This is a genomic window from Streptomyces sp. NPDC006643 (assembly GCF_042870175.1).
In the GTDB taxonomy this organism is placed as follows: Bacteria; Actinomycetota; Actinomycetes; order Streptomycetales; family Streptomycetaceae; genus Streptomyces.
Window position 1 is genome coordinate 25698 of the sequence record NZ_JBIAHA010000020.1, and the last position, 56313, is coordinate 82010.

Below are 56313 nucleotides of genomic sequence, written 5' to 3' on the forward strand. Positions count from 1 at the left end.
CCCCGTACGGGACCTACCACCCGGGTTCGCGACTGGCGGATCGCCTGCGACTGTCGTGCCGTCGCCGAGACGCTGCCCCGGCCCGTTGAAGCCGGCCCCCGTACGGGACCTACCACCCGGGTTCGCGACTGGCGGATCGCCTGCGACTGTCGTGCCGTCGCCGAGACGCTGCCCCGGCCCGTTGAAGCCGGCCTCCGTACGGGACCTACCACCCGGATTGGCCACTGGCGGATCGCCTGCGACTGTCGTGCCGTCGCCGAGACGCTGCCCCGGCCCGTTGAAGCCGGCCCCCGTACGGGACCTACCACCCGGATTGGCCACTGGCGGATCGCCTGCGACTGTCGTGCCATCGTCGAGACGCTGCCCCGGCCCGTTGAAGCCGGCCCCCGTACGGGACCCACCGCCGGGATTCACCACAGGCGTATCCGAACCGGTGTTCCTCGGCGGTGTGCCACCGGGCTGGGAGTCCGGGGTGACCCGGGAGTCCGGAGCGACCGGGGGCCCATCCGGGCGCTTCCCGGGGGGCGGGACCAGGCCGGGGGCGTCCCCGGAGCCTCCGGGGCGTACGGCCACGGGCTGCTCCGGGGCAGGGGTGCTGACCGTGTCGCGTCCAGCCACCGGGCCCGGCTTCGGTGTCGAGCCGGGAGACTCCGTCGTCCGCGGGGCCGGCCGGTCCGGTATCGGAGTGGGCAACGGTGGCGTCGAGGAGCCGTCGGCCCTCGTGGAAGGCGCGGGCATACCGGTCGTCTCACCCGAACGACCCCCGCCGGGCCCGCTGCTGGTCTGCTGGCTGTCCGTGACGGACACGCCGTCCTTCCCCCCGGGCACCGGAGGAGCGATCGAATCGCCGTTCCTGCCCAGCGTGTCGGGAACGGGCAGGGAATGATCCCCGCCGGGCGTCCGGGACGGGGGCGGCGGAGCCGAGCCGTGGTCGCCGCCCGGTACAGGCCGGATCGGGGTGGGAGTGACACCTGGAGGCGCGGACGTCGTCGGGCCATCACCACCAGGAATGGGCCTGGGAACGACGGGAACATCCGCGCCACTGCCGAAGTGCCAGCCCAACATGCCGCCGCCGTGTGCTCCGAAACCCGCCCCCGCGACCGCGCTGATCGCCACCGTCCATGTCGCGTCGAAATCGGCGCCCGCGATCTCCGCACCCGCCGCGCCCAGGCCGATATCAAGGCCTACCTCGACCCCCGCGCCCACGACGGCGCCCCCGGTGGCACCGGCGACCGTGCTACCCACTGTCCCCAGCCGGCCCCCGATCGCCGTCAGAACAGAAGTCAGCCGCGTCAGCAGCGAGGTCACCATCGACAACAGCCGCGCCATGAGCGGCCCGAGACCGATCAGAACGAGGCCGGCGATGATACTCAGGATGTTCGCCCACATCGCCGCGTTGAGCTGCTCCGCGTACTCCTGGGCCGCCTTGTGCAGCTCGTCCGCGAAGCGGTTGATCGTCTGGCCGATCGTCCACGCCTGCTCGGCGGTCAGATCGACCTCGGGGCCCAGCGCCTCGTTCCAGGCCGCGCGTGCCTTGTCCCCCGCCACACCGGTGACACCGATACCGTCCGCATGACCGTTGACAGCGATGCGGGACTCATGGATTCGGTCACCGAGCTGAATCCAGGCATTACCCAGAGCGTACATATCCGCGATCTTGATATCGCCGAGTACGGATTCCGCATCTTCCACGGTGGAAACGCCTTCCTGGGCACGGTTGGTTCAACGGTCGCCGGCGGGACACCGCACTGACGGTCCGGACAGCTGACTGGGCTTAGGACACGGGCTGTGTTCGCGATGTGGGCGGGGCTCCGGCAGCGGGCTCATCGCCCCGCCCCTCCCCGTCACCGGCTCCCGGCGGCAGCGCCGGCTCCTCGGCCGGCACGTCCCGCTCATCCACCGCGACCTGCACCAGAGTCGGCTCGTGGCCGCGGCGCACCAGCATTCCCCGGCCGGGCTGACGACGGTGAGCACGCTGCTCACCGAGCAGCACACCTTCACGGTGGTCACCCGACAGCAACAGGGCGCCGGAGCCGATCTCCTTGAGCTTGCTCAGCAACGAGTCCGACAACAGGGCACGCGCGGCGCCGCCGACCCGACGGGCCAGTACGAGGTGGAAGCCCAGCTCGTCCGCCTGCGGAATGAACTGGGCCAGTGGGGCGAGCGGGCCACGCCCCATGGCACCGGCCGCCAGGTCGTAGTCGTCCGCCACGACGTACAGCTCCGGGCCCGCCCACCAGCCGCGCTCGGCGAGCTGCGTGGGCGTCAGGTCGGCCGGAGGCATCCGGGAGCGCAGCGTCTCGGTGAGTGCCTCGACCTGTCCGGCCACCAGATCGGCGCTGCCGCCGCGAGCACCGATGTACTCGTCCGGCACCACGCCCAGCAGGCTGTGCCGGTAGTCGACGATCATGAACCGCAGCTCGCGGGCGGAGTGGCGGTTGGCCAGACCGCGCATCCAGGCGCGCAGGAAAGCGGTCTTGCCGGATCCCGAGTCGCCGAAGACCACGAAGTGCGGGCTGCCCGAGGTGAGATCGAGTCCGACGGGACCCAGGTCGGACTCGCGGAGCGCGACGGGTACCTCACGTTTGCCGAGGGCGGCGCCGTGGCCGTCCCAGCGCTCGGCGGCTGTCGGCGCCGCGGTGGCCGCCATCTCGCCGACGGTGACCCGGTCGGGCAGTACGCGCAGCTCCGGGGCCGCGGGCCGCCGCCAGCTCGCCGCGAGCCTGGACACCAGCAGGCGTTCGGCCTCGGCGATCCCGTCCATACCGTCGACGCCGTCCAGCCGGGGAAGCGCGATGTGGTGGGTGAGCCCTGGGGAGGCCAGACCCCGTCCGGGAACGCTCTGGCCGAGAGCGCGTGCGGCCGGGCGGCTGATCTCGGATTCGGAGGGGTCGTTGAGCCAGGTTTCGAGACGGCCGGGAATGTTGTCGCGCAGGCCGACGCGGATCTCGGCCCAGCGGTTGGCGGTCATCCACAGATGGACTCCGACGCCGAGGCCACGGGCGGCGATGTCGGTGAGGAGGCCGGCGGCGTTCTCGTCGGAGGTGTGCAGTGCGCCCCAGTTGTCGACGACCAGCACGATGTCCGCGGCGCGAACGCCCTCGGGCAGGTCGCCGTTGGCGCGCCGGGTGCGCAGCTCGGCCGCCGACTGGATCCGCAGGTCGCGGAACATCCGCTCGCGCGCGGTGACGATCCGGCCGACCTCGGCCAGCACCCGGCGGACCCGCTCCTCGTCGCGGCGGCCCGCGATGCCCGCGACATGCGGGGCGTCGCTCAGACCGTGCAGCGAGCCACCTCCCATGTCGATGGCGTAGAACTGTAGTTCGTCAGGGGTGTGGGTCAGCATGGCGCTGAGCATCGCGGTGCGCAGGAAGGTGGATTTGCCGCTCTGTGGTGCTCCCACCAGGGCGATATGGCCCTGACGCCCCGTCAAGTCCGCCGTGAGGGGGCGTTGTTCCTGGCGCGCCGGTACGTCGAGCACGCCGATCGGGAACACCAGCCGACCCGCGTAGGGCCACAGGGAACAGCGCAGACCCAGCTCGGGATCGGCTTCCGGCTCGCCGAGCAGTGAGCTGAGCGCGAAGTGCGCGGGCAGTGGCGGCAGCCATACCTGATGTCCGGGGACGTCCTTGTCCACCAACCGCTCGACCGCGATCTGGAGTTCGGTCGCGCCCGCGTCCGGGGTCCACTCCCCCCGGGTCTCCTCGGTCTCCTCGGGCGCGAGCGGCGCGAGGTCGCCGTGTACGGCGAAGGGGACAGGTTCCGTGGGCGTGGCGGCGGTGTCGGAGTCCCGGTCGCGGTAGGGGGCCGAGACGTGGGCGACGCGGAAGCGTTCGTAGACCGACTCGTCCACCTTCAGATAGGCGGAGCCCGGGATGGCGGGCAGCGCGTAGGCGTCGGGGGTGCCGATGACGGCACGGGACTCGGCGGCGCTGAAGGTCCGCAGGCAGATCCGGTAGGAGAGGTGGGACTCCAGGCCGCGCAGCCTGCCTTCCTCAAGGCGCTGGGTGGCGAGCAGCAGATGCATCCCGAGCGAGCGTCCCACGCGGCCGATCTGGACGAACAGGTCGATGAAGTCCGGGCGTTGGGAGAGAAGCTCGCCGAACTCGTCGACGATGACGACCAGATAGGGCAGGGGTTCGAGGGGGTTGCCGTTGATGTCGGTGCCACCGGCGGCCTGGCGGAGCTGGTACTCGCGTACCGAGTCGACGTTTCCGGCCTCCCGCAGCATGCGCTGACGGCGCTGCTGTTCGCCCTGGAGGGCCTTGCGCATCCGGTCGACCATCGCGAGGTCGTCGGCGAGGTTGGTGATCAGGCCGGAGACGTGCGGGAGTTCGGTGACGCCCGCGAAGGTGGCGCCGCCCTTGAAGTCGACGAGGACGAAAGCCAGGTGTTCCGGCGCGTGCACCATGGCCATGCCGGTGACGAGTGTGCGCAGCAGCTCGCTCTTGCCGGATCCGGTGGCGCCGACGACCAGCCCGTGCGGACCGATGCCGCCCTGCGCGGACTCCTTGAGGTCGAGTTGCAGCGGTTCGCCGGTGCCGGTCACGCCGATGGGGACGCTGAGCAGGTCTTTCTCGTCGGGGCCGCGTCGCTTGGCCGCCGGGTCGAAGGCCGCCATGTCCGCGAAGCCGAGCATCTGCGAGAGGGAGACGTCCTCGGAGAGGACCTGTTCGCGTTCGCCGGACAGCATCAGCGGGGCCAGCGCACGCGCGGTGGCCTCCAGGACGGCGGGCGCCGGCTCGTCGAGGGCGCCTTTCTCGATGGCCGCGTGCAGGCCCGGCATGCGCCCCTCCAGGGCGAGTCCGCCGCGCGCGTCCGTTCGGGCGCGTACGTCGACCCGGCCCGGTTCGGAGCCCTCTTCCTCCACGAGGCACACCACGTGCACCCCGAGGTCGGGGCCCGCCTCGGTGAGCAGGTCGTGCAGGAGCGCGGACCGGGCCCAGGAGGCCTCGGGCTCGTAGTCGTCCAGGAAGACGACCAGGTGTCGGCGCGGGCCGCTGTCACGCTGCGGGACGAGACGGTTGCCGCGTTCGGTGCGGGCCGCGGTGGCCTGGTCGAGGGCGGCCCGCAGATAGTCCTGGAGTCCGGCGACGTCGTCGGCGAGCAGGGGGACGATCTCCTGCTCGTGGCCCGGTGCCTGATGGTCGGGGTCCTGGGCGTGCGGCAGCCACTTCGCCCAGTTCCAGGCGGAGTTGCCGCCGGTGACGACGGCGACCCGTACGTCGTCGGGGGCGTGCAGCACGGAGAGCTGGAGCAGCATGGCCTGGGCCAGTTCGCGGGTACGTGGACGCGGACCCAGCAGACTGACCACCCCGGCCGCCCGCAGGTCGATCCAAGCGGCCTGCCCGTCCACGGTGCTGTGCGCCTCGACGAGTTCGGCGGCGGCGTGCTGGCACTGGGCATCGACCTCGATGGTCGGGTCGCTCTGCTCGGGAATGCGCAGGGCGTCCGCCAGCGGCACCGTGCCGGTGCCGAGCCGCAGTCGCAGGAAGTCCTTGTCACCGGGGCGGCGTTCCCACACGCGCCGCCGCTGGGTGGCTATCGCCCACAGCCGCTCGGGGTGCGGATGCAGCCAGGCGTCGGCGGCCTGCTGGCCGATCCTGCTCAGCAGGGCACGTTTGCGTACTCCCGCCAGGTACTCCAGGTAGCGCTCCCGCTGCCGGAACTGGTTGCGGCGCCTGCTCCCCCGCATCTGCATCCGGACACCGATGGTGATGCCCACGGAGACGATGACGAAGGCGAAGCCCAGAAGGATCATCCACGCCCTGCCGTAAGCCACCATGTACGCGGCCATGCTCACGCTGGACATCAGGGGCAGGAGAAGCATCAGCCAGCCGGCCGCGCCCTGCGGCTGGGGCCGCTGGGGCGGGGAGGCCAGTTTCGTCATGCCCTCCGGCATCGGTGGGGGCATCATCCGGACGGGGCGGTGGAACGGAGTTCGACTCACGGTGGCTGCCTAGCTGACTGTCGAAACGCGGGACACGGGACACGGGAGGGGAAGGAAGAGGTACGCGGCAGGACTCAGTAGGGGAAGGTCATGGTGACCGCCGTCCGGTTGGTGTCGGTCACCTCCTCGGGATCACCGCCACCGCCGCCCGTCCCGGTCAGGTTGGTGATGAACTCCGCGAAGATCTGGGTGATGCCGTCCTCGGCCGCGGTGAAGTTGCCCGAGGCCATGCCGACCCCGTCCGCCAGCGTGGGCAGGACCCCCAGGGTCGGATCCTCCACGGTGCCGAACAGCTCCGTCATGACCCGCGTCCACTCGGCCTGCACCACTTCGGCGTCCGAGGCGGCCTGGCCCTGCCACGCCAGGCGCAGCCCGCTCAGCGTGGTTTGGACGGTCTCGATGCGCTCGACGACGGACAGGGCGAGTTTGACCAGCGCCTGGGACGTGGTGTGCATGCCCATCGGGGACACGTCGATGACGGAGGTGTCGTAGTTGGCGCTGTCGCTGTCAGCCATGACTGACCTTCCTCGGGTGACGATTCGATAAATCCCGGAGGTACAGGGGGATTTCACCGAAAGAGAGATAGTGAGACCGCACTGACAATTGGTTATATAAGTGGTAAACCTGGCGGAAGTTCCTCGGGGACCGCCCCGGCCGCGCACACCGGGCCGGGAAGTCGACGAGCAAGAGACGAGGGAGACAACGTGACCGAGCCGATCGACTCGCAGTACGACGAGACGCCGCTGCCCGAGCCGGAGATGGTGGACGAGGACGGCGACGGAGCCGCCGATCCGTCCGAGGACAACGGCAAGGACCTCAGCCACCTGGTACCGGAGACGGAGGTCGCGTGGGACGTGCCGCCCTCCTTCAACATCGACCCGAAGGACTTGTCGGGGGGAGGCGGGGACGAACCGCCTCCGGAGGAGGCCCCCGAACCCTCGGGAGACCTGCGGGCCGACCTCGGCGCGCTGCGTACCGCGGAGAAGGCGATGCTCGTCGAGGCGCGCACCCTGGTGGACAAGTACGAGGAGACCCGGGCCCTGGTCGCCGCCGTCAAGGGCACCGTCTTCGGGCAGGGCGCCACGGACGCGTACGAGCGGGGAGGGGACAACAGCAACTCGATGTCGTACGACCCGCAGGAGGGCAAGTCCGTCGCCAACCCGTTCGCCGCGACCGGCGAGGCGTTCGCCGCCGAGATGAATCCGGCCATGGAGCGCGCGCTGCTCAAAGTCGGCTCCACCATCGAGAAGCTGGGCGAGTACATCGCGCTGCTCAACCACTCCGGGCAGATATACGCGGAGGCCGACCGGAAATCCCGCTTCCCCGCCCCTCCGGGCAACGCCTGAACCGCCAGGCCTCGCCGCCCCGTTCCGCACGCGCGGGGCGGGGCGGCCGTGTGCCGTGGCGTGGCGGCGGGCCGCACCTCGGCCGGCCCGCCCCGTCACGAGTGCGCCGCGGCGCCGCTCAGGCACCGGGCTGCCCGTCGGTCACATTGCCGTAGTTCGTGTACTCCGCGTTGTAGTAGTTCGAATAGCTGGAGTTCATCCGGACGAGGATGTCCTCCAACAGCGCCTCCAGATCGTGCTGGGACGTCTGGAACCACGCCTTGATGTCGTCGAAGGATCCGTACGACGGGCTGTTCCAGGAGAGGCTGATGTCGGCCATCTTGGAGTCGATCGACCCCATGTCGGTCGTGATCTCCGCCGACTCCCGTTCCACCGTCCCGATCGCTTCCTTCAGCGCCTCGAGGTGCGCGCGCCATTCGTCCATGTTCGGGTCCGCCATGGGGGAGACACCTGCCTTTCACCGGTCCGAAGTCCTCTGGGGGTTCTGCCGCGCCGTCCCGCTCACAGGACCGCTCCCGGGGGGAGGTCGACCGGCAGGAGCGTGGTGAGCAGTTCCTCGTCGGCCGACGCCAGATCGACGGCGCTCAAGCCGAGTTCGCCCACGCGCTGCGCGTGCCTCTCCGTCATCCCCTGGAAGACCTGCCGCGCGGTGCGCCCGTTGCCGAACTGCTCGCCGCGCGGCAGGGCTTCGAAGTAATCGTGCAGCGCGGCTGTGGTCTGCGGCGCGAAGGCGTACTCGTGGCTGTCGGCCTGGTGCTCGACGATGCGCACCAGCTCGGCCGAGGAGTAGTCGTCGAAGTACAGGGTGCGGGTGAAGCGTGAGGCCAGGCCCGCGTTGGACTCCAGCAGCCGGTTCATCTCCGTCGGGTATCCGGCGACGATGACGACCACCTCGTCGCGGTGGTCCTCCATCAGCTTCACCAGCGTCGAGACGGCCTCCGCGCCGAAGTCGGTGAACTGGCCCTGGGGTACGAGGGAGTACGCCTCGTCGATGAAGAGCACCCCGCCCAGCGCGCGCCGGAAGACGGCGGTCGTCCTGGGCGCGGTGTGCCCGACGTACTCCCCGACCAGGTCGCCCCGGTCGGCCTCGACGAGATGACCGCGGCTGAGCAGACCGAGCGCCGCGAGAAGGCCGCCGTAGAGACGGGCGACGGTGGTCTTGCCGGTGCCGGGGTTCCCCGCGAAGACCAGGTGCCTGCTCAGCGGCGGCGGCGCGAGCCCGGCGTCCTGGCGCACCTTGACCATCTGCATCAGCTTCGTGAGCGTGACCACATCACGTTTGACGCCTTCCAGGCCGACCAACTGGTCCAGTTCCGCGCGGAGTTCGGCCAGCTTCGCGGCGGCCGTCTCGGGGGCGTCGGGATCCTGCTCCCCCACGCCCGCACCCGAGACCCCGCCGGCACCCGCGCCCGAGGCGCCGGCGGGGCCGACCGTAGCGCGGACGCCGGGCACCGTGGTCCTCCCCTCGCCCGCCGGCGGGGGCGGCAGGGTCGGCAGCACCGGATCGGCCACGTCCTCGACGCGGCAGTCCTGCGCGTACACCTCGGCGTCCTCGTCCCGCAGCAGATCGGTCTCGGTGCCGTCCACCGCGCAGCGGCGCAGCACGATCCGGGAGCGGGCGCCGGCGTAGACGGCCGGGAAGCGGCTCCCGGTGAGGTAACAGTCCTCGTACTGCCCCTCGCCGCCGTCCCCGACGTACAGCGCGTTCTTCGCGGCGGACTCGATCGTGAGGCCGTGGACCGTGGGACGGGCCCCCGCGTGGACGACGACACCGCTGCCCCGGGACTCACGCACCGTCCCGCCCCTCACGAAGCCGGTGCTCCCCTCCTCCAGGAGCAGGCCGGTGGTACTGCCGGTGATCGTCACGTCCTCCAGCAGAGCGCCCGTGTCCCGGCAGACCCGGACACCGGTGTCGCCGGGAGAAGCGACGACGCATCTCGCCAGCAGCGGCCGGTGGGTGGTGAGCAGGCGTACGGCCTCGTGGTCGCCCTCCACAAGGCAGTCGCGCAGGGCCGCGTCGCCGCCCTCCACGGACACCCCCGTCAGCCCGACGTCGGTCACCTCGCAGCGCTCCGCCACGAGTTCCGCCCGTTCGGTGACACGCGCGCCGTACTCGGGAGTGCCGCCGATCGCGCAGTCCCGTGCGCTCACACGCGCCGAGCCGCCCAGATGCACGGCCGTGTAGGCGGTCTCCCGTACGGTGCACCCGGCCAGGGTGACCAGGGACTCGCCCGTCGCGTACAGCCCGTTGGCGCCCGCGCGGGCGAAGGTGGAGTCGAGCGCGGTGGCCTGCCCGCTCACGCTGACGACCAGCGCGGTGTCCGCGCAGTCCACGGCGCGGACCGAGACCAGTTCCGCGACGGCCTCTCCGGTGATCAGTACCGCGGCCCCGGTGGTGTGGTGCACATGGCAGCCGGTCAGCGCGATCGCGCTCCCGTCCTCCGCCAGGACGCCGGAGCGCGCGGTACGGAAGATCTCACAGTCCCGCAGCCGTACTCCCTGGGCCGATTCGGCGGGGCGGTCCCCGGCATCGGCCGAGAAGTCGGCTGCCACGGGGTTCCGGTCCACACCGGGGAGCCGGTCGTCCCAGGGCCGGGGGCCCTTCGGTCCCGCCGAGCGGCCCGCCGTGCCGCGTACCCAGACGCCCTGACCCCCCGCCTCGTGCACTCGGCACTCGCGCAGCTCCGCGGAGGCGTGCCCGTCGACGAGGACGCCGGCGGCGCCGCTGCCGCGTATCTCACAGCGGGTCAGGGCCGCGTGCGCCCCGGCGGTCACCACGACGCCGCGGCCGGTGACGCCGTCCACCAGTGCCTCGGTCAGTTCGAGTGACGCCTCGTCGTCGACGATCACACCGTCCCCGGTGCAGCCGCCGACCGTCAGGGCTTCCAGCGTGGTACGGCTCGTGCCCGTCAGACGCACCGCCGCGCCCTCGGCCTGCCGCACCGAACAGCCGCTCAGCAACGGGGCCGCCGCCGCGGTCACCTCGATACGGCCGCCGGTGATCTCGCAGTCCCGCAGCACCGGTTCGCCGCCGCGCAGCAGCACCGCGGCCTCGCGAGGCGCCGGGGAGACGAGCGCGAAGCCGCGCAGTTCGGGGCGGCCCTCGTGCACGGTGACGGCCGGGCCTCGCGGAGCGACCAGCCGCACCGTGCCCTTGGCGACCAGGACGACGTCCTTGGACAGCACAAGACTCTCGGTGTACGTCCCGGCCTGCACGGTGATCACGTCGCCGGGCCTGGCGTCCCTGACCGCCGCGCCGATGGAGCGGTGCGCTCCCCAACTGCCCGGTGCCACCCGCTGTGCGACCGACTTCACCTCACGCACCTCTGGCCGGTCCGCCCGCCGGTCACAGATCGCCGCCGAGGTTGGCCAGCCAGCCGAAGAGGCCGAGGACGCCGGCGGTGAGCGGCAGGGAGGCCACGATGAGAGCGGTGACAAGGCCCCCGGGCCAGGTGGGCCGCTCCGGCTCGATCGGGCGCAGAGCCGCCCCGAAGGCGAGGAACAGCCCGGTGGCGACCAGGACGGCACCCGCCGCGAACCCGGCCAGCGGGCCCGCGGCCTGCGAGTCGAAGAGATACTCGGGCACCCGCACGGACAGCGCGAGCAGTCCCAGCACTCCTGCGGCCAGCTGCGGGACGACACTGGACAGCACGCGCAGCGAGCCGGCCTGGAGCAGCAGCCCGACACCGACGCAGCCCACCAGGAAGAGGCCGTACACGTCACGGGACGTGGTCAGGGTGACCAGGGAGGCGGTGAGAACGGTGGCGGTGACGATGCTGAGGAAAGCGAGCAGCCCGTTGCCCCGGCGGACGACGGCGGCGACATCGTCGCTGTCCAGGGCGGGGGCGCTGGTGTCCGGGCCGTCGGGCACGAGCACCGCGATCTGGCTGGCGATCCGGGGCAGCAGTCCGGCCAGCAGGAACATCACCAGGGCCACCACCGCCGCCGAGCTGGTCAGACTCGCGTCGAACACGACCAGCGGCGCCACGAACAACGCGGTCACCAGCGTGAGTGACAGGAGCACCACGGTGGCCGGAGCCGCGAACGCGACCACTCCGGCGAGCGCGCCGATCACCGCGGTGCCCATCACCAGGAGCGGAGTGACCACCGGGCCGTCGACCGGCGCGCCCAGGCCCACGCAGGCCAGCAACGGACAGGCGGCCAGCGCGAGGAGCTGGCGCACCGAACGCGGCAGCGGCCAGTTCTTGCGCTCGGAGTACCAGGCGAGCAGCGCCGATGACAGGGCGGCCAGACCGAAGAACAACACGGCCACGCCGGCGATCCGCCGCGATCCGAGCCACGCGGCCGAGAGCACCATGGCCACCAGCCCGGCGCCGAGGACGGACTGGGCACGCCGGCGAGCGCTCCACAGGCCACTGTCCTCACGGGCGTCCGCGACCTGTTCGTCCAGGTCGGTGACGGTCAACTCGCTCAGTTCCGCGGCCCGCTGGTCGCGCAGATACAGGGTGGCACCGTCCACGATCCCCGCCCCCGACAGCGTGTCGCCGGGGGCCATCGGGGCGTCTCCGGACTGGGCGAGTGTCCAGACCTGGGGCATGCCCTCGGACTCGGGCTGGCCGCACAAGGTGGCGAGTCGCGGAACGTATTCGGCGATCGGAGCCTGGGTCGGGAGCGCCAGGTCGACCTGCCTGCGTTCGCCGACCACGGTGACCCGGCAGCGTTCATCGGGCACGGACGTTTCCTTCGGTATTCGTAACGCGGAGGCGTGGAGTGGTGGGGTGGGAAATGCGATGCCTCACTGCCGCCATGTCGACACGTTCGCCCATTCGGCGTCGCTGTAGTTGTTCCAGTTGACATTCATCGCCTGCGCGATCCGGCCGAGCACGCCGTCCTCTCCGAAGAGGCCGTTGGCTGCCAAGTCCCACCCGTTCTGCATGTCCTGGTAATAGGTGGCGGCCTCGCTCTCCCGCCACGCGTCGGCCAACGGCGCCAACTTGTTCTTCAGCGTGATGAGTTCACCGGTGACTTCTCCGGACCTGGCGTTGATGGTGCTGCCCGCGAGTGCGAGCCCCTCGCCTACGTAGATGGGTGTGCCGTCGATGTTGGCCATGAAAAACGCTCCTCGAACGCGCGCGGTCCCGCATAGAAAGCGGAGATGAACCGGCTGAATACGCGGATGGGATCAGAGTGCGGATGAGAGTGCAGATCAGTTGAAGTTCGTTCCGGACGGCGGGTCCGGAACGTCCGCGCCCAGCGCGTTGAGGTTGTTCAAGTTCTGCTGCTCGGTGTCCTTGTAGTTGACGTAGGTGCCCTGAAGTCCCTTGGAGATACCGTCCAGGGCGTCGTTGATCATCCGTGCGTAGATGTCGTACTCCGCCATCATGGTCTGGAACTGCACCTGGGCTATGCCCTGCCAGCTCGCCTCCAGGCTGGTCACGTAGCTCTTCAGGTCAGCCAGTTGTCCGGCGATCTCCGCCGCCGTGGTGGCCGTGCTGGTGGAAGCTTCGGCCAGATATTCCGGTGTCACCCGGTACGTCACACCACCGACGCTTACGGAAGACTCGTCAGCCATATGGGAATCCGCCCTTCTCGACCGTTCCCTTGTAGTCAAACACCACCACGGCATTGAACGGACCAAGTGAGCAGCACCTGAGCAGCTTCTGAACACAACAGGGAAGCCGTGCTCACCTTGCCGGAGTCGTGTCCGTCGTCGTATGCGCCGGACGACCATTCCCGGGACAGTGCTTTCGCACGCGCGACATCTCCCGATGCGTTTTACGTCGCGGAGTCATCGCTTTCCTGGGCAGGAAGGAGAAGGCCTTGTCCGGAGCTTGCCGAATGATTTTCCAGGGATTGCTCAAAGGTTGCTTTCGCGACCCCGACCCCGCCCCGACCACGACCCGCCCCGACCCCGGCCTTCGACCCCCGACTCACATGGCCGACCACGCGAAACGCCCGGCCGGGAAAACCCGGCCGAGCGCCTGCGTAACCTTTTCGCGACCCGATCGCAGGGTCAGTCAATCAACTGCCAGCGGCTGTCGTCCCGTGCACCGCACGGGCCGATCACCAGCCGCTGGGCCGGCTTCATCTTCTCCGCACCCGAGCCGCTGACCTTGAGGCACAGATGGTTGCTGGCGTAGTTGCGGATCATGACGCTGCCGTCCCCCGCCGGGTCGAACCACCACAGCTGGTTGTCGCCCATGGTGCCGGTGCAGTTGGCCTCCAGGAGCGCGGTCCCGGCCGGCTGACTCCCGCGAGTCGGCAGGTCCATGCAGAGACCGTCCTTCAGGTTGGCGAACTGCACAAGATCGACGCCGCCGGGCCCGGCGCCGGGACGAGGGGCCGTCATCCTCCACCGCTGGTTGTCCTTGTCGGTACCGTCGCAGTGGTACTGGTTGACGTCCTCACCCCTGCTGCCCGCCTTGTAGTAAGGGATGTCGGCGCACAGCCCGGTGACCACATTCTTCAGCAGCAGCGTGCGGGACGAGGCTGTCAGCGTCCGCAGCTCCGCCTCTGCCCCCTTCTCCGTCTCTTTCTCCGCCTGCTTCTTCGTCGGAGAGGGCGGCGGTGGGACAACAGGGTCCGGTACGGGCCGCTCGATGCCCGAGCCGGCCCCCGGCGCGATCTCCTCCGTCACCTTCGGCGCGGTGGACCGCGGCGGAGGAGGCGACGTGGCTGTGCTGGGCTGCTGCGTCACCTTCTCCTCGGCCGCCAGCTTGACCTTCTCCGCCTTCTCGTCGGCCTGGTAGCTGCGCCACGCGCCCACCCCCAGGGTCGCGCCCGCGACGAGCGCCAGTACGGCCACCGCGCCGGCGACCCTGGTACCCATCCGCGGACGCTCACCCGGCTGCTGGGCGCTGGTCGTCAACGCGTCGACGAACCGCGCCCGTTGCCGCCGTTTCGTATCGTCCTGGTCGATTTCGCTCAATGCCCGTTCCCAACTCGCAGTGGCTTCAACAAAGGAGCAGCCGGCCACCCCGGGGGCGCGCGCGAGCCCGGTCCCCGGACACGCCCCGGCGGACCGGGCCGCGCCGGACTCATGGCGGCACCGGTTCGTACAGCTCGCGGTCCCGCAGGAGTTCGGCCGCCGTCACCAGCGAAGCGGAGAGCCGGCGCCGGTAGGTGCTGAAGGACAGCGCCGCCCGGTTGGCCGCGGCCTGCTGGCTGCGCGGCCCGCTCAGATAGGTGATCTCCAGGACCTCGGCCAACTGCCGTTGGCCGGGCTGCGACCGCAACTTCAGCACGGTCTCCGTGAGCACTTGGCGCAGCGCGGCGGGGCCCGCGTCGGAGGCCACCAGCCGGGTGCGGAGCAGCGCGCTGTGCGCCAGTTGCTCCGGTTCCGAGGCATTCTGGTAGGCGTGCTTGACGGCCCCCACGAACTCCGGCCACGGCATGGCGGGGGTCACCGGTTCGGCGACCGCGGACGAGGCCGCGGGCTCGTCCGCCAGCAGCCGGTTGCTCAGTTCCTCCGCCCAGCGGGCGAACGGCACACGGCGCCAGTCCCACACGTACGCGGACATCGGCTCGCCGTCCGCGCGGCCGGCCCTCTCCCCGGTCTGCCGGCCGTACAGACCGAGCAGCCGTGAGAGTTCCCTCTGGTCCTGTGCCACGCAGGTCCAGCTCACCGCGAGACCTGGTGTGGTCGCCCACAGCGTGGTGAGGGCGAAGCAGGCCGCCACCGCGCTGCCGGTGCTCCAACGACCCAGCAGCAGCCGCCCGGTGCGTCGTAACGGCGACGACCGGTCGGCCAGGTGTTCCAGCGCGAGGTGCGCGACCGGATCGTCGGGCAGGTCCGTGGCGTCCGGTTCCAGCGAGGGCGCCACGAGCGTGCCGACGACACCGCGTTCGTCCTCGGCGAGGACGAACGCCGAGGGCTGCCGATCCCACCACTGCCGGGCGAGACCGCGGGCCCCGGCGCCGTGCTCCGCCTCTATCGCGTCCAGCACCGTGGGCAGGTCCTCCGGGCGCGCGGCGCGCAGTTGGAGACGGTCCGCCCCGTTCCAGTCCGCCGCGTCGCGGACCACGGAGTTCGCCCTGCCGAGGTAGGCGAGGCCGGCGCCGAACGCCCAGCGGCCCCCCGTACGCCGGGTCAGCCGTTCGGTCAGATGCGTGTGCAGCCGGCGCAGCAGGCGCTCGTACGTCTCCGGATCGCGCCAGCGCAGATCGACCAGCACCGCTTCTCGTACCAGTCCGTGGGGTATGAGACCGGCGGCGGTGCTGCGTACGAACGACAGTCCGTGCAGCCAGGCGAACAGCGCCTGGGCCTCGGCCACCGGCACATCCAGGGTGCGCCGCACCAGTTCCTCGGTGGTGACCCTGGCCAGCGCCAGTACTTGGAGCGCGTCGGTCCTGGCCGCCGACGGGGTCTCCCGCAGGAGCTGTTTCAGCAACTCCCGTGCCAGATCGGGTGAGTCGTACAGATCCCGCCCACCGCCCGGTCCGACGGTCCCCGCGGAGGTTTCCCTGTCGTCGGCGAAGAGCGCCAGAGCCAGCGGCAGTCCGTGCGCGGCCCGGACCATCTCGGCCACCGATGTCTCCGGCACACCCCGGTTGCGCAGGACCACGGCCGCCTCGGCGTCGTTCATGCCCGGCAACCGTATGCTGCGCAGCGCGTGCCACCACTGGGGGTCGGTACGCCACTCGGTCTCCGGGGGGCGGCGCGAGCCGACCACGACCAGCAGATGCGTGGGCATACGGGGCAGGAACTCCTCGCGCAGCCACCGCTCCAGCGAACCGAGCGACTCCGCGGAGTCGATCAGCAGCAACTGCGCGTCCTCGGGCGGTCCCTGCGCCGTGAGTGCGGCCCAGAAGGCATCCGGTGTCGCATCCGTGCAGCGCATGTCGACGGTGCGTACGGCCCTGCCGTGCGCCCGCGCCTCGTCCGCGAACCGGAGCAGCAGGGTGCTCTTGCCGACACCTCCCATGCCGTGCAGCCACACCATGAAGAAGCCACGGGCTTTGTTGTGCAGCAACTCGCGCAGCAGTCGCAGTTCGGCGACGCGTCCGGTGAAGAACTCCCCCCGCAGCGCGGCCAAGACGTTTCCGTGGGATTCGACGGACATAGGCGTGGGGGCTTCCGAATCTCCTGAGCTGGTGTACCACCCTGATCTCGATCGGCTCACCGCGAGCGATCATGAAAAGGGGGTCGGGTCACTTCGTGGCGGAGCGCCGGCGGGTGCGGCCACCGGTGACGACGGGTTCAGCCGCCGGTGGCTCGGGCATGCGTCGATCCAACCGGCCGTGACGCGCTCCCGGTAGTGGCTTTTCATCACGTCCGCGCCATGACATTCGTGACGGCCGGGCATGACGTGGTGTCACTGGTGTACCGCGGGACCAGCACGGATACTGGCCGGACGATGTCTGAAATCACCGAGCCGACGTCAAAGGGACGGCTGCGCCGGCTCAACCTGATCACGCTGCTCCCGGTGCTCGCTTTCAGTGGGGTGTACCTGGTAGCGCTGGACGCCGAGTCCTGGTCGGACGCCGTGGTCCTGGGCCTGGGTGTGGCCGCGACGCTGGTGGCCTTCATATCGTGGACGGCGGGCAAGCTGGCCCGGGTCGCCGTGCCCTGTTTGATCATCACCGCGGGCGTCTGGCTCTTCGGTGCGCTGGCGGCCGGGAGCGGCAAAGCGATCTTCGGTCTGTCCATCGTGGGCCCGCTGGTCGTACCGCGGCTGCGCCGCCATCGTGCCGCAGCCGCCGTCACCCTGGTCAGCTATGTCGCCCTCGTGGGCGCGGCACGGTTCCTGGTAACGGATGACGACCCGCGCCAGGTGCTGATCAGGTACGTCATCGTCCCCGCGGGAGTCACCGCCATCGTGACGGGGCTGATGTTCCCCAACAAGAATTTCTACGACGTCGTCCAGGAGCTGGAGGAGTCACGTCAGCATGAGGCGGAGCTGGCCGTGGTGCGTGAGCGTATGCGGTTCGCCAGCGACCTGCACGACATCCAGGGTCACACCCTGCACGTGGTGAAGCTCAAGGTCGCCCTCGCACAGAAGCTGCTCCATCGCGACCCCGGCCGGGCGGAGCAGGAACTGCGCGAGATCCGCTCTCTCGTCGGCGACACCATCACCCAGACCAAGGAACTCGTCTACGCACAGCGCCGGCTCAACCTCCCCGCCGAGCTGGAGAACGCGAAGAACCTGTTCGAGGCCGCCGGCATCCAGGTCCACATCCGCCGCGTGGCGGACGTGGACAGTCGCGCGGGCGAACTGCTCGGCCAGGTCCTGCGCGAGACAACGACCAATATCCTGCGGCACGCCCAGGCCCGAGAAGTGCGGATCACCTTGTCCGAGTCAGGCATCACCATCGTGAACGACGGCGTACCGGACACGCCGCTCCCGGAACTCAGCGGTCTCGCCGTTCTCCAGCAACGCGTGGCCGACAACGGGGGGAAGCTCACGGTGGACCAGAAGGACGGGCTTTTCCTGACCGTCGCCGACTTCCCGTCGCCCGGTCCCGAGGCACAGGAGGCCCGATGACCACCATCGTGATCGCCGACGACGAGGCACTCCTGCGCAAGGCGCTCGCCGCGCTGCTGCCGCTCGAGGGCGACATCTCCGTACGCGCCGAAGCCGCGGACGGCGAGGAAGCCGTACGGGCCACCCTGCGGTACCGGCCGGACGTGCTCGTCATCGACCTGGAGATGCCCGGCGTCGATGGGCTCAGCGCCGTCTCGGCGATCCGCAGCGTCCGCCCCGACCAGGTCATCCTCATGCTGACCCGGCACGCCCGGCCCGGGGTGCTGCGCCGGGCGCTGAAGCTCGGTGTCCAGGGATTCGTCAGCAAGTCCGCCGAACCGGCGGACATCGCGTCCGTCATCGCGGCCCTGCACGAGGGACGGCGCTGGATCGACCCGGACGTCTCCGCGCTCGCCCTCATCGACGACTGCCCGCTCACCGACCGTGAGATCGACGTCCTGCGCGCCACGGCCGACGGCTACTCCGTCGCCGACATCGCCGGTCAGCTCCACCTCGCCGAGGGCACCGTCCGCAACTATCTGTCCAACGCGATGCGGAAGACCCAGACCCAGACCCGGCACGAAGCGGCGCGGTACGCCCGCGAACACGACTGGCTGTGACCACGCCGACCCGTGATGGGCCACGACTTCGGCGGCACGCACGCCGCCGAAGTCGTGACCGAAGAGGTCCACAGATGCGCCGAACTCGGCCAACTCCCCCACCGGCCGGTCCCGGTAGCCCTCAGCGGTGGCACTGAATCCGGCGCTCGGTCTGCCGCAGAACCTCACGACGGGAGGCCGGCAACGAAGCGTTGCACACTCCGGACGGTCTCCTCGTACATCTCCGGGACGGCGGCCCGGAACATCAGATCGCCCGCGTGGCCCGTGCCGGCCACAGTCCGGGACGTCGAGTCGACGCCGGCCTCGACGAGGGCGCGGTGGTAGGCCAGCCCCTCGTCCCGCAGCGGGTCGAGCTCGTTGACGGAGATGGCGTGCGGTGGCAGCCCGGCCAGGTCCTGCGTGGTTGCGTGAATGGGCCAGCAGAGAGGATCGGTGGCGTGCTCGGCACCGGGATCGTAGACCTCGGCGAGAATGGCGGCGGCGTCGCAAGCCATGAGGTAGCCGTCGTTCTCGACGAGCGACGGAAACGCCGCTTCCCGCTCCTCGGCGCTGCGCCCGTAGAGTCCGGAGATGCACGGGACCAGGGAGTAGACGCCGTCGATGGCGGCAAGCCTTCCCTCGCGCTTGGCGCGGATCGCGGTGGCGAGCGCCAGATTGCCCCCGCCCGACTCGCCCGCGACCGTGAGCGTGGATATCCCCAGTTCCTCACGGTGCTCGTGCACCCAGTCGAGCGCTGCCGCACAGTCGTCGAGGCCGGCCGGGAACGGGTGGGGACCGAGCCGGCCACCGCCGTTGCGGAATTCGACGCCGACGACGACAAGACCGCCGGCGGCCAACTCGTCGTGGAACCGGGCGTAGATGGGGCCCGAGCCTTGGAGCATCACCATGCCGCCCCCGTGCAGATAGACGATGCCGGGCAGGGGGGCGGAGGGGGCCGGGGCGGAGGGGGCCGCGGGCCGCGACACGTACAACTGGATGTCGTTCCCGGCCGGACCGGGGATCGTCTCGGTGTGGTGGTCGAGGCCGGCGATCGGTTCCAGGCCGGCGACGAGCGTGGCGAAGAGCTGCTCGGACCCGGCCTCCGCGGCCGTGACGAACTCGAGAAGTCGCTCCCGCGAGGCGTCGGGGCCGAGCGGGGCAGGCACGGTGTCGTGATCCAGACCGAACCGTGCCAGCGCTTCCACCACTCGTGGATCGGTGCGCGGGTCGGTACGCAGATTCAGGGCGTCGTCGCCCAGGCGTCCGGGCCGCTCATTCACCTTGGTGCTGTCCGATGTCATTCTCACGCCTTCTCTCGCGCCCGCCCACGGCGGGCCGGTTTCCCGCAGGATGCGCAGCCCTAAATGAAGCTCGACAGTATCAGATCACCATCGTACTGATACATGCATGCATCATTTATGCTCGGTAGAGTGACTCCGGACATGGGACGCGCAATGAGAGACACCAGCCCTCCGCGACGGCTGCGGGCAGACGCGGAACGCAGCACGGCTCGAATCCTGGAGGCGGCCGAGGCCGTGCTCGCCGTCGACTCGACCGCTTCGCTGGAGCGGATCGCGGAGGCGGCCGGGCTCACCCGAGTCACGATCCACCGCCGCTTCTCCTCCCGGAAAGCCCTCATCGACGCCTTGAGCGCGCGGCTCAATGAGCAATATCTGCTCGCGCTCAAGCAGGCGCGCGCGGAGACGGCGCCCCCGGCGGTCGCGCTGCACCGCCTGACCGAGATCATTTTTGGGCTCAAGATCAGCCACCGGTTCACCATGGACCTCAACTCGGACTCCCTGACGGGCAGGCCGCTGCTCAGCCGAGAGGCCGCGGACGGTCTCGACGCGCTGTTCGCACGGCTGCACAGCGCCGGAGCGATCACTTCGGCCGACCCGGCATGGGGACGCCAGCTCTATCTGACCCTCCTGTGCGAGGTGGGCGGACTGCCCGAGGACGCGCCCAGCTTGACTGGCGCGGCGAACGGCCAGTGGGACGAAGCGGGAGCCCGGACCGATCTGCTGGTGGCCACGGTGATCGGCGCACTCGGCGGACGGAACGGTCGCACCACCGCCGAGTAGCGGACGGAACCGTCGAGCGGCGGACAGAAGCGTCGGGCACCGGACAGAACCGTCGAGCAACGGGCGGAACCGTCGAGCACCGGCAACGGGCCTCGGTGGCGCGGGACTTGCCCCAGGGCGGGGTACGGTGCCCGACTCCCCCGGCCGGCGCTCGCGGTAGTGGCTTCGCGTCATGTCCGCGCCATGACGTTCCGGGCAGTCACGCATGACGCGGTGTCACTGGTGCACCCGGCGGTTCCGCACAGACACTGGCTGCACGATGTCCGAGAACACCTGGTGCCCGCTCAGATCTGGTTCGCGCCACCATCGACGTAGAGGTTCGCGCCGACGACGTAGCTGCTCTGTTCCGAGGCCAGGAAGGCCACGACCGCGGCGGCCTCCTCAGGCCGGCCCATCCGCCCCTTGGCCACGGTCGCGGCGGCATGTTCCTTGACAGCCTGAGCGGTCTCCTCGTCGCCGAAGACCGCGGCGCCCCCGGGAGTGTCGATCCACCCCGGCGAGAGCACGTTGACCCGGATGCCACGGTCCTTGAGTTCGTTGGACCACGTCCGCGCGAAGGAGCGGACGGCCGCCTTCGACGCCGCGTACGCGCCGAACGCCTCTATTCCACGGTCGCCGGCCGTCGAGCCGACCAGAATGACGGAGGCTCCGTCGTTGAGCAGCGGCAACGCCTTCTGCACGGTGAACAGCATGCCTCGGGTGTTGATCGCGAAGGTCTGGTCGAAGTGCTCCTCGGTGGTCTGCTCCAGCGTCATGAACGATGCGACCGCCGCGTTCGCCACGAGCACGTCCAGACCCTCGCCGCGCGCCTGGACCGCCTCGTAGAGCCGGTCCAGGTCCTCCGACTTCGAGATGTCGCCGACGACCGCGGTGGCCCGGTCGGCTCCGACGGTCTTGACGGCGGACGCCAGTTCGGCCTCGCGCCGGCCGGTGATGAACACGTACGCGCCCTCGTCCGCCAGTCGTACGGCGGTGGCCAGACCGATACCGGTGCCGCCCCCGGTGACCACCGACGTCTTGCCATCCAGCTGTCCCATGTGGGTGTCTCCATCACTCTCTCGATGCCGATCCGTTCGCTTTCGATCCTGCGGGAGATCGGGGAGACTATCCATGACGCAGAGTCCGTCGTTCTTTACGTATCGTCCAGGAGGTGTCGTCGGTGCTCGGTTTCGGAGATCCGGTGGCCGATTCGATCGGCCTGCTCCGGCCCCGCACGGTGGTCGGGCCCAATCTCCGGGCCGCCGGCGAGTGGGCCCTGCGCTTCGACACCTTCCTCCACGTACGGGTGGGCGGCCTCGTACGCGGCACGTGCTGGCTGATCCTCGAAGGGCACGAACCGGTGCTCCTGCGGGAGGGCGACACCTTCATGCTGGGCAACCCCCCGCCCTACGTACTGGCCAGCACACCCGACGCCACCCCGCGCCCCGCCGGGCCGGTGTGGGCAGCCGCCGAGGACGGATACGCACGGATCGGCCCGGAGTCCGAGGAGGACGTCTACCTCTGCGTCGGGCACATCGCCTTCGACGAACGGAACGCGGCCCTCCTGACCAATCTCCTGCCGCCGCTCGTGATCGTCCGCGTGGCCGATCCCCACGGCAGTACGCTCGCCCGGCTCACCGATCTCCTCGCCACCGAGGTCGGGGTCGCCGCCCCCGGCGGCCCACTGGTGCAGAACCACCTCGCACAGATCCTGCTCGTCCACATGCTCCGCGCCCACGCCGGCCAGACCGACCGGCCCACCGGCTGGCTGGGCGCCCTCAACGAGGACGGCATCGGCGCCGCCCTGCGCGCCGTCCACGCGGACATCGCCCACTCCTGGACCCTCAGGGAACTCGCCGAGATCAGCCACATGTCGCGATCCGCGTTCGCCCAGGCCTTCAAGAAACACGTCGGGGTCCCACCGCTGGAGTACCTGATCCAGTGGCGCATCAGCCTCGCCCGCGACGCCCTCGCCCGCGACACCCTGTCCATCTCCGAACTCACACGCGCCACGGGCTACCTGTCCGAAAGCGCGTTCAGCACCGCGTTCCGCCGCGTCGTCGGCACATCACCCGCACAATTCCGCAACCAGGCACGACAACCACCCCGCCCGGCCACGAACGGCAACCGGCGCGCCCGTCAACGCAGTTGAGCGTGGAACCGCCGACGCCGCGACGAGGCTGAGCGGGCGGTCAACCGGCTCAAGAACCCCCCGCGCCCGACGCCCCGGAAGCCGGGTCGGGCCTCCCGCGCTTGATCGCGGCGTCGACCGCGGCGCCGATACGGCGCAGTGTCGCCAGCTCGTGCGGCTCCAGCTCGTCCATCAAGTACTCGCGGACGGCGGCGACATGCCCAGGCGCGGCGGCCACGACTTCGTCGAAACCGGCCTCGGTCAGTGTCGTATTGGTACGTCTGCCGGGGCCCGGGACCCGGGCGCGCGTGAGCAGCCCGCGCTTCTCCAGCCGGCCGACTACATGCGACAACCGTGAGAGCGACGCCGACGTCCGCGCCGCCAGATCGCTCATCTGGAGCGTACGAGCCGGCTCTTCGGACAGCACCGAGAGCACCATGTACTCGAAGAAGGTCAGTCGCGTCTCGCGCTGCATCCGCGCGTCCAGGGCGGCCGGCAGGCTGATCATGATGGCGGAGTTGGCCAGCCACGCCTCCCGCTCCTCGGGGCTCAGCCACCGTGTCGCGGCAGGCGGTCCGGTCGGCTCCGCCGTACCCGATGCTTCCGCGTCCGGCGCGTCAGGCGCGTCAGGCGCCGCCTTGTCTCCCGCTGTGCTGTCTGCCATGCGGCAACACTAACAGGAGTTGTTGACGCTTCAAGTCGAATGGTGCATTCAGTGACGCTCACGTCGACCGGCCCCCGCCTACCGGGACCACCGCACCTCACAGCTCCACTACGTCGCGGGGCGTGAAAAGCATGATCCAGTGGTCGCTCTCGGGGTCGTGCAGCATCTCGCTGTCGAACGCGAGCAAACCTCTGGTCGGATGGTTGACGCGCTTCATCGCGGACCTCCATGTCCCGATCTCCCCTCGCTCCCAGTGGCGGCCGAACTCGGCACTGGTCGTGGACAGTTCGCGCAACAGAGAACGAAGTCGCTCATCGTCCGGGTAGAGACTGAGTGCTTTGCGAAGTTCGGCGGCGGCCACTCGGGCCAGTTGCTCCGCCCCCTCGTCCCCGAGCACTTCGCCCAGTCCCACCGACGTGAAGGCCTGGTGGACGATGTTGCGGCCGTAAGGCCCGTCGTCGAAGACGGGCCCGAACAGATCCGCCGCGGCGGCGTTGAACGCCAGCATGTCGAGCCGGCCGTCGTGAATGGTGACCGGCATGGTGTCGTCCAGGGTGTCGAGCAGTTTCCGGAGCCCCGGTCGGATCTCCGCGGCTGGTGCTCGCGGCTGCGGAGGTCGCTCGTCGGCGAGGCGGAACAAGTGGTCCCGCTCGGCGTCCGAGAGCCGGAAGGCCCGCGCCAGTGCGGTCAGGATCTCCCGCGAAGGGCGGGACGCACGCCCCTGTTCTAGACGGGTGTAGTACTCGACAGAGATGCCCGCCACGTCGGCGAGCTCCTGACGTCGCAGGCCCGGCACACGCCTGTGGGACAGAGGCGATGCCCCGGGTCGGTCCAGGGGTGTCATTTCCGCGCGGTGGTGGCGTAGATACTCGCCCAGCCCCGACCGCCGATCTCCCACCATGACCTCATTGTCCCGCACCAGCGGCCGGCGCCGGGCCGGGTGTGTGGCCCTGCGGATACCAGGCTCGACGAAGGCTCCCTGATCATCGAGCACTCCGCCAGTGTCGATGGCGGCGGAGAACGCATACGCCGACGCAGCACACCGGTTCTCGTACGAATTCACGCAGGAGGCGCACCTATGACCGCGGCGAACCAGACCTTGATCATGACCGGAGCCACTCGGGGGATCGGCCTGGAAGCCGCGCGGGACATCCTCAGGCGCAGACCCGACACCCACCTCGTTGTTCTTGGACGAGCCTCCTCCGCCGCCGAGGTGCTGCCGGGCCTGCGAGAGATCTCGCCGCACGTCTCGACCGTCGACATCGATCTGTCGAGCAGGTCGAGCGTCGCCGCCGCCGGCGCACAGCTGGAAGACCTCCTCGATTCAGGCGAGTTGCCTCCGCTGCGGGGCCTCGTCCTCAACGCGGGTGTCCATCTCTCCAACGCGTTGCGGACCACGGTCGACGGATACGAGACGACCTTCGCCGTGAACGTCATGTCCACCCACCAGCTCCTCAGGCAGCTGCACCCCCACATCCAGGCGCCGGCACGCATCGTCGTCACGGTCAGCGACGCCCACTTCGGCGACCTCCGGCACACCGGAGGGACCATGCCCGCACCCCGGTGGGCCATCCCGGAGATCTCCCGACCCGGAGCCTTCGACCGATCCGGGAATGTCCGGGCCGGCCGTCGTGCCTACGTGACGAGCAAACTCGGCGGCGTGCACCTGGTCCACGAATGGGCCCGCCGACTGCCCGACGGCATCGACATCGTCTCGTACAACCCCAGCCTCGTGGTCGGTACCGGGCTCGCGCGCGAAACCGGTGGCGCCTTTCCCTTCCTGATGAGCAAGGTCATCCCGCTACTCACGGTCACACCGCTCGTGGACACCCCGGTCCCCGCGGGCAAGAAACTCGCCGACACCGTCCTCGGCGTCACCCCTGCCGCGACCGGTGCCTACATCCACCGGAAGAAGGCCACGGCGTCCTCCACCGAGTCCTACGACGCAGACCGCGAACGCGCCCTCTGGAACTGGCTGGAACAGCTCCCGCCGCCAACCGACATGAGCGGATGACGTGTATGGGAGACGGGCTCATGGGCACCCGTTCACCCGTGTGAGGACCGGTGAGGTCCGGGGTACCCATAGCGATCCCACCGCACAGGACGAGAAGGAGGCACATCGTGCCCGCAGGAGCCAGTCCCAAGCGAGAGCGGCAGTACGAACACATCAAGAAAAGCGCCGAGAAGCGCGGTACGCCCGAAGGGCGCGCGAAGGAGATCGCCTCGCGCACGGTCAACAAGGAGCGCGCCCGCTCGGGCGAGGCGAAATCCACGAGCAGAACGTCCACCCGCGACCCCAAGTCCGCCTCGCAGCGCGGCGGCGAGCGCTCCCACAGCGGAGCGCGGGGCCCGACGAGGGACCAGCTCTACGCGGAGGCCAGGAAGAAGAACGTCGAAGGCCGCTCGTCCATGAACAAGGAACAGCTGCGCAAGGCCGTGGGCCGCTGAGCCGGACAGCTGCCTGGCAGCGCTCGGAGGACCCGGACAGCACGCCGCCCGGCCTCCGTGGTCCACACCGGACAATCACGGAGGGGGCGGGGGCCCTGGGATTCGCTCGGTATCGCGAGGGAAGCTCCTCGCTGTCCGTTCTCTGCCGCCCCCGTCGTTCACGCCGGGCCCATGAAGACGCTGCTGTCGAGCCGGGCCAGCAGGTCGGCGACGTTCTCGTACACTTCGCCGGCCCCGGCGGCTTCGAGCGCGTCGCGCGGAATGCCGCCCGACAGAACCGCGACGCTCCGCACACCCGCCCTCGACGCCGCTTCCATGTCCCACACCGCGTCGCCGACGAAGACCGCGCGCTCCGCGGGCACCCCGGCGAGGTCCAGCGCGGCACGCACGGGGTCGGGCGCCGGTTTGCCCCGCGGTACGTCGTCCGCGCTCGCGGTTCCGGCGATGACGTCGTCCGCGTCGATCGCCCGGCGCAGGGCGTCGAGTTCCGGTCCGGTCGCCGAGGAGGCCAGGATGTTCGTCCAGCCCTGTCCGGCCAGTACCCGCAGGAGATCAGCGGCGGATCCGAAGGCCGTCAGCCGGCCGAAGTACGTGCCGTACAGCGTGCTGTGCGCGGAGCTGATCTCATCGTCCCGGTCATGGTCCCGATCGTCGTCGAGCAACTGGGCGATGAGATCACCGGCGCCGAGCCCGATCGCCCGGTGGATGTCGGACATCGCCACCTGGTGGCCCGCCCCGCGGAACGCCTGCCACCAACTGGTGACGTGCAGGTAGTTCGTGTCGGTCAGGGTGCCGTCAACGTCGAAGATCGCCGCGCGAGCCACGAGGGCGCCTCACTCTCCTGAATCGGGCTCGGCTTGCTCCCGAGCCTCCTGGTCCCTGGCCTGGCCACCCGTTCCCCAGCCGTCTGTTCCGGCGGCACGTCGAAGCGCCGCCGGAACAGACGGCTGGGGACGAGCGGGACAGCTGACGCCGTCAGTCGCGGCCACCCTTGTCCGGGGCCGGCCAGGTGCCGGTGACCCGTTCGATGGCCTTGGCGCCCGACCGGTCCACGGCGCTGCGTACCACCGCGAAGATCGCGCCCTGCACGGCCGCAGCGAGCAGCACCTCGCCCCACCCGCGGTCACGGTCCAGAGCATCGGGTGCGTCATCCTCGTGCCGTATCACCTTCCACGCCTTCTGGAAGGCGAGCCCGGCCATCGTTCCGCCCACCCATCCGAGGGCGAACCCGACAGGCTTGTAGGCGAGCGGCAGCTTCCGCTTCTTCTGCACCGGTGTCTCCCTCTCTCGTACCGACCCCGTACCTCCGGGCTCGTGCGACACCTCACGGGTGCCCCTGAAGGGCAACCCCACACCGGGAACCACGATCCCGCCACCGCTCCCAACGGCAGCGGCGGCGGCAGCGCCGTCCGGGCACAGCCTGTCTACGCGGGCACGGATTCGGGGTGCAGAACCACCTTCGTCCATCCCGGGCTGCGCCGGTCGAAGTTCTCGTACGCGCCGGGCGCCTCGTGGAGCGGGAGTTCGTGCGAGACCAGGAAGGACGGCTCGGCCTCGCCGCCGGCGATCAGGTCGCGCAGCGCGCGGTTGTACCGCTTGACCGGTGCCTGCCCGGTGCCCATGCTCTGGCCCTTGAACCACATGAGCCCGTAGTCCAGAGGGACCTTCCCCTGGGCCTCCAGTCCGTTCTGAGCTTCCTTCCCGCCGGGGTCCTCGGGCAGGAACACGCCGACGACGCCGAGCCGGCCGGTGAAGCGCACCGAGTCGATGAGCTGGTTGAGCGTGAGGGACGCGTCCTCCTGGCCCTGCGGATCGTGGGCCTGGTAGCCGACACACTCGCAGCCGTTGTCCGCGCCGAGCCCGAGGGTGGCCTCCTTGATCACCTCGGCGGGGTCCTCCTTGCGCGTGTCGATGGCGATCGCGCCCACGTGCTCCGCCAGCGCCAGCCGGTCCGGTTGCTGGTCGGCGACCCACACCCGGCCCGCGCCCTTGAGCACGGCGGAGTACGCGGCCATCAGGCCGACCGGTCCGGCCCCGAAGACCACGGTCTGGTCGCCCGGCTTCACACCGGCCATCTCGGTCGCGTGGTAGCCGGTCGGGAAGATGTCCGCCAGCATCACATAGTCCTTCTGCCGCTCGGCGGCGTCCTCGCCGAGCCGGAGAGCGTTGAAGTCACCGAACGGTACGCGCAGGTACTCCGCCTGGCCACCGGCGTACGGCCCCATCTCGGCGAACCCGTACGCGGCTCCCGCCATGGCAGGTTCGGGCTGCATGGTGAGGCAGTAGTTCGTCAGTCCCCGCTCACACTGCTTGCAGAAGCCGCACGCGATGTTGAAGGGCAGGACGACGTACTCCCCCACCTTCACCTTGCTGACTCCGGAGCCGACCTCCACGACCTCGCCCATGTTCTCGTGTCCGAGGCTGCGCCCCTGCTCGAAGGACGTGCGCCCCTCGTACATGTGCAGGTCCGAGCCGCAGATGTTCGTGGAGGTGATCCGGACGACGATGTCATTGGGATGTTCGATCTTGGCGTCGGGGACCTCGCTGACGCTGACGTCGTGCGGGCCGTTGTACACCACTGCCTTCATGTCGGGCCACGCTTCCCGACCACTCGGCCACAGCCCCGAGTCACCGTCCTCGGCGGCGAGGCGCGGGTGATCCGCTCACTTCTTCAGGACACCAGCGTGGCCGCTCGTCGGCGCCGGTCCACGCCGGGCTCATAGAACCAGTCTGGCACCGGCAGGACGGCGTGGCGAACGGCGCCTGTCGCGCGGTTCCCGGCGCGATCAGGTAATCAGGGACGGTGGACAAGGACGCGACCGACCCCTTCGTGCATGTACGGGGCGCCAGTGAGAACAACCTGCGGAACATCGATGTCGACGTTCCGAGGGACGCGATGGTCGCCTTCACCGGTGTCTCCGGTTCGGGCAAGTCCTCGCTCGCGTTCGGCACGCTCTACGCCGAGGCCCAGCGGCGCTACTTCGAGTCCGTGGCGCCGTACGCCCGAAGGCTGCTGCACCAGGCCGGCGCACCGCACGTGCGGGAAATCAGCGGGCTGCCACCGGCCGTGGCCCTCCAGCAGCGACGCGGGTCGCCCAGCTCGCGCTCGACGGTCGGCACCATCACCACGCTGTCGAATCTGCTGCGCATGCTCTACTCCCGCGCCGGCACCTATCCGCCCCGGGCCCCACGGCTGGAAGCCGAGTCGTTCTCACCCAACACCGCGGCCGGCGCCTGCCCGCGGTGCCACGGACTGGGCGTCGTGCACGACGTCGCCGAGGACCTGCTCGTCCCGGATCCCTCGCTGAGCATCCGCGAGGGGGCGATCGCGGCCTGGCCGGGCGCCTGGCAAGGCGCCAACCTGCGCAGTGTCGTGAGCGGTCTGGGGATCGACATCGACCGACCGTGGCGCAGGCTCAGGAAGAAGGACCGGGACTGGCTGCTGTACACGGACGAGCAGCCCTCCGTGTACATCGAGCCGGAGGAGGACCGCGTCGACTACGGCTACCAGGGCAAGTTCTGGAGCGCCCGCAAGCACGTCATGCACGTCCTCGCCGACTCCAAGAGCGAGAGGATGCGCGAACGGGCGCTCCGGTACGTCAGGAGTGTGCCCTGCCCGGAGTGTCACGGCAGCGGACTGCGGCCCGAGGCGCTCGCCGTGACCTTCGCCGGACGTTCCATCGCCGAAATCAACGCGATGCCGCTCAGCGAGGTCGTGGCTCTGCTGCGGCCCGTCGCGGGGCGGTCCGAGGCCGACGCCACCACGTCGACCGCCCGATCCGGGGAGACGACCGAGGTCGCGGTCCGGATCTGCGGTGATCTGGTCGCGCGGGTCGGCGTCCTGCTCGACCTGGGCCTCGGATACCTCAGTCTCGGGCGCCGCTCGACGACCCTGTCGCCCGGCGAGGCGCAGCGGCTGCGGATCGCCACCCAGTTGCGCTCGGGGCTGTTCGGGGTCGTCTACGTCCTCGACGAACCCTCCGCGGGCCTGCACCCGGCCGACGCGGAACCGCTGCTGGACGTGCTGGACCGCCTCAAGGCGGCGGGCAACTCGCTGTTCGTCGTGGAGCACGACATGGACGTCGTACGGCGGGCGGACTGGGTGGTCGACATCGGCCCCGGCGCGGGCGAGGGCGGCGGGCGCGTGCTGTACAGCGGCCCGGTCGCCGGTCTTGAGCAGGTGGAGGAGTCGGCCACGAGCCGGTACCTGTTCGGGCGTGCCAAGCCGCTCGATCACCGCCCGCGTACACCGCACGGCTGGCTGCACCTGAGCGGTGTCTCCCGCCACAATCTGCACGACGTGTCCGTCGACGTACCACTCTGCGTACTGACGGCGGTGACGGGCGTGTCCGGTTCCGGAAAGTCGACGCTGGTGACGCAGGTGCTCGCCGAGGTCGTCCGCGACCACCTCGGACTCGTGTCCGAGGAGCCCGACGAGGCGCAGCTGGAGGTCGACGTCCAGGACGCGTCGGGGGTCGAGTCGTTCGACCGGCTGGTCCGGGTCGACCAACGGCCCATCGGCCGTACTCCCCGGTCCAACCTGGCCACGTACACGGGGATGTTCGACGCGGTGCGCAAGCTGTACGCGGCGACGGACGAGGCCAGGGCACGCGGCTACTCGGCCGGGCGGTTCTCCTTCAACGTGCCCGACGGGCGGTGCGAGACCTGCCAGGGCGAGGGATTCGTCGCGGTGGAACTGCTCTTCCTGCCCGGCACCTACGCCCCGTGCCCGACCTGCCGGGGCGCCCGGTACAACGCCGAAACCCTGGAGGTCACCTACCGCGGCAAGAACATCGCGGAAGTACTGGGGCTGTCCGTCGACGCCGCCGCCACGTTCCTGTCCGCCGTCCCGGCCGCCTCCCGAAGTCTGGAGACGTTGCGCGAGGTGGGACTGGGATACCTGCGGCTGGGACAGCCCGCGACGGAGCTGAGCGGCGGTGAGGCGCAACGCATCAAACTGGCCACCGAACTCCAGCGAGCCCGCCGCGGCCACGCGCTCTACCTGCTCGACGAGCCGACGGCGGGGCTGCATCCCTCGGACGTCGCCCTGCTGCTGCGACAACTGCACCGGCTCGTCGACGCCGGCAACACGGTCGTCCTCGTCGAGCACGACCTGGACACGATCGCCACCGCCGACTGGGTCATCGACCTCGGGCCGGGCGGCGGCGACGCGGGCGGGCGAGTGGTCGCGGCGGGCCCGCCGACCAAGGTGGCAAGGACCCGCCACAGCGCCACCGCACCCTATCTCGCGGCCCGGCTCGCACGCTCCTGACGACGGCGCGAGGGGCCGAGCACCGGTCAGCCGGGTTCGGGGCGCGGGGTCGAGCCGTTGTCGCCAAACCGGACGCATCTTCATCTGGTCCGCCCGACGGTCCTCTCGATCAGTTCGTTGGCCAGGTCGAACCGGACACCGTCGGGATTCTTCAGCCCGGCCTCCTCGTACCAGGAGCGGTCGGCCTCCGGGTGGGGGCCGCTGACTCCGACGCTGCCCCGGCCGTACGGGGCGACGACGACGGCAGCCGCTCCGTTGGGGTAGACGGCCAGGACGTCGGCATCGGCGCCGTGGTCGAGGAGGAAGGCCGGGCCGTCCTGGAAGTACATGTACCGCCGCTTGCCGCGCCACGTCACCGGCACCACGGTGTCCCGATCGTCATGGACCGTGGTGTCCGGGAGGTCGATGTATCCGTTGGTGTCACCGGGCAGCAGGTCGAACCCGGGGTTGCGTCCGGCGAGGTAACCGCCGAAGCACAGGCCCAGGTAACTGCCGCCGCCCCGGACCCAGTCGCGCATGATCCCGGCCGAGTCACGCAGTACCCGCCACACCCCGTCGAGGTCGGAACCGCCGCCCGGCTGGACGTACAGCCGCGCGTCGGCCAGAACGCGGGCGGTCAGGGGGACCCCGGTGCCGGGGCCGACGTACTTGACACGGAAGGACCCCGGCGCCCGGCGCAGCAGGGAGGCGATCGTCGGCGCGCAGTCGGAGCAGCCCTGAGGGCCGTTGTAGACCAGGGCGAGGGGCCTCTTCTCCGTCGGCTCCTCAGCGTTCGACCGGGCACAGCCCGCGGCCAGCAGGGCGGCGGCGGGGAGAACGCCGAGAAGCAGACGGCGCCGGTCCGCGGTGGCCGGCCGGGGGCCGGTGCTCAGATCCCTGGCGGGCATGGTGCGTCTCCTGTCTTCCCGGTCCGGACGCGAACCGGGGCCGAAGCCGAAAGCACGACGGGCGATGTCAGGGAGAACCGGTCACCCGGCACGACTGCCCGTCTCGGGAGAACCAGGGGGCTCCCTCTCCCTTTGATGCTCGCGACGCTCCGCCGGTTCACCATGCACAGCTATCACGGTGACCGGGCCCGGCAAGTGACCAAGGGCCGGTGTCCGGCCGATGAGTCGCCGAGGCTGAGCAGGAGCGACGGCTCGGCGAAGCGGAGGGCCTCCCCGATGAGGGATCACTTCGTGCGGAACTTCAGCACGGCGCCGTCCTTGTCGATGGCGACGGCGTTGAAGGCGAGTTCTCTGCCATCCGCTTCGCCGAATGATCCGGTTCCGCCGTCGGTCAGCCAGACCTCCCCCACGGCACCGCCGGGGTCGTTGTTGCGCACCGTGGCCTTGGTTTCCGACAGCGACGCGCGTACTTTCCATTCGCCGATCGCGAGATGCGTCTGTTTCGTTACGAGGATTTCGCAGGTCCCGTCCTTGCAGGCGCCGACATCCGTGCCGTCCGCGGCCGTGGGCAGTGGTTCGGGCGGGGCGCACTTGGGCGCGGTGCGGTACGCGGCCGACAGCTTCGGTTCCTGGGCCACCAAGGCGGTCAGGTCGGGCCTGGGCATCCTCAGGGACGCGATCAGCTCGCCGACGCGTTCGGCCCGGCCGACCGAATCCTCCCCGGTGCCGGTATGAGGGCCTGGGTCGGTCAGCCCGGTGACCATCGGTCGGACCCTCGCGACCTCCTTGGTCAGGCCGTCGTGCAGCCGGTCCGCGGTGGCGATGCCCGACGACCGTACGCCTGCGCTCGCGAGCCCCTTCCGCGTCGGCCCGTGAGCACCGCGTGGACGGCGGCCCGCCACAGCATGGTGCCCACGATCGCGGTCGCCAGCCCCGCACCGAGCAGCGCGCAGGCCAACTGCGCCCAGGCCGGAACATCACCCTGACCCAGATCGGCCGAGCCACTCGCCCAGTCGGTGACGATGATCGCCGCCGCGCCGGCCAAGAACATGGGCATCCGCTGGACGTCGAACAACCGAACGGGGTCGACCAGCGCCCGCTCCCGCTGTGCCCAGTCCGGATGCGTACGCCAGAGACCGGCGAACGAGATGAGCGCGCGCCTGACCCGACCCGCACTCGCCCGGGCGGCGGCGCCGTGCCGCCACGCACGCGGGTCGGCGCCCCACCGCGCGGCGTCGGCGTCGGCGTAGAGCTCCCGGGTGCGGAGCACGTCGGCACGCGCGAGATAGACCAGCACGGTCAGGAACAGCGCCTGGCACAGTTCGTAGACCGCGCTCGGGACATTCGTCGCCGCGTAACCCCCGGACGGGTACTACGGGTACTGGGGGAGGTCCCGCCTGAGGTAGGCGGCGTGGATCAGCACGTTGGCCGGCATCAGGACCGCGAGGAAGACCCGCCACAACGCGACGGTGGCGTAAGTGATGTCGACATCCCGATTCCGGATATGGGCGAGTTCGTGGAGCACGACTCCGCGAAACCCGGCAGGGTCGGCCAATCGACGGACGAGCAATCCACCGTGCAGGCATACGGTGTATCGGCGCCACCGCCCGAACACGACGGCACTGGGCGTATGAGCCGCCGGGTCGACGACGACCCGCGGAGGGCGGGTGAGCCCGGCCACGGCAACCAGTTCGTCGACGAGACGACGCACCTCACCGGTCGGATCGATCTGCCGATCGAGCGGTACGACCTTCCCGCGCCGGCCTTTCCAGCGGGGCAGCACCCAGTAGAGGACGGCCACCGCGGCGATCAGCAGCGCCAGTTCCAGCAGCACGGGCCACAACGGCAATCTGTGCTCGAAGCGGCGTTGGCAGACGTCCAGTGCCTCCGCGACTCCCGGGCGCCGTAACGCCAGCAGGGTCTCCTGGGGATCGCCGTTGGGATCGGCTCCCGCCGCGTAATAGCAGCCGACGCTCCCGAGGACGTTCCCTTCTGATGTGAGCCAATAGGAAATGGTGTAGTTGACATTCTTCATCGCCGAGAGGCTGGCGACGAGGGCCAGCGCTGTCAGCAGCACGAAGCGGGATGTGGTCCCCGCCGCGAGGACTCGTTCGTCGATCCGCGTGGTCGGCACTGACATGACTACGCAGGGGTGTTCAACTCGTCGGTGTCGTCGTCACGGTCGGTCCCCCGGGAGGGCGCGGGCGAATCCGCAGGCAGCAGAAGGTGAACCGCCACCCGATCGGCGAGCGTCTCCGCGCGCTCGTCCTCCAGACCGGTCTCCGCGGACAACTCCACGATTCGCCGCCGTACCTCGGCCACCTGATCGGCGTTCAGCACGGGTACCACCAGCGGTGCGGATCGTCGCCGGAACATGCCGCCGAACCGCCCTCCCGACCGGGAGGGAGTGCCGTCGATCGTGCGGCCGACGACTCGCCTCACGCATTCGTCCAGGGCCACCCAGATCACCGGAGTGGCCAGATAGACCATTTCCTCCAGCCCGAACCCCAGGGGCTCGCGGCCCCTGCGACGGCTGGTCAGACGTGCGATCACGGTCTCGTCGTCGAAGCGGCGTAACCCGTCCACAACGGGCAGTTCCTCGGCCGCCACCTCGGCGATGACGGCACGAACCACATCACGCACCGCCGTCCCGGACGACGAAGCCTGCTTCTGATCCCCCGTGGTGTCCATTTTCCCTCCCTGGAGCGCCAGTTGTGAACGCCGCACGCTAGCTATCGCTCTCGCGATGTGAGGGTCGAATGTGTGATGTACCAGCCAAAGGAGTGAACCGTCGTCGCCACGGCCACCATGATCGTGCGCAGCCGTTGGTTGAGAGAAGCCCGAACGGGAGGAGGCGGCGACAACTGCTGAGCGATTCGAAGGCAGTTCACCGAGCTTCTGCCGCGGCCGGCGAGCCGCTTTCTTCGTTTCGCACGTCTGGTCCGTAGTACTGGCGCGACACCGTTCTGTGCCACGGCGGCCATCGGTCTCGCCCTGCTGCTCCCGCCCGCCCCCGCCGCCGCAGCCAGCGGTGAGCCCGGCACAGGGCGGGCTCACCGGAGGAGGACACCCCCTCGGGCGACCAGATGGAGAGGAGAGTGCGCGGGCGCCCTCAACTTCGAACGAGCACCGCGTGCTGAGCCGCGACCTGCTCCAGCCCCGCGTACAGCCGTTGGGCACGTCGGCTGTCTGGGCCGCCGCAGGACTGCCCATTGGTGGTCGGCAGCAGGGTCCGGTGGGCGCCGGTCATCAATACGGCAAGAGATCCGCTGAACGTCCAAGCGGTCCGAGGCCGCCCAGGCCCAATTGCTGCCAGCGGCGGACGATCCGACGTGGGAGGCAGTGCTGCGCGGAGCCTCGGCCCCGACTGCTCCGCGCAGCGAGGTTGCGTGGCGAACAGCTGTCGTTTCAGAGGTTGTGGCGTGCAAATTGCACGTCCGCACGCGGATTGGGTGTGGGCTGGGAGTTCACCCACGTCGAACGATTACCCGCCTGGACGATGCACGCGCCCGTCGGCATGCAACGGGCTTGAACGCCTCATCTTGAACTCCGAGAACCTGATCACTTGGGCCGCGATCACCCTCAGGGCCAGGGAAAGGGAAGCTCAGGATGTCTCGCAGACCTGGGTCTCGGAACGTGTGTACCTGGTGCCATTGACCTCTACCCACCCACTGACGTAGGCGCATGCCTTGTCGGCCTCGGAGACGTAAATGCCTCCTGCGTAGGTGTCGAACAGACCGGTGTCGTTCCAGGATGTCGCCCATAGCCAGTGGCGCAGACGAACCTCCATGTTGTGCTTGCCCGACCGATTGTCGTAGGTCTTCGCACAGTACGTACCGCTGCCGGCGCTGTCATACCAGACTTGGATCTGGGCCACATTGTCCGGCACTCCGATGGTCCTCACCAGGGTGCCCTTGCACGGGCCATCGAACGGGCCCGCGTAGCCCGGCGGGGCCGCGGACGCAGTGCTCACCCCACTCAAGGTGACACCTACTACGGCCCCGCAGACCGCAGCGATGGATAAAAGACGCCTTTTCGCCCCGGATTTCCTTCTCACTGATCTTCTCCCTTGTTGGCCAGGCCAATCGGATAGGACTCAACCGGTTTTCAAATGCACCGTAGCGTCGACGAGCGCTGCAATAACTTGATCGTTCCGAGATTGGCCAGTAAAGGCACTCCTGGCTCAATCTTATAGAGAAAATGATCTGTTCCTGCTGCCGCATTTCCCATCCCCGCCGTACCTTGCACGGAGGCCCGCTCGCCACCTGAAAGGGCGGCGACGTCCCCACTTCGCCGCGGGCGGTTCCGAGTGCAGGCAGCGCTGCCCGTGGCCGCACCGGTCCAAGTTCAGTGAGATCGGTCAGGGTTCGCTGAGACAGGACAGTGGCCTCGCAGCGTGCCCGGGACCGCGCCTACCGGGCTGTCCCGTCTCAGGCGATCTGGTCCCCGTCTCAAATGATCTGGTCCGATTCGCTCGTCGTCTCAGATGATCTGGTCCGGCGGTACCGCTGTCGGTGAGGGGTGGCAGGCTGCGCCCATGAGCTACGACCTTGCCGTGTGGGAGGGCGAGCGGCCTGCGGATGACGACGCTGCAGCCCTGTGCTTCACCGATCTGTACGACCGATACATCGACACAGAGGAGCCTGCAGTTCCTCCGGTGGAGCGAATAGCGGCTTTCGTCTCCGCCCTTTTGGAACGGTGGCCCGATCTCACCGAGGATGAGGACAACACCTCGCCTTGGTCGACCGGTCCGCTGATCAGGGAGGCCCGGGGGCCGCTGATCTACTTCCCCATGCGCTGGAGCATGGCGGTGGAGGCATCTGCCTACGCGGCGGAGGTTGCTTCGTCGATGGGCCTCAACTGCTTCGACCCGCAGGCCCGGGAACTGCGGCCGTGACGATGGCGCGGGAGCGGCCAGATCCCTACTGCCCTGCGTCAACCAGATTGTTTGAGACGGGTTGTCGCCCTTTCGCATGACGATATACGGCTCTCGGCCACGGTGATCCGCAGGATCCTCCACCCTCGCAGTGACAGGACGATCCCGGCAGGGTGGAGGTGTTCGTGGACGGGTCCGCAGGTGTGGCATGCACCTGGGAGTACACCTCGGGTGTCGAGGTCGGATTCGTCGATGCCGACGGCGTCGAGCGTTCCGGTCCGTTGGCGAGCTGGTGGGCAGAGCCCTTCGCACTGGCGTCGCCAGTGCGGCCGTTCGCCTCGTTCAAGGGACAGGAGAACTTCACCGGCGAGTACTGGGCGTCGACCTCGCGGACCCACGTGGGCTATGAGTCGTGGGTGGAGAGGGACGCGGCGATGGCGCTGGACTTCGATCCCGCCGTCGTCGCGCTGGCCTCCCAGCCCTTCCGCCTTGCCTGGATGGATGGGAAGCGGGAGCGCGGGCACACCCCGGACTACTTCGCCCGGTTGCTGGACGGCACAGGTGTCATTGTCGATGTGCGACCGGAGAACCTGGTCGACAAGGCCACCGCCGAGGTCTTCGCGTTCACCTCGCGGATCTGCGAGGTCGCGGGCTGGCAGTTCCGCTACGTCGGCGACCTACACCAGCCCTACCGGGCGAACCTCCGCTGGCTGGCCCGCTACCGACACGGCCGCTGCCATCGCGCGCCGGTGGCCGACCGGCTGAGGGAGTTCTTTGCCGATCCGCTGCCCCTGCTAGCCGGGGCTGAACGGGTCGGTGACCGACTGGCCGTGTTGCCTGTGCTTTACCACCTGCTCTGGCGGCACGAACTGACGGCGGACCTGATGACCGCCCCGCTGGGAACCGGCACCCTGGTGCACCTGACGTCCGGGGGCCGGCCGTGAACTCCGCGCGGTCTGGTCGGCTGCGGCTCGGCGACCGGGTCAGGTTCCAGGAGCGCACCTACACGGTGGTCGGCCTGACCGGGATGCGGGTCCGGCTAGCCGACACGCACGGTGTCGGCATGCTCGTCGATCGACGGCGTGCGACTGCGACTGCGACGCACCAGATCAGCCCGACCGAGCCGGTGGAATGCCCCAGCTGCTGCACGACAATCACCGGGGTCGCCGCCTGATCCAGCCCGATCGAAAGGTTCGACACGACGAACCTGCCCACCAGCCAGGCCAGCACGGGCCGCTCCCTCAGCACCGACCAACCGGCCCGCAAACCCCCGTCTGCCTTCCGCCTTCGTCGCACCGGGCGCGGTAGCTCTAGGTCCAGCAGTGCGCGGTGGCATCAATACGGCCGCCAGCAGGGAGAACACGGCACATGCGGTGAGCAGGCCGGTGGAACCGGTCTGCTGGACCAGGAGCCCGGCGGGCGCGGGACCGGCCAGGGGCGCGGTCTGGTCCAAGCCCAGGAGGACCGACTGCACCCGGTGCGCCCGGTTCCCCGCCTGTCGGCCGGCGTCGGTGCCGGTCGGCGACGATATCTCGGGCGAATGGCCATATAAGTTCGGCCTGTTCGTGGGTGTCTTGGTGCTTCCGTGTGGAAGGAGGTCTGTCGAGCGCTGGGCTTCTTCCGCGGCCGGAAGAGTCTCAGCAGGTCACGACTCGGGGAAGGCTCTCTCCTCTGCTCCGACAAGCAAGCTGAGGGATTTCCGTTTCACTCTCATGCAAGGAGATAGAAAATGGGCGACCAGATCACTCTCGCGTACAAGGGCCTCGACCAGCTTCCAGCGTGGCTGCTTGTCGTCGCGGCTGTCGTGGTAGCCGTCGTGATCGCTTCTCTGGCCTTCAAGAAAAACAGGTGAAGCTCTCCATGAGAGAAGTCCACACCATGTGCTGACCGGTAATCCGTGGGCGCCGGCGGCGCGGTCGTGGGCTGCGCCGCCGGCGCCCTGACCGGACAGGGTTGCCGGAGCCGGCCGAGAGCACCTCGTCTGCCATTCCCGTCGCGCAGCACAGGAGCCCTGTTGACTTCCTGCCCTGCCGCACTCGACCTCCCACACAGCCTGATCGAACTTCACCCGTGCCATGCCACGTTCGACGGGAGCCCGGGCCTGGGCGAGGGTGTTCTGGCGGCGCGGGTACACCAACGCGATGAGCGCGCGCCGGTGCGGCGGCCGGGCTTCATCGGCGGGTCCTTTCGGTGATCCGTCAGTCGTTTTCTCCGGCGGGAAGTTCGGCGATGCTGAGAGCGAAGTCCCATTTCCCCACCCCGTGGTTGGCGAGGCCCACCGTCACCAGCCCCGCTCCTTCCAGCCAGTGCGCCATTTTCAGGCCGCCGACGTCCAGCGGGCGCAGCCCGAGGCTCTCGATGAACGCCGCCACACTTGCCTTGGCCTGCGCATCGTCGCCGGCGATGAAGATGTCGGGCCGGCCCTTCTCCAGGACCTGGCGGAAGACGGTGTTGAACGCCTTCACCACGGCGGCGCCGGTCGGGGCCACCTTGGCGACTTCCTGCGTGATGGAGGTCTCCTCGCGGTGGGCCAGCCCGTCGAACGTGGAGTTGAAGGGGTTGCTGATGTCGACGATGACCTTGCCCGCCAGAGCGTCTCCGTACCGGGCGACGACCGGCACGACGCGGTCGTGCAACAGGGCCACGATGACGATGTCCCCGGCCGGGGCGGTGCCCCATTCTCCCGTCGTGGCGCCGCCGCCGAGAGTCTTGGCCAGGTCAGCGGCCTTGGACCGATCGCGGCCCATGAACTCGACAGTGTTGCCGCCCGCTATCGCCCGCGCGCCGATGGTGCGCGCCATGTTCCCGGTGCCGATGATGCTGATGTTGCTCATGAGATGTCCTGCCCTGGTTGTGTGTTGTCCGGTTCAGATGGCGGTGGTGCCGCCGTCGGCGACGAGTTCCATGCCGTTGACGTAGCTGGAGTCGTCGGAGGCGAGGAAGAGGGCGGCGGTGGCGATTTCGTCGGGGCGGCCCATCTGGCCACGGGGAATGAGGGACTCGAACTGGCGCTTGGTGGCCTCGTCGAAGAGTTCTTCCTGCTTGGCGGTGGCGACCTGGCCGGGAGTCAGGACGTTGACGCGGATGCGGCGGTCCTTGAGCTCGTTGAGCCAGACGCGGGCCCATGCCTGCTGGACGGCCTTGCTGCCGGCGTAGACGCTCCAGCCGGGGAAGGCGCCGAGGGAAGCGTTGGAGCCGGTCATCAGGATGGAACCGCCGTCGCTGAAGAGCGGGAGGGCCTTCTGGACGGTGAACAGGGTGCCGCGGGCGTTGAGCCCGAACCAGGTGTCGAACTGGGCCTCGGTGATCTCGCCGAGCGGGGCGGGCTCGCCCCCTCCGGCACTGGCCCACAGCACGTCGATGCGTCCCTTCTCCCGCCTGACGGTGTCGTACAGGCGGTCCAGGTCGTCCAGGTCGGCGGCGTCACCCTGGACGCCGGTGACGTTGCGGCCGATCTGCTTCACGGCCTCGTCCAGGGCGTCCTGGCGGCGGCCGGTGATGAAGACGTGCGCTCCCTCGTCGACGAACAGCTTCGCGCCTGCCAGCGCCATGCCGGTGGTTCCGCCGGTGATGACCGCGACCTTGCCGTCGAGCTTTCCCATCGTCATTCCCTTGGGTCGGTGGTGCCGTGCGTACCTGGGGTGACGGTGTTATGTACACCGCCCTGTGTGCTTACGGTACGGGGCAGGCGTCGGCGGCGCAAACTATGTACACCGGTCGTTACCTAGCTGCGGTACGGTGGAGGCATGACGGAGTTGGAGAAGGGCCCCACGGGCCGCCGCCGCGGCCGGGGCGCCCGCGAGCGCATCATCAGCGCGTCCCAGCAACTGTTCCGCGAGCAGGGGATCAACCACACCGGCATGGACCAGCTGTGCGCGGCGGCCCAGGTGTCCAAGCGCACGGCCTACCAGCACTTCACCGGCAAGGACGAACTCGTCGCCGAATACCTGCGCCGGTTCGACCCCTCCGTACTGTCCGGCGTGTTCGACCGCACCGACCTCACGCCCCGCGAACGGCTGCTCGCCGCCTTCGACGTCGCCCCCACCACTCCCCTGTGCCCGTACATCGGCGCCGCCGTCGAACTCCACGACCCCCAGCACCCCGCGTCCCAGTACGCACGGGACTACAAGAAAGCCGTCGCCGCGCGGCTCGCCGACACCGCCCGCGAAGCGGGCGCCGCCGACCCCGTACAGCTCGGCGAGCAGCTCGCGCTGCTCATCGACGGCGCCGCGGCACGGACCCGGGTCCTCAACGCCGACACCTTCCCCACCGCCGCCGCCATCGCCGCCGTCCTCATCGACAACGCCATCCCCGCCACGGCCGGCGACGACCGGCGACGGGAGGAAGTGTCAAGTTGACTTGGCACTCCGCAGCCGGGCCGGACGCGCGCCGCCGGTCGCGGGGCCGCACCCGCTGGTACGCGACACCGACCGCCCGGCACCCGGCCCGGACCTGCCGGCTCATACGGAACTGACCACGTGGCCAGTACACAAGATCGCTGCCGCCGGGCGGCGCTCTCCGCCCAGCGCCCGATCGTCATCACCCGCTGACATCGGTCAAGGAACCCTGGTCCCCAAAAACGATCAAGGGCCGGTTTCGGATTTCTCCGAAACCGGCCCTGATCTGCGACTGTCTCCAGTCGGGACGACAGGATTTGAACCTGCGACCCCTTGACCCCCAGGAGTAAGGCTGATCCCTTTTGTCTGAACATACGGCTAGAAATCAGGGAGATCAGCGTGCTCTGCTGTGCATGCCGTTCACCTGTGCCGACACCGTGTGGTCCCCAACTGGTCCCCAGGGCGAAGCCGGGACCATACCGCAGAGGGCCAAGGACTCTGCATGGCGAGGCGCTCAACACGGCGCGGCCGGACGAGTACGCAGCCTGGTCGCGGCACATAGCGCAAGAGGTCTACGACATGGTCTGGCTCTGCCTGCGTGAGGCGGAGCTGCCGCAGGTCGTGATCTCAACGACGCCACAGCCGCTGCCACACATGAATCACCCAGTCGAGCATGGCCGCACGCAGGAGAAGCTGCATCGGACAGAAGAGTGGGGTGCCGCCGCAGGTGTGCAGGAAGGATCAGGCGGTACGGCTCGCGGAGTTCGCCAAGATGCCCGAGGAGCAGCGGCGCGTACGCCTCGCCGACCTCGCCGCGTCGGTCAACCGACGCCTGGCGGCCGACGACGCCGCCGAGCCCGACGAGACGAAGGAGGAGACGCCACCACCGGCGCCAGACCTCCCCGTCAATGCGCCCGAGCGAGCCAGACACCCTGCCGGCGAGCGCCTGCTTGCCGCAACAGACGCCCTGGTCTGGAACGCCCTCACCGCGGCGGGGGGAGAAGCTAACAGGGCACAGCGCGCCTCGCGGCCCGGAGGAGAGGGGCATGTAACAACCATACGGCGCGCGACTGACACTCCCCCGAGAGCGGCCTAGGCCCGGCTCGCGATCAGAGTCAGCAGGCGCTCGATGTCCCTGAGGTCGTCAAGGACGTGATGAGCGCCTGCCCCGCGCAGCTGGGTGGCGGAGCTGCGGCCGGTAGCAACGGCGATGACGTGGACGCCGTTCTCGCGCCCGCCTTCGACATCGGCCGGGGTGTCGCCGATCAGTACCGCATCCCCCGGTGCGGTGGACGAGCGGGTGAGGGCCAAATCCACGAGGTCGGGCCGGAGGTCGGCGTCTTCTCCGTACGCCCCAGCCTCCCACTCGATGTGGGTGTCCAGGCCAAAGACGCCCAACTTGATCTCCGCGACAGGGCGGATGTTGCCCGTGACCACGGTTTGCCGGACGCCCGCGACGGCGAGGGCGTCCAGGGCCGCGGCGGCACCGAGGAGTGCGCAGCCGCGCTCTCTCAACTCCGCTCCGTGCGCGACGTGCTGCAGAGTGAGCGCCTGGGCGAAGCGCTCGAAGTCTGCACGGTCGGTGATGAGGCCGTGGATCTTCGCAGTCTCCCGAAAGATCACGGCCTCGGTGATCCCGTCGATCGTGGCCTGCTCTCGCATAGGCTGATGTGTCACCTCCGCGAACGCTGCAGCGGACAACTCGCGTCCCACGCCGCGCGTGTCGATGAGTGTGTGGTCGATGTCCCACAGAACCAGAGGCATGTGTCGCCCTTCCCCAGAATTGATCTCAATATCCGCCATGTTGCGGAAGGCCCCCATGGTGGAGCAGTCCGTCCTACTCTGTCGTAATCGGGAGGGCTGATGGCCGAGAACCCAAAGGTGCTCGTTGGGGCGCGTATCCGGCATTACCGGCGCAAGAACGGCAACAGGTCGATGGCCGCCGTGGCTGGGCTCTGTGGTGTCACCGAGCGGTACTTCTCGATGATCGAGAACGGGAAGCGCTCCCCCTCATCCGGAGTGCTGACCAGGATCGCCGCCGAACTCCAAGTCCCCGTGTCGGCTCTCCTCGGAGACGAATCGCCCACCAGGGCGCCCGTGACGCTGACGACCACACCGGACGTGGCCGGCGCCCTGCTGGGATACGGCTCGACCCGCGCGGTGGGGCCGCCGGAGGGCCCCGTGCTGCTTCGGGAGCGGGTTGAAGAAGCGTGGAGGACCTGGCAGAAGAGCGACCAGCGCTTTTCCGAGATCGAGGAAGCGCTCCCCGTGCTCATCGCCGACGTCGAGCACTCCATCCGGGCCTACCGCTCGTCGAGCGACGAGTCGGCTCGGCGTGACGTGCTCCGCGTGGCAGCTGACTTCTACGGGCTCATGCGCTCGTACTGCCGCAGGTCCGGCCGTCTGGACCTGTCGCTCATGGTCGCGGACCGAGCCCGTCGAGCAGCGGAGGACGCGGACGATCCGATCCGGATTGCTGCCGCTCACTGGAATCTGGGCCACTGCCTGTTGTCCCAGGACGGCGGTGCGCAGGAAGCGCACGACGTCGCCGGCGTCGCGATCGGAGAACTTCACTCAGTTCCCGAAAGCACAGAGAAGGCCGCCATCCAGGGGGCGCTCGAACTGGTGCGTGTCGTTGCGGAAGCCCAGCAAAGGCAGTGGTGGGGCGCCCGCCAACGCCTGGTCAACAAGGCGGAGCCGCTCGGGAAGAAGGTCGGCGAGTCCAACACGATGTGGACCGTCTTCGGCCCCACGAACATCGGGCTGCACGCCCTGAGCATCGAGATGCTCGCTGGCCAAAGCGCGGAGGGCCTACGCCTTGCCGACGACGTGGACACCTCCCAACTCCCCAGCAGAGAGCGCCAGTTCACTTTCACCCTGGAACTCGCCCGCTGCTATGACCAACGGCGCGATGACCCCGCCGTCCTCGTCCACCTCCTTGACTTGGAGAAGCTGAGCGCCGAGGACATGGCGCGAAGCACCGTCGCGACAGACATGGTGACAAGCCTTCTCCACCGCGTACGTCCTACCTTCCAGCCCCAGGCGGCCAAGTTGGCCGAGCGCCTGGGGATCGCCCCTTAGCCGCCCGGAACTGTCAGTTCACCCGAACTCTCAGTTCGGGTCGGTATCGCGCGCTCGTCGTAGCTTCCTGCGCACAGCAGTGGTCTACGAGATGAGCCTTACGTGATGACAGAGCCGCCGCGGGGTCGTTCGTGGCAACGCAGGGCGTTAGTGCTCCCGACCTGGGAAGTGCTTCGGGTCGGCAGGTACTACGGCCTCCAAGCCCTGGACCGACTCAGCCGACCGGGCACGGTCGCGGTAGACCCTGACGTGCGCGGCGTCTACTTCTTCGTCCAGGCCGGCACCACGGCTACATGGCCGCCGATGCCCGCCGACGGGCCTCTGAGTCTGACAACGGACCTGGAGCTTCCGCCCCAGGAGCGCTGCCGACCGCCCGGCACTTACTGGCTGGTGCCGCCTCGATGCGCCATCAGCGTGACGTGCTCGGGCGCACTTCGTGCGGCCCTGTCCCACGTGCTCCCCGGACTACGTATCGCCCTTGAAGAGGAGCCCCGTTGAGGAAGGTCATAAAGCGCGCCGACTGGACTCTCGGTGTCGATACCGAGCCCGGTGCTTCCGGTCCGGTGCATGAGATCGAGTGCACGACATGCGGTGAGTCCTCGGGGGCGGCGGAGGAGCGGGCGAGCCCCGAGGAGTGGGCGCTCGGCCACACCGGCGGCCATCCATCTCATCGCGGCTTCCGAGGAATCACCACCGCGTTCTTCCGTGTGACGCCGGCCCCGGGCAATCCGTACGCGGACACCTCGCCCGAGCTTGGGGCGGATCCGCCACAAGCTGGGCCCCGATCCAACTGAGTTGATGGCATGAGCCCCCCACACCTCGATAGTTCAGTGCCACCGCCGAAGCTCGTGACTCCGTCGGCCGCCCCGCTGCCTGCCGCGCCACCCCAGGGCATCGGCAGGGGGTGTCTCTACACCCTGTCGATACCGAGCTGCTTCGGCTTCCTCGCATTCATCGGCCTGCTGTTCTTCCTCGCGGCCGTGCACGACCTCACCCAGTGACCTACAGCTGTCGAAAGGCGCCTCCCATGGCCGCACCCACAGCAGCAGCACAGCCAATCCGAGACGAGCGGCTGGTCGAGCTCGAAGAGACCATCCACCAGGGCGGTTTCTGGCGGCTCGTGCCCGAGTCCGTGCCCCGCGTGTACGCCCCGGTCGACCGGCCGCTCCTCGCACACGTCGAGACCTGTTTGCGGCGGCTGACGTGAGGGCGGGTCGCGGCGCTGCGGTCCTTGAGCCCAAGGCCGCCAGGGGATGCGGCGTGTGCGCGGCGCTGGCCGAGCAGCGCGAGACCGCTCGGAGTCAGGGCGGCGTGCCGACGGTCGAGGACTGCAACGTCGAGTTGCGTTCCCATCCTCATCACGTCAGCCCCGCGCGGCGGAGTACCCCATAGCCCCGGCTCCGTCCGCCGCGCTGGTGCAGGAAGGGCACCGGCGCGGTCGGGCGGGGCCGGATCAGAAGTCCGTCCGGCTGGACCCCATCGGCGGGGACGGTCGGCAGCCGGACGGGCCCCAACTCTCGCCTAGGAGGCGGTCGTGACCCTCACGACAAACGAACGCACAGCGGCGGCGAACCCGACGCGACTGCACAACGTGACCCGGCGGGCCGTCTCCCGTGCGGTCAAGGACCTGTGGCCGAACAAGCGAATCGTGCTGGGCACGCCGTGCCCGAGCGTCACGTCCTACGTCTGCCGGATCAGAGTGGACGGCGAGACGCTGATCGCGAAATACAGCTGGCTGGGCATGTCCCTGGTGTCCGTCCTTCGAGGGGCCGGAGGGACCTGGAAGGACGTGCGTCAGGCGCAGGAGGTGTATCTGCGCAGCACCGATCTGGTCACTGCGCGCGAGGCCCGGAATCTGGAACTGCTTCGCGAGCTTGGGCGCCCGCGCGTGTGCGAGACAGTTGCCCTTCACCAAGGGGTTCTGCTCACCCGCCTGGTGCCGGGGACAACGTTGGCCGATGAGCTGACGGTCCGCCCGTGGGAGACAGGTGACCTCCTGGACGCGGCTCTCGCCGCTCTCGGAGATCTGCACGGGCCTGTGGGCGCCCGGCTCCTGGGCGGGGCCCGGCCGATCGACGAGCGGTCCGTCTCCGGGGTGTTCCGCAGGAAGTTCAACGGCCTGAGTGCCGGGGCCTATCTGAGGGCGCTCGGTCAGGACAGCGGGCTTCCGGAGTATGCGCGTGAGGACGTCGTGGAGCTGGTGCAGCACACGGTGTGGCGGCTGCTCCGGATGGGAGCGGCGATCTCGTCCGGCCGGAAAGTGGCGGTGTACGGGGATCTCAAGCCTGAGCACGTCTACATCGACGGTCCGCGTCTGCACTTCATCGACCCTGCCGTGCAGTGGGCAGGCGGCCCGCACCCGGACATCGCGAAGCTCATCGGCCGCTCGTTGCTTCTCGCGACCGGCCACCCCGACCGGGAGGCCGGACAGCAGATCGTGCGGGGGATCGCCTCCACGCTCACCCGCCAGGTGTCGGCGGTACCCGCGCACGAACGCGCGGACTGGCTGCGCGAGGTCCTGGTGCTGTTGCTCATGGACACCGTGAACATCCTCAGCACCTGCCTCAGCGCACCGCGCGGGCTTCCCCTGGCGCCCCATCAACAGGCGCTCGTCGCGCAGGCCCATACGGTCGCGGGGATCGTGCACCGGGTGAGCGGCCTCCTCACCGGGACGATGGCCGGGCCGCGGCTCCTGGACCTCGTTTTCTCCGAGGTCGAGCACACCACGGGCAGAAAATGGTGACCGGCGCCGTCGTGGGCATCGTCGGTGCGGGCGCCATCGGGCAGACCCTCGCCGCCGGCCTCGTCGCCGCCGCGCTGCCGGACCGGCTCCTCGTCGTGTCCCGGCAGCCGGACCAAGTCCGCGCACTGACCGCCGACCTCCAGGACCTCGCCCACGCCGCCCGCTCCCGCACCGTGGTCGAGCCCGGTGACGTGGCAGACCTCCACGGGTGCGACGCGGTCATCGTCGCTCTCCGGACGTCCTTCACCAACACGGCCGTGGCCGACATCCGGCGCGGCGGCGCCACGGCCAACGCCCCGGCAGTCGGCATCCTGGCCCGCCTGTTACGGGGCTTCGGCGGCACCGTCCTGGTCGTCACCAACCCCGTGGACCTGATGGCCCGTCGCTTCGCCGAGGTGTCCGGCTGCGCCCGGGTCTTCGGAGTCGGCTCGAATCTCGACTCGGCCCGGTTCCGGCTGCTGATGGCCAGACACGCCCGCGTCCTTCCGGAGCAGGTGCACGGCCACGTGATCGGCGAGCACGGCGACCGCGCCGTCATCTGCGCTTCGTCAACCACCGTCAACGGCCTGCCCGTTCACGTCCCGATCCGGGCGGTCGTGGACGAACTCCAGCAGCGGCCGGCGCTCATCCGTACCGGCATCGGCCGTACCCGCTGCGGACCTGCCGGTGCGGTGCTCTCCACGCTCCGCAAGAGCCTCGGCCTGGTCGACGGGGTCGAGGAGCTGTCGACGCCGTACCAAGACGTTTGGCTCGGCATTCCCATGACGTTCACGGCCGGTCGCGCCCTGGCGTGCCTGCCGCACCTCACCGGTCACGAGCGGCGGCGGCTGGACGCCGCCGCCACCAGCCTCCGTGACGCCTACGCCCGCATTCCCGAACACACCGAGAGGATCGCCCCATGATCAGTGCTACCCGACTTGGCGCTGCCACGGCCGCCGTGAACGTCCTGAGTAACCACAATGAGGTCACGGACTGGGCCCTGCGGTACTTCGGCCCGTGGTGGAACGCCACTACCGTCACGGCCGGCGACGTGCCTGTCGCCGAGGCCGCTGTTCTCGCGAACGTCGACAAGGCTGCCTACGAGGAGACCAGCATCCTGGTCCGGGACGGCCGGCCCACGACGGCGGTGGACTACGCCAAGCACCCGATGCTCGTGGCGCGCGACGGCGAGGACATCATCGCAACGTCACCCGACGAGGACATCGCCTACCGGAGCACCCCCTCCACCGGCCGTCTCACTCTCGCCGGCATCGACTCGTTGACTCTGGCCCTGGCCGCCGCGCGCCTCGCCCGCGAGTCGATCCGCGGTCAACTCCTTCGCGCCGGCTGGGCTGTCCTCCACGCCTCCGCCGTGGTGCGGGAAGCCGACGGAGCGACGGTCCTCACCTTCGGCGACAAAGGCGCGGGCAAGACCACTTCCGCGCTGCTGCTCGCCTCGCACGGCTGGCAGCTCCTCGCCAACGACAGGGTCCTCGTCCGCCCGCTCGGGGAGAGCGGTGTCGAGGTCCTGCCCTGGCCGTCCGCCGCCGCGCTCGGCCTCGGCCTCCTGCACGCCCTCGGATGGGACACCGTCGCACGGGGCCACCTGCGGGCCGGCGGCAACTTCCACCCCACACAGCACGCGTCCGTGACCGCTGCCCTTCTGGACGGCAACCACGCGCCGCTGTGGGACAGCAAGGGCAAGGAGCGGAAGGTCCAGGTGTTCCCGGACCAGTTCCCCGCCCTTTTCGATGTCCCCCTCACCACCGGGGGGCGGGCCGCCGCGTTGCTGTTCCCCCAGGTCGATGCCGACGCGGCGCCCGACGTCGTGGACGGCGTACGCGCGCTCGGGGAAGCGGACTTCATGTCCGGCGCCACGGAGGACCGCTACCCGGACATCTTCGAGCTGGCCCAGGGTGTCGACGGTGGCGGCCGGGACAGCGTCCGTACGGAGGTCGTGATGCGTCTCGCCGCGCTGCCGCATCACGCGGTCCGGCTCAACCACGACATCCCGGCCAGCACCGCCGTGCTGGGCAAGATCGCCGACACGTCGCGCTGACCGACCAGACTCCCGCCCCCGGCTCCGCTGGCCTCGTCGCGGGCCGGGGCGCGGGCACCATCCGTCCACTCGCTCTTGAAAGGCATCTCGTGATGACCACTGACAAATCCGACCTCTCCGCACTGGAGAGCGTCCTCGCCAAGGCGGTGGAACAGGCCGGGATCACGGGGCTCGTGAACCGACGTGGCGCTGACGAAGACGAAACCCTGGAGCTGCGGCTGAGCAACAGCAGACGGTTGCCGTTTTCTCTGACCGCAGATGAGGCCACCACGTGGCTCGCGGCGGCGAGTATCGACGCAACCGCCGTCTACCAGGACGCGTACCTGGTCATCTCGCTGCGCGGCAAACCGAGCGTTGACCAGATGGTGGAGCGGCTACTGCGGCCCTTCATGTACGCGGAGTCGGTGTGTGATCGCCTGCACGACGCGCTCGCGCAGCACCAGTTTCATGCGCCAGTGTCGCTCGCGGATTCGGGATCGATGGTTCTGCTTCTCCGTGACGACAAGAACCTCGACGTGGCCGTCCGGCTGGCTGCGGTGCTGGGGGCCGGCGACATCGGGGACGGTCTCAAGTTGTACCGGCCCAGCGGAGTCCTCAAGTTGGCTGCCCGGCTCCGGCTGCTGCTCACCGGAGCCCTGGGCCCGGGTGTTGGCGTTCTGGCCGAACCCGGCTGTGCCCACGCGGATCACGGCCTCCGCGTCCGCCTGACGGTGGAACAGGGCTTGCGGCTCGCAGGGAGGATCGCGGCCGAACCGGTCCGCGCAGAGCAGGACGAAGCCTCCTCGCCCGTGGAGGATGCCGAGATCCCGCCGGTGTGGATCTCATGGGACCCCTGATCCGATTGACGCTTACAGGCGCCGCCGTTGACCTTGACCAACTCACCGCCGAGAAGGCCGGAGCCTGGAGCACCGTCCGACTGATCACCCGCCCCCTTTTGGGCGGGGCAACCCAACCAGAGAGCTACGCACCCATGTCTGCATTCCGATGCCCCCGCGACTGTGCCGCCATCCGCAACAGCTACCAGCCGTACACCCTCATCGACACACTCCGCGACGCCGACGAAGACCTCGGCTCCAGCCGACCGGTCAGTGTGTCGTCCCTGGAGATCTCCCTCCTCGGCTTCCGGGCGCGATCCGAAGGCAAGACCGGACTGGCCGCGCTCAAGGCCATGCGCCGCGACCACCCCGTCCTGGTCCACGGCCTCTACACCTACCTCAGCGTCATGGCACTCGTCCTCGCCCTCGTCGCGGCCACCACGATCGGCGGGTGAACTCATGCCGACACGCCGACGCCACTGTGCACGCCTGCGCCGGGAACCACTGAGCAACTACGAACGCAACATCCGCCGCATCCTCAACCCGCCTCCACTGACGCTGCGCGACCGTCTGCACCTCGTCGCTGGCAGGGCGGAGAACCTTTGGTGGCGGCACGTCACCCGGCGCGAACTCTTCCGCCAGTTCGACACCCTGAAATGCGCCGCACCCCCTTACACCCCCACGACCGACGCCGAAGTGCGGCGCCGTCTCGCCCGCCTGGCCACCGACTACCACGAAGCCACGGTCCGCTCCCGGACGACATCGACCGCTTCAGCGCCCCACCCCGACATCAACCTTGCCAAGCCCCAAGCCGCCGAATAGCCGAGGACGGCGTGAGCGCTCCGCCACCGTCATCGTGGCCATTCCGAAGGAGATGCGCAGTGAGTGAACGGACCAGCCAGGTCGTATACGTGGCGCTGCTGTGCGGGCTGGTAGCCGTGCTGTACGTCGGCGTGTTCGAGGGGTAGGCGTCTGATGGAACGGACATGGACCGTCGGCCTGTGCTGGCGCTGCGAGGACGGTGGTGTGCCCGTGCTGTGGCTCGGCCCCGTACAAAGCGCGGAAGCTGGCGACGCCCCGTTCTTCTGCTGCGCACCCTGCGTGCGGCGTCTCGAGGCTCTTGTGATCGCACACAACCGGCACAGTGTGGTCGTGGATGACAACCCGGTCACGTCGACGCTCGCCCGGCCGAACGGAGCGTAGGCGCGAGATCCGGCCACTACGCCAAAGCGCTCGCTCCCTCCTAGTTCGGGGCAGCGACGAAGAACCGGCGGGACGCCACGCTGCATAAGCTCAACGTCCCGTTGGGGGCGAGGACCTGGTACTTCGGTGCCAGGTCCTTCGTTCCTTCTCGGCGTGCGCCCGGTCGGTGCGCCCACGGGCGCACCGACCGTGGCAGTCCCGGCCGATCTGGGTCACGACGGGCCGGAGCGGGTCGATTCTTCGAGGTCAAAGCATTACCGCAAGTCAGATGGGGTATCGGACCTTGTTCTTGAACGCTGCCGCGCCGGTACGGCGCTGGCGCTCCCGGCCCCTGCCACTACCGCCCCACCCTAATCCGCCTGGAACACCTGCCTCCTCGTTGAGGGTTCCACTCACTGAAGGACCCCATGACTCCGGACCGTTGGCATCAGCACTACGTCACCTTCGCCGACCGCGTGAGCGGCAAGCACGCCATCGCCGACCGCGCCTCGGCCCCGCCCTGCCCGCAGCCGAGGCGGGCGGGCAGCTACCCGGCTGCTGATTCCTCAGCTAGGACTTGTCCGGCCGATCATGTGACTACTCCGTGCCCGAGTCGTTCCTGTGGGCATGGGGCGGGGTGATCTGACGGATACCGAGTGGGAACAGCTTCGGGCGTTCCTGCCGGTGACCAATGGGTGTTGTGGCAGGTGGCGGGATCACCGGCAGGTGATCGATGGGATTCTGCACCGGTTGCGGACCGGAGTGCAGTGGCGTGATCTGCCAAAACGTTGCGGGCCGTGGAAGACCGTCTACGAACGCCACCGCCCGTGGTCCGCCGACGGCACCTAAGAGCGTCTGCTCCAGCAGGTCCAGGCCGCGGCCGATGCCGCAGGCGAGATTGACTGGGACATCTCGGTCGACTCCACCATCCTCCGCGTGCATCAGCATGCTGCCGGCGCCCGCACCGACCCGCCTCCAAGAGCAAAAGCGGCCGAAGAGATGGAACACCAGAGGCCCACGCCGGGGCGCCGCTTTCCCCCGATCCGCCTCAACCGCGCCTGGCGAGATACGCAGCGGCGGAGATTGCATCATCCCCAGGTAATCATGGTCCCCGACGCCCAGGTGGTCACGAGGCCGCGACGTCCGCAATGCGCTCGGCCCCGCCGCTAGGGCCTCGGGCATCGAGTTGGTACCGGCCATGGGCGGCTCCGCTCCCCGTGCTCTGGCCTACCCGTGGGAACGGCGCCTCTGCCGCCTGGTCCATGTACGGACGGGCGGGCCGGTCCGCTCTGGGAGGGTTCACGAACTCCCTTGGCCGTGCGGGGAGTTCGCTGTGTTGAGGTTCCTGGAGCATGGTGAAGACGATGAGGCGGCTGTCGGGCAGGGACGCCGGGTGGAGGGTGTGGCTCACGAGCTCGACGGTCCTCCAGCCCAGCGCCGGCACCCTCATCCGGTGGAGTTGGCCGTCACGGTTCTCAGCGACCTCGGAGGCCGATTCCCACAGGTGGAGCACGTCGGGGTCCGCGCGGACCTCTTCGACCAGCCGGGCCAGTTCGGGGTCGTCGCGCCGGCCCGCCAGGGCGAACTTCAGCAGTCTGACCATCCTGTTGGCGTGATCGCGCCATTGGTGGTGCTGTACACGCGCTTCGGGTTCGAGCAGCCCCCACTTCAGCAGGTTGGCGCCGGGCGCGGTGACCCACGGCCACCACGCGGCCATGAAGCTGTTGTAGGCGAGGACGTTCCAGTGGCGGTCGCACAGAAGGCTGGGTGAGGGCTGCTCCTCGATCAGCAGGCGCATGGCCTCTTCCAGCGGGGGGCGCCTGTCGGGGTGGGAGACGTCGAAGGTCGTGCCGACGTTGTGCAGCAGCAGCGCGTGACGGGCGTCCGGGTCGAGCCGCAGGAGGCCGGCCAGGGCGTCGCACTGTTCGCGCGAGAACCGGGCTGGTGCCGCACCGCGCTCGATACTGCCGTAGGTGCGGATCGCTATGCCCAGGACCCGGGCGACCGGAGGCTGGGTGAGGCCGGCGGCCCTGCGCCAGGTGCGCAGGAGATGGCCGAATCCCATGCGCCTTTCGGCAAAGGGCAGTTGCCCGGGAAAGCTCTCCTCGTCGGCGGATTCGCTGTCGCCGGGCGTCGGTCCGGTCGCGTCCATGAAGTTCCCCTCTCGCTGTGTGCGGCGCGGGCCGCGATGTTTCCGGGCAAGGAAAGGGCCCAAGTTCACCGGCCCCGGCCCTGTGTCCGCGACAGACCATACGCAATACCGAATGAAGATCATCCTGAGTTCAACAAGCCTGGCGCTGGACATCCCGCGACACTGATCCGCGAAAGGGACATGTCGACCGGCAGGAAAGCAGCGGTCGCCGGAATCGGCAAAAGCTTGCCGATTTTCGTTTTCCGGGCCGCCGCGCCCTCGGCCGCCCCCTGACCGACTCCCTGCGTCACGCATGTCTGCCCGTCATTTCCCTTCCACCGCAGGCGACTTACGCGCTGGGAGCGGCGGCGGGCGCGGGTGGCATGCCGGGGAATCTACGCGCGTCAACTTGGACCGGACCAGTCATTGACGCCGACGCGAGACCTTCGCTTAGATGCCTCTGAGCAGCGACGTTCAACGGAAAGTTGCAACAAGGAGGGGCGTTCAGAGGTGAAGATCATCACGAGAGGTCCGGCCGGACGCCGACGTCGGGCGGGCCGCTGTGACGGCCGGGGATTCCCACGCCCGGTGAATGCGCGAACTGCCCTGCGGAAGCTGGTGAGTTACCGATCATCAGATCTGCTGTGGCATGCCCTAATCACCCGTCCTGCCAGATCCGGCAGGGAGCTGCGGCACACGGAAGAACAGCTTCAGGAAGCGGTGACCCGTATCGCCCTCAGGCCGCGAGCGCGAACGGAAGAATCACAATCCGGAAACCACTATGCAGCGCTGCATTCTCGGCTCTCTCCACGGCCCGGCATCCCGGAACCTCCTTCGGTAACTTTGCAGCGCGGCATTCTGGAGGGTTTCGACAGACGGAATCCAGCGCTCTCCCTGCGATATTCCGGACGGCGCTCCCTTCCCCCGGGCGGCCCCGCCCCGACGCCGACGCCTGCGACTTCTAGAAAGTTCTAGAACCACCTGTGGACTGTTGCCGGAAACGGCATTTATGTTCGTCGTCGCTCGCCGGGCATCCCGCCCAGCGGCGGGCACGACAAGGAGGCGCGCCGCGTCACGCGCAGCACAGAAGAGCCGGGCAGCCGGCCCTGAAACGGCGACGGCGCCCGGGAGTTGCTGCTCCCGGACGCCAAAGCGGAAGTGACGCTCCGTGCACGTGTGAACCGAGCGTCACCCCAACCACCGCACCGGCCCTTCCTACGGGGCATACCGGCGCGGCCTTCACCACAGAGGAGAGTGTTCCATGCCGCCTGCCCCGCGCAAAAGGGCGAAGGTCCCCCGCCCGATCGCCGACGTCCACCGTCGGCGGCAGGTCGTACCCGGCTTCGCGCGGCTGTGCGGGGGCGGTATCTGATGGCGCGGATCCGGACGATCAAGCCGGAGGCGTTCGAGTCGGAGTCGCTCGCGGAGTGCTCGGTGACCGCGACGCTGACGTTCTTCGGTCTGCTCACCCTGGCGGACGACACCGGGCGCTTCCGTGACCACCCGGCGATCATCGCAGGCAGGTTGTGGGCGCTGCGCGCCGAACACACCCCCGCCCACGTCGCCCGGGATCTGGAGGAGCTGGCCGCCGCCGGAGTGATCTGCCGCTACACCGGCTGCGACGGGCGCAGCTATCTGCACATCGTGACGTGGCAGCGGCATCAGAAGATCGACCGCCCGTCCGCCTCGCGGGTGCCCCGCTGCACGGGGCATCAGGCGGAGCAGAAGTGCGGCTCCTGTACCGAGGGTCCCTGCCCCACCACCCGCTCGGACCAGGTTTCGACGAGTCCTCGTCGAGGGCTCGATCACCCAGTATCGCCCGATACGCCACCGACCGGCCCCCGGGCCCCGGCCGGTGCCCCCGCTGAGGCGAGCGGTGTCCGCCTGTCGGCGCGGCCCAGTTCTCCTGGCGGAGAAACAGCAGGTCAGGGGCGTTTCGTGGAAGCCTCGCCGCATCCTCGCGAGGGCTCGTCGTCTGGATCTAGGATCTTGGATCCTGGATCTGTACCTAGGGGGCGCGAGGCGCCCGCACCTCCCGCCCTCCCGGTGACGGTGTCGGCGAAGGAGCTGGTGGCGGAGTACGTCGCCGGATGTGCGCGCCGTCCTCCGGAGGACTTCCTCGCCCACCTGGGCCGGAAGGTCAAGGTCCTGCTGGAGGAGCGGTTCGAGCCCGAGACGGTCCGTACGGCGCTGGAGCGGCTGCGGGCCAAGGGCCTGCACCCCAGCGTCCTGCCGAGCCTGGTGAACGAGGTCCTCAACGCCTCACCGCAGCACGGCCCGTCGGCGCTGTCGTCCGCCTCCGGCGCGGGGCCTCTGGCCAGCGCTGCGTACACGCCGTATCTCAACCCGGCCACGCCGGAGCCGACCACGTTCGGAGGCAGCCTGTGACCCGCGTACACCTCAGCGGCCCGCAGCCCGCGATCTCGGACCGGCTCCGCACACGCCTCCAGGCGCAGCTCACCGCACGGGGGATCGACCCGGCGACGGCGCTGCCCGACCGCCCGGAGCCGGACCCCGCGCTTCAGGCCGCCCAGAAGCGGATACCCGTTGCCTACCGCGACGCGGTCGCTGAGCATCCCGCCGTCACGGCGTGGGTGCGCGCGCTGGCGGACGCGTCGGTCGCGCCGTCCACGGGTACGGCGAATCCGCCGTACGGGACCACCGGGCGGCGGCGGCTCGCGCACGGACCCTCGCTGCTGCTGTGGGGCAGCACCGGCACCGGCAAGACCCACCAGGCATACGGGGCGATCCGCGCGCTGACCGCCGCCGGGTGCGGGGTGGCCTGGCACGCGACCACCGCCGCCGACCTCTACGCCCAGATGCGCCCCCGCCCGGGAACGGACCTGGAGCACCTGCTCTACCGGCTCACCCGGGTCCCGCTGCTGCTCCTGGACGACCTCGGCGCCGCCAAGGGCTCGGAGTGGACCGAGGAGATCAACTTCCGGCTCCTGAACTGGCGGGCCGAGAACCGCCTGCCGACGCTCGTCACCAGCAACCTGCCGCCGCTGCGCGACACCGGTACCCCGGCCGGGCAGCCGGTGCTGCGCGACAAGGTCGGCGACCGCGTCCTGTCCCGCCTGTCGGGCATGTGCACCGCGGTCCAACTCACCGGGCCCGACCGCCGCTTCACCCGCCGCTGAACGCGGCCACCCCCTCATCCCCGTACCAGCCCTCACCGCCGCACCGCACCGTGTCCGCCCCACCGGTGCCCGCCGTGCCGGCAGCGAGCCGTGAACCGGAGAGAACGTTGCGCCACATCACCACCCACACCACGCCGGCCACCGGCCTGCGCTCCATCGCCGACACCAGCTGGCACGTGCGCGGCGCCT

54 protein-coding genes and 1 pseudogene (1 of these 55 cut by a window edge) are annotated in these 56313 nt (G+C 69.5%); 28 read left to right on the forward strand and 27 right to left on the reverse strand.

Annotated features, from left to right (window positions below; translation table 11 throughout):
• Positions 1-601 precede the first annotated feature (601 nt).
• Both ACFYNU_RS25755 and ACFYNU_RS25760 read left to right on the forward strand, forming a co-directional pair.
• Positions 602-886: a hypothetical protein gene (locus ACFYNU_RS25755; RefSeq protein ID WP_356594535.1), complete on the forward strand. Its 285-nt coding sequence runs from the start codon at positions 602-604 to the stop codon at positions 884-886.
• Between the two features lie 164 nt (positions 887-1050).
• Entirely contained in the window at positions 1051-1752 is a 702-nt protein-coding gene (locus ACFYNU_RS25760) for a hypothetical protein (RefSeq protein ID WP_356594533.1), read from the forward strand.
• A gap of 22 nt (positions 1753-1774) precedes the next feature.
• Here ACFYNU_RS25760 and eccCa read toward each other — a convergent pair whose 3' ends face one another.
• Together eccCa and ACFYNU_RS25770 are read right to left on the reverse strand one after the other, a co-directional pair.
• A complete protein-coding gene (eccCa, locus tag ACFYNU_RS25765; RefSeq protein WP_356594531.1) occupies positions 1775-5950 on the reverse strand; it encodes a type VII secretion protein EccCa in 4176 nt (1391 codons plus the stop codon).
• A 74-nt stretch (positions 5951-6024) separates the two neighbouring features.
• Entirely contained in the window at positions 6025-6465 is a 441-nt protein-coding gene (locus ACFYNU_RS25770) for a hypothetical protein (RefSeq protein ID WP_356594529.1), read from the reverse strand.
• A gap of 189 nt (positions 6466-6654) precedes the next feature.
• Here ACFYNU_RS25770 and ACFYNU_RS25775 point away from each other — a divergent pair, with 189 nt between their 5' ends.
• On the forward strand, positions 6655-7296 hold the full coding sequence (locus ACFYNU_RS25775; protein ID WP_356594527.1) for a hypothetical protein: 642 nt from the start codon (positions 6655-6657) through the stop codon (positions 7294-7296).
• 118 nt (positions 7297-7414) lie between these two features.
• Here the strand turns inward: ACFYNU_RS25775 and ACFYNU_RS25780 are convergent, their stop codons facing one another.
• From ACFYNU_RS25780 to ACFYNU_RS25810, 7 genes are all read right to left on the reverse strand, one after another.
• Complete coding sequence (locus ACFYNU_RS25780) at positions 7415-7735, reverse strand: hypothetical protein (protein WP_356594525.1); 321 nt, start codon at positions 7733-7735, stop codon at positions 7415-7417.
• 62 nt (positions 7736-7797) lie between these two features.
• Complete coding sequence (locus ACFYNU_RS25785; protein ID WP_356594523.1) at positions 7798-10611, reverse strand: right-handed parallel beta-helix repeat-containing protein; 2814 nt, start codon at positions 10609-10611, stop codon at positions 7798-7800.
• A 31-nt stretch (positions 10612-10642) separates the two neighbouring features.
• A complete protein-coding gene (locus ACFYNU_RS25790) occupies positions 10643-11989 on the reverse strand; it encodes an EsaB/YukD family protein (protein ID WP_356594521.1) in 1347 nt (448 codons plus the stop codon).
• A gap of 63 nt (positions 11990-12052) precedes the next feature.
• The gene (locus tag ACFYNU_RS25795; protein WP_356594519.1) at positions 12053-12367 is read right to left on the reverse strand and encodes a WXG100 family type VII secretion target; all 315 of its coding nucleotides are present in this window, start codon (positions 12365-12367) and stop codon (positions 12053-12055) included.
• Between the two features lie 96 nt (positions 12368-12463).
• Entirely contained in the window at positions 12464-12829 is a 366-nt protein-coding gene (locus ACFYNU_RS25800) for a WXG100 family type VII secretion target (protein WP_356594517.1), read from the reverse strand.
• 441 nt (positions 12830-13270) lie between these two features.
• On the reverse strand, positions 13271-14086 hold the full coding sequence (locus ACFYNU_RS25805) for an RICIN domain-containing protein (RefSeq protein WP_356594515.1): 816 nt from the start codon (positions 14084-14086) through the stop codon (positions 13271-13273).
• Positions 14087-14294: 208 nt separating this feature from the next.
• Positions 14295-16319 (reverse strand): AAA family ATPase, encoded by a 2025-nt coding sequence (locus ACFYNU_RS25810; RefSeq protein WP_388767349.1) that lies wholly within the window; start codon positions 16317-16319, stop codon positions 14295-14297.
• A gap of 294 nt (positions 16320-16613) precedes the next feature.
• Between ACFYNU_RS25810 and ACFYNU_RS25815 the strand changes: the two genes are divergently transcribed.
• Together ACFYNU_RS25815 and ACFYNU_RS25820 are read left to right on the forward strand one after the other, a co-directional pair.
• Positions 16614-17741 (forward strand): histidine kinase, encoded by a 1128-nt coding sequence (locus ACFYNU_RS25815; RefSeq protein WP_356594511.1) that lies wholly within the window; start codon positions 16614-16616, stop codon positions 17739-17741.
• Positions 17738-18340: a response regulator transcription factor gene (locus tag ACFYNU_RS25820; RefSeq protein WP_356594509.1), complete on the forward strand. Its 603-nt coding sequence runs from the start codon at positions 17738-17740 to the stop codon at positions 18338-18340. Before ACFYNU_RS25815 ends, ACFYNU_RS25820 begins: the two co-directional genes overlap by 4 nt.
• Positions 18341-18504: 164 nt before the next feature.
• Here the strand turns inward: ACFYNU_RS25820 and ACFYNU_RS25825 are convergent, their stop codons facing one another.
• Entirely contained in the window at positions 18505-19620 is a 1116-nt protein-coding gene (locus tag ACFYNU_RS25825; RefSeq protein WP_356594507.1) for an alpha/beta hydrolase fold domain-containing protein, read from the reverse strand.
• Positions 19621-19773: 153 nt separating this feature from the next.
• Between ACFYNU_RS25825 and ACFYNU_RS25830 the strand changes: the two genes are divergently transcribed.
• Complete coding sequence (locus tag ACFYNU_RS25830; protein ID WP_356594505.1) at positions 19774-20400, forward strand: helix-turn-helix domain-containing protein; 627 nt, start codon at positions 19774-19776, stop codon at positions 20398-20400.
• A gap of 284 nt (positions 20401-20684) precedes the next feature.
• On the opposite strand, the gene ACFYNU_RS25835 is transcribed toward ACFYNU_RS25830, so the two are convergent.
• Entirely contained in the window at positions 20685-21437 is a 753-nt protein-coding gene (locus ACFYNU_RS25835) for an SDR family oxidoreductase (protein ID WP_356594503.1), read from the reverse strand.
• 113 nt (positions 21438-21550) lie between these two features.
• Here ACFYNU_RS25835 and ACFYNU_RS25840 point away from each other — a divergent pair, with 113 nt between their 5' ends.
• A complete protein-coding gene (locus ACFYNU_RS25840; RefSeq protein ID WP_356594501.1) occupies positions 21551-22531 on the forward strand; it encodes an AraC family transcriptional regulator in 981 nt (326 codons plus the stop codon).
• Between the two features lie 49 nt (positions 22532-22580).
• Here ACFYNU_RS25840 and ACFYNU_RS25845 read toward each other — a convergent pair whose 3' ends face one another.
• Positions 22581-23174, reverse strand: a complete 594-nt coding sequence (locus ACFYNU_RS25845; RefSeq protein WP_356594499.1) for a MarR family transcriptional regulator — start codon at positions 23172-23174, stop codon at positions 22581-22583.
• 97 nt (positions 23175-23271) lie between these two features.
• Entirely contained in the window at positions 23272-24237 is a 966-nt protein-coding gene (locus tag ACFYNU_RS25850) for a helix-turn-helix transcriptional regulator (protein ID WP_356594497.1), read from the reverse strand.
• Positions 24238-24252: 15 nt separating this feature from the next.
• On the opposite strand from ACFYNU_RS25850, the gene ACFYNU_RS25855 reads away from it, so the two are divergent.
• Together ACFYNU_RS25855 and ACFYNU_RS25860 are read left to right on the forward strand one after the other, a co-directional pair.
• Positions 24253-25188, forward strand: coding sequence for an SDR family NAD(P)-dependent oxidoreductase (locus ACFYNU_RS25855; RefSeq protein WP_356594495.1), 936 nt, complete (start codon positions 24253-24255; stop codon positions 25186-25188).
• A 107-nt stretch (positions 25189-25295) separates the two neighbouring features.
• Complete coding sequence (locus ACFYNU_RS25860) at positions 25296-25622, forward strand: plasmid stabilization protein (protein WP_356594493.1); 327 nt, start codon at positions 25296-25298, stop codon at positions 25620-25622.
• Between the two features lie 158 nt (positions 25623-25780).
• On the opposite strand, the gene ACFYNU_RS25865 is transcribed toward ACFYNU_RS25860, so the two are convergent.
• From ACFYNU_RS25865 to ACFYNU_RS25875, 3 genes are all read right to left on the reverse strand, one after another.
• Positions 25781-26446, reverse strand: coding sequence for an HAD family hydrolase (locus ACFYNU_RS25865; protein WP_356594490.1), 666 nt, complete (start codon positions 26444-26446; stop codon positions 25781-25783).
• A 151-nt stretch (positions 26447-26597) separates the two neighbouring features.
• On the reverse strand, positions 26598-26894 hold the full coding sequence (locus tag ACFYNU_RS25870) for a DUF4235 domain-containing protein (RefSeq protein ID WP_356594488.1): 297 nt from the start codon (positions 26892-26894) through the stop codon (positions 26598-26600).
• A 152-nt stretch (positions 26895-27046) separates the two neighbouring features.
• A complete protein-coding gene (locus ACFYNU_RS25875; protein ID WP_356594486.1) occupies positions 27047-28210 on the reverse strand; it encodes a glutathione-independent formaldehyde dehydrogenase in 1164 nt (387 codons plus the stop codon).
• Positions 28211-28425: 215 nt separating this feature from the next.
• Here ACFYNU_RS25875 and uvrA point away from each other — a divergent pair, with 215 nt between their 5' ends.
• Complete coding sequence (gene uvrA, locus ACFYNU_RS25880; protein ID WP_356594484.1) at positions 28426-30894, forward strand: excinuclease ABC subunit UvrA; 2469 nt, start codon at positions 28426-28428, stop codon at positions 30892-30894.
• A gap of 80 nt (positions 30895-30974) precedes the next feature.
• On the opposite strand, the gene ACFYNU_RS25885 is transcribed toward uvrA, so the two are convergent.
• The 6 genes from ACFYNU_RS25885 to ACFYNU_RS25910 all read right to left on the reverse strand — a co-directional run bounded on the left by ACFYNU_RS25885 (position 30975) and on the right by ACFYNU_RS25910 (position 35754).
• On the reverse strand, positions 30975-31781 hold the full coding sequence (locus ACFYNU_RS25885) for a BPL-N domain-containing protein (protein WP_356594482.1): 807 nt from the start codon (positions 31779-31781) through the stop codon (positions 30975-30977).
• A 284-nt stretch (positions 31782-32065) separates the two neighbouring features.
• Positions 32066-32545 (reverse strand): hypothetical protein, encoded by a 480-nt coding sequence (locus tag ACFYNU_RS25890; protein WP_356594480.1) that lies wholly within the window; start codon positions 32543-32545, stop codon positions 32066-32068.
• 26 nt (positions 32546-32571) lie between these two features.
• Positions 32572-33078, reverse strand: a complete 507-nt coding sequence (locus ACFYNU_RS25895) for a hypothetical protein (RefSeq protein WP_356594478.1) — start codon at positions 33076-33078, stop codon at positions 32572-32574.
• A gap of 75 nt (positions 33079-33153) precedes the next feature.
• Entirely contained in the window at positions 33154-33915 is a 762-nt protein-coding gene (locus tag ACFYNU_RS25900; RefSeq protein ID WP_356594476.1) for a M48 family metalloprotease, read from the reverse strand.
• 8 nt (positions 33916-33923) lie between these two features.
• Positions 33924-34472 carry a hypothetical protein gene (locus ACFYNU_RS25905; protein ID WP_356594474.1) on the reverse strand — a complete coding sequence of 183 codons (549 nt, stop codon included), beginning with the start codon at positions 34470-34472 and terminating at the stop codon, positions 33924-33926.
• A 913-nt stretch (positions 34473-35385) separates the two neighbouring features.
• Positions 35386-35754, reverse strand: coding sequence for a hypothetical protein (locus ACFYNU_RS25910; RefSeq protein WP_356594472.1), 369 nt, complete (start codon positions 35752-35754; stop codon positions 35386-35388).
• A 564-nt stretch (positions 35755-36318) separates the two neighbouring features.
• Between ACFYNU_RS25910 and ACFYNU_RS25915 the strand changes: the two genes are divergently transcribed.
• Both ACFYNU_RS25915 and ACFYNU_RS25920 read left to right on the forward strand, forming a co-directional pair.
• Positions 36319-36678, forward strand: a complete 360-nt coding sequence (locus ACFYNU_RS25915) for a hypothetical protein (protein WP_356594470.1) — start codon at positions 36319-36321, stop codon at positions 36676-36678.
• A 164-nt stretch (positions 36679-36842) separates the two neighbouring features.
• Positions 36843-37601: a TnsA-like heteromeric transposase endonuclease subunit gene (locus ACFYNU_RS25920; protein ID WP_388767357.1), complete on the forward strand. Its 759-nt coding sequence runs from the start codon at positions 36843-36845 to the stop codon at positions 37599-37601.
• Between the two features lie 58 nt (positions 37602-37659).
• Here ACFYNU_RS25920 and ACFYNU_RS25925 read toward each other — a convergent pair whose 3' ends face one another.
• Positions 37660-37887: a hypothetical protein gene (locus ACFYNU_RS25925; RefSeq protein WP_356594466.1), complete on the reverse strand. Its 228-nt coding sequence runs from the start codon at positions 37885-37887 to the stop codon at positions 37660-37662.
• Positions 37888-38386: 499 nt separating this feature from the next.
• Between ACFYNU_RS25925 and ACFYNU_RS25930 the strand changes: the two genes are divergently transcribed.
• A complete protein-coding gene (locus tag ACFYNU_RS25930) occupies positions 38387-38509 on the forward strand; it encodes a hypothetical protein (RefSeq protein ID WP_356594464.1) in 123 nt (40 codons plus the stop codon).
• A 346-nt stretch (positions 38510-38855) separates the two neighbouring features.
• On the opposite strand, the gene ACFYNU_RS25935 is transcribed toward ACFYNU_RS25930, so the two are convergent.
• Positions 38856-39491: an NAD(P)-binding domain-containing protein gene (locus ACFYNU_RS25935; protein WP_356594462.1), complete on the reverse strand. Its 636-nt coding sequence runs from the start codon at positions 39489-39491 to the stop codon at positions 38856-38858.
• Positions 39492-39524: 33 nt separating this feature from the next.
• On the reverse strand, positions 39525-40259 hold the full coding sequence (locus ACFYNU_RS25940) for an SDR family oxidoreductase (RefSeq protein ID WP_356594460.1): 735 nt from the start codon (positions 40257-40259) through the stop codon (positions 39525-39527).
• 144 nt (positions 40260-40403) lie between these two features.
• Between ACFYNU_RS25940 and ACFYNU_RS25945 the strand changes: the two genes are divergently transcribed.
• Entirely contained in the window at positions 40404-41015 is a 612-nt protein-coding gene (locus tag ACFYNU_RS25945) for a TetR/AcrR family transcriptional regulator (protein ID WP_356594458.1), read from the forward strand.
• 652 nt (positions 41016-41667) lie between these two features.
• On the forward strand, positions 41668-42090 hold the full coding sequence (locus ACFYNU_RS25950) for a hypothetical protein (RefSeq protein WP_356594456.1): 423 nt from the start codon (positions 41668-41670) through the stop codon (positions 42088-42090).
• Here ACFYNU_RS25950 and ACFYNU_RS25955 read toward each other — a convergent pair.
• Positions 42087-42758, reverse strand: a complete 672-nt coding sequence (locus ACFYNU_RS25955; protein ID WP_356594454.1) for an HAD hydrolase-like protein — start codon at positions 42756-42758, stop codon at positions 42087-42089. The two genes, ACFYNU_RS25950 and ACFYNU_RS25955, sit on opposite strands and share 4 nt — an antisense overlap.
• Before the next feature lie 99 nt (positions 42759-42857).
• On the opposite strand from ACFYNU_RS25955, the gene ACFYNU_RS25960 reads away from it, so the two are divergent.
• The 10 genes and pseudogenes from ACFYNU_RS25960 to ACFYNU_RS26005 all read left to right on the forward strand — a co-directional run.
• Complete coding sequence (locus ACFYNU_RS25960) at positions 42858-44075, forward strand: helix-turn-helix transcriptional regulator (RefSeq protein ID WP_356594452.1); 1218 nt, start codon at positions 42858-42860, stop codon at positions 44073-44075.
• An 803-nt stretch (positions 44076-44878) separates the two neighbouring features.
• Positions 44879-45076 carry a hypothetical protein gene (locus ACFYNU_RS25965; RefSeq protein ID WP_356594600.1) on the forward strand — a complete coding sequence of 66 codons (198 nt, stop codon included), beginning with the start codon at positions 44879-44881 and terminating at the stop codon, positions 45074-45076.
• A gap of 26 nt (positions 45077-45102) precedes the next feature.
• Positions 45103-45282: a hypothetical protein gene (locus tag ACFYNU_RS25970; protein ID WP_356594450.1), complete on the forward strand. Its 180-nt coding sequence runs from the start codon at positions 45103-45105 to the stop codon at positions 45280-45282.
• Positions 45283-45609: 327 nt separating this feature from the next.
• On the forward strand, positions 45610-46818 hold the full coding sequence (locus tag ACFYNU_RS25975; RefSeq protein ID WP_356594448.1) for a hypothetical protein: 1209 nt from the start codon (positions 45610-45612) through the stop codon (positions 46816-46818).
• On the forward strand, positions 46812-47720 hold the full coding sequence (locus tag ACFYNU_RS25980; RefSeq protein ID WP_356594446.1) for an NAD(P)-binding domain-containing protein: 909 nt from the start codon (positions 46812-46814) through the stop codon (positions 47718-47720). Before ACFYNU_RS25975 ends, ACFYNU_RS25980 begins: the two co-directional genes overlap by 7 nt.
• Positions 47717-48856 (forward strand): hypothetical protein, encoded by a 1140-nt coding sequence (locus tag ACFYNU_RS25985; RefSeq protein WP_356594444.1) that lies wholly within the window; start codon positions 47717-47719, stop codon positions 48854-48856. The genes ACFYNU_RS25980 and ACFYNU_RS25985 overlap by 4 nt, the downstream gene beginning before the upstream one ends.
• A gap of 92 nt (positions 48857-48948) precedes the next feature.
• A complete protein-coding gene (locus ACFYNU_RS25990; RefSeq protein ID WP_356594442.1) occupies positions 48949-49692 on the forward strand; it encodes a hypothetical protein in 744 nt (247 codons plus the stop codon).
• 134 nt (positions 49693-49826) lie between these two features.
• Positions 49827-50126 (forward strand): hypothetical protein, encoded by a 300-nt coding sequence (locus ACFYNU_RS25995; RefSeq protein ID WP_356594440.1) that lies wholly within the window; start codon positions 49827-49829, stop codon positions 50124-50126.
• Positions 50127-50130: 4 nt separating this feature from the next.
• Positions 50131-50493 (forward strand): hypothetical protein, encoded by a 363-nt coding sequence (locus ACFYNU_RS26000; protein ID WP_356594438.1) that lies wholly within the window; start codon positions 50131-50133, stop codon positions 50491-50493.
• A gap of 987 nt (positions 50494-51480) precedes the next feature.
• Positions 51481-51879: pseudogene (locus tag ACFYNU_RS26005) on the forward strand (IS5 family transposase); the annotation flags it as partial.
• A 100-nt stretch (positions 51880-51979) separates the two neighbouring features.
• On the opposite strand, the gene ACFYNU_RS26010 reads toward ACFYNU_RS26005, so the two are convergent.
• On the reverse strand, positions 51980-53005 hold the full coding sequence (locus ACFYNU_RS26010; RefSeq protein WP_356594434.1) for a helix-turn-helix transcriptional regulator: 1026 nt from the start codon (positions 53003-53005) through the stop codon (positions 51980-51982).
• Between the two features lie 1350 nt (positions 53006-54355).
• On the opposite strand from ACFYNU_RS26010, the gene ACFYNU_RS26015 reads away from it, so the two are divergent.
• From ACFYNU_RS26015 to ACFYNU_RS26025, 3 genes are all read left to right on the forward strand, one after another.
• Positions 54356-55372 carry a hypothetical protein gene (locus tag ACFYNU_RS26015; protein WP_356594432.1) on the forward strand — a complete coding sequence of 339 codons (1017 nt, stop codon included), beginning with the start codon at positions 54356-54358 and terminating at the stop codon, positions 55370-55372.
• Positions 55369-56124, forward strand: coding sequence for an ATP-binding protein (locus tag ACFYNU_RS26020; RefSeq protein WP_356594430.1), 756 nt, complete (start codon positions 55369-55371; stop codon positions 56122-56124). The genes ACFYNU_RS26015 and ACFYNU_RS26020 overlap by 4 nt, the downstream gene beginning before the upstream one ends.
• A 107-nt stretch (positions 56125-56231) precedes the next feature.
• On the forward strand, positions 56232-56313 hold the start of the coding sequence (locus ACFYNU_RS26025; protein ID WP_356594428.1) for a WhiB family transcriptional regulator. It continues 602 nt past the right edge of the window; only the first 82 of its 684 coding nucleotides appear in the window; the start codon lies at positions 56232-56234; its stop codon lies off the right edge, out of view.

What these genes read in the sequence shown, in the direction of transcription:
- ACFYNU_RS25995 (WP_356594440.1), top strand. Translation starts at nt 49,827, where the DNA reads ATGTCTGCATTCCGATGCCCCCGCGACTGTGCCGCCATCCGCAACAGC.
- ACFYNU_RS25905 (WP_356594474.1), bottom strand. Translation starts at nt 34,472, where the DNA reads ATGGACACCACGGGGGATCAGAAGCAGGCTTCGTCGTCCGGGACGGCG.
- ACFYNU_RS25815 (WP_356594511.1), top strand. Translation starts at nt 16,614, where the DNA reads ATGTCTGAAATCACCGAGCCGACGTCAAAGGGACGGCTGCGCCGGCTC.
- ACFYNU_RS25970 (WP_356594450.1), top strand. Translation starts at nt 45,103, where the DNA reads ATGGCCGCACCCACAGCAGCAGCACAGCCAATCCGAGACGAGCGGCTG.
- ACFYNU_RS25930 (WP_356594464.1), top strand. Translation starts at nt 38,387, where the DNA reads ATGGGCGACCAGATCACTCTCGCGTACAAGGGCCTCGACCAGCTTCCA.
- ACFYNU_RS25795 (WP_356594519.1), bottom strand. Translation starts at nt 12,367, where the DNA reads ATGGCCAACATCGACGGCACACCCATCTACGTAGGCGAGGGGCTCGCA.
- ACFYNU_RS25875 (WP_356594486.1), bottom strand. Translation starts at nt 28,210, where the DNA reads ATGAAGGCAGTGGTGTACAACGGCCCGCACGACGTCAGCGTCAGCGAG.
- ACFYNU_RS25885 (WP_356594482.1), bottom strand. Translation starts at nt 31,781, where the DNA reads ATGCCCGCCAGGGATCTGAGCACCGGCCCCCGGCCGGCCACCGCGGAC.
- ACFYNU_RS25845 (WP_356594499.1), bottom strand. Translation starts at nt 23,174, where the DNA reads ATGGCAGACAGCACAGCGGGAGACAAGGCGGCGCCTGACGCGCCTGAC.
- ACFYNU_RS25835 (WP_356594503.1), bottom strand. Translation starts at nt 21,437, where the DNA reads ATGGGACAGCTGGATGGCAAGACGTCGGTGGTCACCGGGGGCGGCACC.
- ACFYNU_RS25810 (WP_388767349.1), bottom strand. Translation starts at nt 16,319, where the DNA reads ATGTCCGTCGAATCCCACGGAAACGTCTTGGCCGCGCTGCGGGGGGAG.
- ACFYNU_RS26010 (WP_356594434.1), bottom strand. Translation starts at nt 53,005, where the DNA reads ATGGACGCGACCGGACCGACGCCCGGCGACAGCGAATCCGCCGACGAG.
- ACFYNU_RS25820 (WP_356594509.1), top strand. Translation starts at nt 17,738, where the DNA reads ATGACCACCATCGTGATCGCCGACGACGAGGCACTCCTGCGCAAGGCG.
- ACFYNU_RS25855 (WP_356594495.1), top strand. Translation starts at nt 24,253, where the DNA reads ATGACCGCGGCGAACCAGACCTTGATCATGACCGGAGCCACTCGGGGG.
- ACFYNU_RS25965 (WP_356594600.1), top strand. Translation starts at nt 44,879, where the DNA reads ATGAGCCCCCCACACCTCGATAGTTCAGTGCCACCGCCGAAGCTCGTG.
- ACFYNU_RS25950 (WP_356594456.1), top strand. Translation starts at nt 41,668, where the DNA reads ATGGCCGCACGCAGGAGAAGCTGCATCGGACAGAAGAGTGGGGTGCCG.
- ACFYNU_RS25940 (WP_356594460.1), bottom strand. Translation starts at nt 40,259, where the DNA reads ATGGGAAAGCTCGACGGCAAGGTCGCGGTCATCACCGGCGGAACCACC.
- ACFYNU_RS25945 (WP_356594458.1), top strand. Translation starts at nt 40,404, where the DNA reads ATGACGGAGTTGGAGAAGGGCCCCACGGGCCGCCGCCGCGGCCGGGGC.
- ACFYNU_RS25825 (WP_356594507.1), bottom strand. Translation starts at nt 19,620, where the DNA reads ATGACATCGGACAGCACCAAGGTGAATGAGCGGCCCGGACGCCTGGGC.
- ACFYNU_RS25935 (WP_356594462.1), bottom strand. Translation starts at nt 39,491, where the DNA reads ATGAGCAACATCAGCATCATCGGCACCGGGAACATGGCGCGCACCATC.
- ACFYNU_RS25990 (WP_356594442.1), top strand. Translation starts at nt 48,949, where the DNA reads ATGACCACTGACAAATCCGACCTCTCCGCACTGGAGAGCGTCCTCGCC.
- ACFYNU_RS25985 (WP_356594444.1), top strand. Translation starts at nt 47,717, where the DNA reads ATGATCAGTGCTACCCGACTTGGCGCTGCCACGGCCGCCGTGAACGTC.
- ACFYNU_RS25805 (WP_356594515.1), bottom strand. Translation starts at nt 14,086, where the DNA reads ATGGGTACCAGGGTCGCCGGCGCGGTGGCCGTACTGGCGCTCGTCGCG.
- ACFYNU_RS25915 (WP_356594470.1), top strand. Translation starts at nt 36,319, where the DNA reads ATGAGCTACGACCTTGCCGTGTGGGAGGGCGAGCGGCCTGCGGATGAC.
- ACFYNU_RS26015 (WP_356594432.1), top strand. Translation starts at nt 54,356, where the DNA reads ATGGCGCGGATCCGGACGATCAAGCCGGAGGCGTTCGAGTCGGAGTCG.
- ACFYNU_RS25830 (WP_356594505.1), top strand. Translation starts at nt 19,774, where the DNA reads ATGAGAGACACCAGCCCTCCGCGACGGCTGCGGGCAGACGCGGAACGC.
- ACFYNU_RS25780 (WP_356594525.1), bottom strand. Translation starts at nt 7,735, where the DNA reads ATGGCGGACCCGAACATGGACGAATGGCGCGCGCACCTCGAGGCGCTG.
- ACFYNU_RS25890 (WP_356594480.1), bottom strand. Translation starts at nt 32,545, where the DNA reads ATGGTCACCGGGCTGACCGACCCAGGCCCTCATACCGGCACCGGGGAG.
- ACFYNU_RS25955 (WP_356594454.1), bottom strand. Translation starts at nt 42,758, where the DNA reads ATGCCTCTGGTTCTGTGGGACATCGACCACACACTCATCGACACGCGC.
- ACFYNU_RS25960 (WP_356594452.1), top strand. Translation starts at nt 42,858, where the DNA reads ATGGCCGAGAACCCAAAGGTGCTCGTTGGGGCGCGTATCCGGCATTAC.
- ACFYNU_RS25770 (WP_356594529.1), bottom strand. Translation starts at nt 6,465, where the DNA reads ATGGCTGACAGCGACAGCGCCAACTACGACACCTCCGTCATCGACGTG.
- ACFYNU_RS25800 (WP_356594517.1), bottom strand. Translation starts at nt 12,829, where the DNA reads ATGGCTGACGAGTCTTCCGTAAGCGTCGGTGGTGTGACGTACCGGGTG.
- ACFYNU_RS26000 (WP_356594438.1), top strand. Translation starts at nt 50,131, where the DNA reads ATGCCGACACGCCGACGCCACTGTGCACGCCTGCGCCGGGAACCACTG.
- ACFYNU_RS25980 (WP_356594446.1), top strand. Translation starts at nt 46,812, where the DNA reads ATGGTGACCGGCGCCGTCGTGGGCATCGTCGGTGCGGGCGCCATCGGG.